Here is a 57,671-nt window from a genome sequence, read left to right on the forward strand (position 1 = left end):
GCGCAGCTTTTACTCGGTTATCTCCTCGTTCAACACGAAGCCAGTTTAGAATCTTGGCTCACATCTTGGTTGGCGATTAAACCCGTTGCTTGGGCTTGGCAACCAACGCTCGCATTAGTATTCGCAGTAGCGGGTGTCGTTGGCTTGGTGGTTAAGTTTCATTATCAACGTCATGCACTCGATCTTGATTTAGCGGTATCTCTGATTATTGCGAGCTGGATGTTGGCGAATTTTGAGCGCGACCACGTCTCTGCTCTGGCCATCATTGGCATGTTGTTATTACTGTGCCGAAGCTTTTTAGCCAGTAGTTACCAGATGGCTTTTTTCGATGAGTTGACGCAACTGCCTGGGCGTCGAGCCATGGTGTCCGATTTAAAACATGCCAGCCGGAGCTACTCCATGGCCATGACAGATGTCGATCATTTTAAGAAGTTTAACGACACCTACGGTCACGACACAGGCGACGATGTATTAAAGCTAGTCGCAGCCAAACTTTCTAAAGTAACAGGCGGCGGAAAGGCTTACAGATTTGGCGGTGAAGAGTTTGCGATTGTTTTTCGAGGTAAAAGTCCAGCGGCTTGTAAAGCGCATTTAGAAGCGCTACGCGAAGAAATTGCACATTATGATTTAGTGGTAAGGGATGCTAAAGCGCGCCCTGACGACCATAACCTTGGTCGTCAACGACGTGGCGCCAAACCTAAAAAAATCAAAACGACAAACGTCACCATCAGCTTAGGCCTAGCCCAGCGGCAGCAAGGTGAACCTTACGAAAGCGTGATGAAACGTGCCGATCAAGCACTTTACCGCGCGAAAGACAATGGCCGAAATAGACTCGAGGTAGCGGACGATTAACGGCGCTTACCGAGCGCAGCAACAATGGATCCAATAATCACCATACCTGCCCCTATCATGGCTAATGCATTCAGGTGTAGGGTTTGGTAATGCTCAGGTAAAACGAGCGCTAGAAAATCAATGGTCACAATCGTTACTAGCGGTGTAATAGCTAGAACTGCACTCACTTTTGATGATTGCCAATGCGCCATCGCCTCCGCAAACGCGCCATAAGCAATCACTGTATTCAAACAGCAAAATATCAACATGGCCCATTGCCAAGTTGATAACACCAGCACTTGCGACGGCGAAGCAACAAACATAAACACCACGCCACCAAACAAGTTAAAGATCATCATGAGTTGCACTGAGCTGAAATGACGCAGCAGACCTTTTTGTATTAACGCGTAAGCAGCCCAAGTGACCGCAGCAAACACGATCCATAACACGCCGGCACTATAATCGTTACCGCCAGCAAATAGTTGCTCCAAACGTTGATTGAAGAATAAGCCTAATCCAACTAATAACGTGAGCGCGCCCATTGCCTGCCAACGAGTGAATTGCTCTTTAAACCACACCACACTACCAATCAAGAGTAAAAAAGGTGCTAGCTGAATAACCACTTGGGCCGACTTAGGCTCCAAATAATCGAGCCCAATCAGGTAACTACCGTAATTAAGCGATAAACCGGAACACGCCACGAATAACAAGAGCGTAATGGTGCGATTAAGTTGTTTAGGTTTTGGTAAACCACCGCGCGCGCCGAGCCAACACGCTAAGATGAGCCCCGAAGACATGAAACGAAAAAACGTAATGGTATAAGGGTCGACGTCGGCTAAAACATCCTTTAGCGCAATCGGTAATAAGCCCCACATGACGCAGGTTAAAAGCGCTAACGAAAAGCCAAACATCGAACGGCCGGAAACAGTGTGCATGTCCACTCCTTTGTGAAGTGAGCTAGTCTACACCCGTTGCGCAACAATCCAACTGTTGAGGCATAAAAAAAGCACTGCTTAAACAGTGCTTTTATAAGGTGGCGAGTGGGATCATGCAGCGTTTGGTTTCGCACTTTGACCTTTTAAGCTACGCGCAGTATCAAACTCATCGACATCAATCGCATCGCGAGCTAAAGCGTAAGCTAATTCGAGTTGTGCCACTTCGTCAGCCGTCAGCACGTCTGCAGTAACGGCCTCACATAGTAACTCGTCGATGGGCAACTTGGATGCCAGTGCCCCGCTTCGTTGTGCTGACTTAATTTTCTTTTCCAATGCTCGAACTTGATACATGGCAACAAACGCTCGCTCCATGATGCCAGTCGGATCGTCCTTGGCATCGCCCACAAAACATAAGTGGGTTAGCCGATCACGCACAACACTTGGTGCTTGCAAGGTTTTGGCAACCTGTTGCTGGACCGCGTCATCAACCATGGTAAAGCGGTTACCTAATGGGAATACGCAAACCTTCATCACCCATGCGACCATCCGATTCGGAAAGTTTTGAAACAAGCCGGAAAAAGCTTTGCCAATTTCTGAAAGATGCCAGTGCATCGCATAGTGGACTAATGGCAAATCGCCTTGCTGTCGCCCATCATCTTCATAGTGTTTGAGTACCGCAGAGGCCATGTACAGATGACTAAGAACATCGCCCAAGCGCGCTGAAATCATTTCTTTGCGTTTTAAATCACCGCCTAACACCAACATCGAGAAGTCAGCACAAAGAGCCAAACTACGACTCATACGTGTTAACTGTTGGTAGTATGATTTAGTTGGCCCAGCAACTGGTGCGCTATTAAAACGCGAGCCGGTTAAGCCCATAAATAACGAACTCACTAAGTTGGTAGCGGCAAAGCCCACATGCTTGGTCAGTAACGTATCGAATTGTTTCAATCCTTCGTCTGGGTTTTCATTGGCTGCTGCTGCCATTTCTCTTAACACGTACGGATGGCAGCGCGTTGCACCTTGGCCAAAGATCATCAGGTTACGAGTGAGAATATTGGCCCCTTCAACGGTGATGGAGATAGGGATCCCCATGTAGTTTTGACCCAAATAATTTTTAGGCCCAAGCTGAATCCCCCGCCCAGCATGAATATCCATGGCATCGCTGACGACCTGTCGCCCCATTTCGGTCATGTGATACTTTGCAATCGCAGTAACCACAGAAGGGCTTGTCCCTAAGTCCAGCGCACCGGCTGTCATTTTTCGGACCGCTTCTAAGGAGTATGTCATCCCGCCAATACGTGCCATTGATTCTTGCACGCCTTCAAATTGACCAATCGGTAAGCCAAACTGACGACGAACGTAGCTATAAGCACCGGTCATGCGTGACGCTAAATGACCTGATGCACAACTTAACGCGGGTAATGAAATACCACGACCAGCAGACAAACATTCCACCAACATACGCCAACCTCGGCCGGCATATTCTGGCCCGCCGATGATCCAATCGGCTGGAATAAACACGTCTTCGCCATAAACGGTTCCGTTCATGAAGGCTAAACCTAACGGGTTATGGCGGCGCCCAATCTCGATACCGGGATGCTCGGCAGGAATTAACGCACAAGTGATACCAGGCGCTTTATCATCGCCAATTAAGCCATCAGGATCAGTCAGCTTAAAGGCTAACCCTACAACCGTGGCTACGGGGGCAAGGGTAATGTATCGCTTTGCAAAATTGAGGCGAACACCAATGACTTCTTCGCCATTAAATGTGCCTTTACAGACCACGCCGGTATCGGGAATTGCACCCGCATCAGAACCTGCTTCTGGGCCCGTTAAGGCAAAGCAAGGGACTTCGTCGCCTTTCGCTAAACCCGGCAACCATCTTTCTTTTTGCTCCTCGGTACCGTAATGCATTAATAGCTCACCGGGACCTAATGAATTAGGTACCATGACCGTTACCGCCGCGCTTAAACTGCGTGAGGCAATGGCTGAAACAATGGTTGAATTGGCAATCGCAGAAAACTCACGGCCACCGTAACTTTTCGGAATAATCAGCGAAAAGAAGCCTTCTTTACCTAAGTATTGCCACACCTCTTGCGGCAAGTCTTGCTGCTCTTGGACGATTTGATGATCGTCCAGCATAGCAAGCAGCTCTTGCACTTGGTGATCCATAAAATGCTGCTCATCGGCACTCAGCGCTGGCTTTGGAATGCTGTGAAGTTTGTTCCAGTCAGGGTTTCCACTGAATAAATCACCATCCCACCAGGTGTCACCGGCTTCCATTGCTTCACGTTCGGTTTTAGATAACGGCGGCAACACTTTTTTAAATAACGCGAATATAGGCTTGATGATCAGACTTCGGCGAATATCACCGACCAGCAAAACCACCAAGATTGCTGTTAGGAATAACACTAAGATGGTCATTTATAAGGCCTCTTTCATTGCAAATGCCGGCAAAATTGGCGCACCAACGCCAGCTGCCAAAAACGGTACCAACCGACGTACGAGTCCTTCAACGTCAATATCTTCTTCAAAGTCGACTCGGGCGATATCACGCAAGGCTTCGTTGGAGGCTAAGGTGAATACGACCGTGCCTAACGTAAAGTGCATGCGCCAAAAAAACTCACTCGCTGAGAGCGCTGGATTGGCGCGCTTTACCGCCAAAGTGATTTGCTGCAACACCTCCCCATATTGCGTGGTCATAAACCAACGCAAGTGGCCTTGGCTATCGCTATATCCGCGCCCAAGTAATTGCATGAAGATGTTGGTGCCGTTGCTACGAAAGTTATTCAGCGCCAACATGGGTTCTACAAAGCTATCAAACACCTGATGCAGTGTTGGAGCTTGCTCTGCTTGTAATAATTTTTGCAATTCCTCGCTGAGCTTTGGCATGAACTGTTCCAAATAACGCGCGAGCACAGCTTTGATGAGTGCTTTTTTTGAACCGAAGTGGTAATTGACCGAGGCCAAATTAACGTCAGCTTCACTGGTAATTAAACGCAGGGATGTATCGGCAAACCCACGTTCAGCAAATAAACGTTCGGCAGCATCAAGGATTTTGTTTTGGGTATTTTGTCTGGTCATGCGCTTTACAAAATTCAAACAGGTGTTTCAAATCTATGTTTGTTTCACTGGTCTGTCAAGCAGGTAACGTCGGCGAACAAGGTTAAGCGAAAGAATAAGTTCACAATCAATAACTAATTAAAATTCAGTGAGTTAACATATGAAAATACTATGATCGACCGGGTGAAGTTGGAATATTCGGCATTAGGTTTATGCGCAGATATTGATTTGTGTGATGTTGCTCAGAAGATTCTCAAAAAACAAAATTTGTTAAAACTAAACTGAACTTTAGTAAGCAACGTATGTCTGACTGTTAGTGTGTTGTGTAAACGACTCTTTATTCCCTGACCCAGCGACCTGATCTGTCATCTTCCCGCTGGGTTTTTTTTATCTTTTTTTCAGCCTGATTGTTCTCCTTACGCCTTTCATTTAAATGCATCATTAATTAGCATGCCTTGCGAACTACCGTCATATCAAAAGCAATAACAAATAATCAGAACAACAAGGAAATGTCATGAGACTATTCACCCGCGCTACGCCGATAGCATTAGCAATTACAGCCGCGCTATCGTTAGCTGGCTGTGGCAATGACCAAACGAAGGCGCCACAAGCAACACCTGAGGACGCCGCTCAATTTGTTCAACAAGCAGAAGCAACACTTGCTGAACTTAGCGTTGAAGCCAGCCGCGCTGAATGGATTTATCAAACTTATATTACTGAAGATACAGCGTCGCTCGCGGCCGACTCCGGCGAAAAATACACTGCTATTACCGTCGAACTCGCTCATCAAGCCGCACAATTCGATGAACTGACACTCGATCCCCAGCTACGCCGCAAACTCGATAAACTGAAATTAGCGCTAACGTTACCAGCGCCATTAGACGCGGATCAAAACGCTGAATTGGCAAAAATATCAGCCGACTTAGGCGGTATGTATGGCAAAGGAAAATACACCACCAATGCCGGTAAAATGCTAACGCTGCCGGCCATGGGGCAAATTATGGCATCGTCTCGCGACGCCGATGAGTTGCTTGAACTTTGGCAAGGCTGGCGTGAAGTGTCACCGCCCATGCGCCCCCTTTATCAGCGGCAAGTTGAACTGGCGAACGCCGGCGCACAAGGCTTAGGCTTTGACGACTTAGGTCAAATGTGGCGTTCAAACTACGATATGGGGCCTGATGCATTTTCGACCGAACTCGATCGTTTGTGGGGTCAGGTAAAACCGCTTTATGATTCTTTGCACTGCCATGTACGCGCTAAATTGGGTGAACATTACGGCGAAGAAGTAGTGGCACCTGACCAACCTATTCCAGCGCACTTGTTGGGCAATATGTGGGCGCAAAGCTGGGGCAACATCTATGACTTAGTCGGCCCTCAAAATGCCGATCCAGGATTTGATTTAACTGAGCAGTTAGCGGTTCATAATTACGATGAAAAAGACATGGTGAAAGCGGCTGAAGGCTTCTTCACTTCATTAGGTTTTGAACCATTGCCAGAAACATTTTGGCGCCGGAGCCAATTTGTGCAGCCACGTGATCGTGATGTCGTGTGTCACGCCTCGGCTTGGGATTTAGACAACAAAGACGATATTCGTATCAAAATGTGCATTCAACGCACAGGCGAAGAATTTGCAGTCATCCATCACGAGCTTGGTCACAACATTTATCAACGTGCTTACAAAGATCAACCCACCCTATTCCAAGGTAGCGCCAACGACGGTTTTCATGAAGCTCTCGGGGATACCGTTGCGTTATCCGTAACGCCCAAATACCTTAAACAAATGGGATTGATTGATCAGGTTCCTGACGAGTCTGCCGACTTAGGTCTGCTGATGAAAATGGCATTAGATAAAGTGGCCTTTATTCCATTTGGCTTGCTTGTTGATCAGTGGCGCTGGCAGGTATTCTCTGGCCAAATCACGCCGGAGCAATATAACCAAGCGTGGTGGCAACTGCGTGAAAAGTATCAAGGTGTTAAAGCGCCAGTAGCCCGTACCGAAGCCGACTTTGACCCGGGTGCGAAGTATCATGTACCGGGTAATACGCCCTACACACGTTACTTCTTAGCGCATATCTTACAGTTCCAACTTCACCGCTCACTGTGTGAAACTGCTGGTGATGAAGGCAGTATTCATCGTTGTTCAATCTATGGCAGCGACGACGCCGGTAAGGTGTTGGCGAAAGGATTAGAAATGGGTGCAAGCCAACCTTGGCAAGATACGCTAGAAGTGATGACAGGCTCGCGCGATATGGACGCCACGGCCATCATTGACTACTTTGCGCCACTGCAACAATGGCTTGATGAACAAAACCAAGGCCGCCAGTGCGGTTGGTAACGCAACGTTTTTCGTAACAAATAAAAAAGCCGGCATTTTTAATGCCGGCTTTTTATTTACGGACTAGCTGTATCTACAAGAGCAGACGGACGCCAACGCCATAAATGTCTTCACCACTGGCACCGTTAAAATCGCTATCGTCAATACGGAACTCACTGAACAATTCAAAATGTTCGGTCCAGTGAAACACGACGCCGGCGACGTAATAAATCATCTCATGGGTGTCAGTCAACGCCATGCCTTCGTTTTCAGCATTGTATGCAGCAATACTTTGAGCATAACTTGAGTCATCATCCATCAAGGCATTGTGACCGCCATAGATCGCCCAGTGCTTGTTAAAGCCATAGCTAATCAATGATTCATGACCTTCGGCATCATAAACAATGCCTTGGCTGTCGAATTCATGATTTTCAGACATGGCATACACAAAACCAGCATATAGGCCTTCTTTCATTGGGCCTTGGCCAATCTTAAAACCAAATGCAGTGGCGGTATCATCAACAGATAGACGGACCGAAGAGCCATCTTGCTCGCCCCGTAATTCCATGTCGGCTTCGTTATAGGTAACACCAACGGTAAAGGGCAACTCAGCTATTTCGGTGCGATAAAGTAAGCTCACACCAAAGCTAGAATCGAACTCGCCTTTGGTGCCAGTAAAGCCACTTTCAGTGGTAAATTCATCAGCAAATGTAATGTCGCCGGGGCTTACTTGAACCTGCAAGCCTAATTGAAAACCGTGCCATTGGTTACGATAGGTTAATGCGTTTTCCGCACGTCCGGTACCTGACAGGCCGCCATCACCGGAAAAGTTAAATGTTCCCGAAGCTTCACCGCCATAAATCAAATATTCGTCGGTATAGGCCGTGACATCATAATAAACCGCCCATTGTTTACCGAACTTTGCAGAGCCGTATTGATCATGACTAACGCCCAAGTGACCGTGCCTTAGACTAATGGTGTCATCCTTATCGCCTGACGACAGCGACGGCAAGCTATCACCATTAATAACTAAGCTGTTTCCCGAGTTTGTGGTTTTGACCGCCCATTCTAAATAGGCCATGCCCTGCCACTCATCATCAATTTGATTCGTAAACTGAAAGCCAAGGCGAGAAGAGCCATCTTTAGCGGTGAAATCACTCTCGGTATAAAGACCATCAACTTCTAAATAGCCTTTTAACTCGGCCGATAGATTTTCATTTTCAAATAGTTGGTATGCGCCGGCTTGAGAAGCTAGAGCTGCAATAGGTAAACAAAGCGCGCGTTTCAGCCACATGGTGAACTCCATTTAATGTGAAAGCATGTCGAGGTGTGGACTCTAGTGGTCCGTATTTTCTTGCGCTAAGACTAGTTGAAAGTTTGCTGACAAGCCAAAAAATCGTTACTCACCAATGAATTCCGCGTATTGATCGAGCTGTGGCATCGGACGCACTCGGCTTTCACCTACCGCGGTGCCAATATAAAGAAAGCCAACGATTTCATCAGAGTCGCCTAATTCAAATGCCGAGCGGACTTGCGGATCGGTGGCATACACGCCACTACGCCAGATCCCACCATAGCCAAGTACCAATGCCGCTTGCTGCATTGCCATTACGGAACAACCCGCACTCAAATGCTGTTCAAGCGCCGGTACTTTAGGATGTGGTAGTACTTTGGAGATAACGGTAATAACCAATGGTGCGCGAAACGGTAGCGTTGGCGCTTTGGCAATTGCTTGCTCATCGAGCTCTGGGTTATTGATGGCCGCGCGTTCAAACAAGTCGGCTAACTGTTGGCGCCCATTCCCTTGATAAATCACAAAACGCCACGGCCTTAAATGCGCATGATCAGGGGCTCGCAGGCCAGCCTTAAGAATCAAATCCAATTCATCGTTGTTCGGCCCCGGCAAGTCGAGACGACCATGAGAATGGCGGTTTAGCAAAAGATCGATGGCATCCATGAATTTCCTCAAATCAATTGTTCGATGACAAATAACAACAAAAACCCACCATGTTTGGCACGGTGGGTTGCTATTAGCTTGGGCCGATATGGCCTATTAAATCAAGTTAGTTTACGAATTTCTTGTTGAGCCAATAATCCACACTTAACCATTTACCCGGCCCGGTAAACAATAGACTTAGCAACATGGCAAAGTAGAGCGCGGCAAACTGAATACCGTTGTTGAGAATAACAACGGGGCCTTTGTCGTATAAATAACTTGGTTTGCCATTCGCTTCAACGATGGCACGAATGCGGTCAAGCCGCGCTGCAACATCGTTACTATTTTGCAAACTATCCGCTGCAGCAGAAAAGCCAAACCAATCAAAGAACGTCGCTACGCTCGTTGCGCCGTTTGAAGGCGCGATCGCATGCCAGCCATTCACCCAGTGAACCGAAAAGGCAGCCACAAGCATAGTAACCAACAAGGGGATAACCACTAGCCGTGTGAACAAACCGAATAGCAACAACCAACCACCGCCAAATTCTGCCCAGCCAGCTAAAAAGCCGAGCACTTCTGGCATCGGTAAACCTAACCCCCACTCCGGGTTGCCAAACCAATCGACGATACTTTGCTTGGTTCCGAATTGTTCAATGAACCCTGCCTCCTGATCACCGAGGCGCAACTTGTTATAGCCAGCAATAATCATCACGGGCGCAACAATAAGTCGAAATAGTAATGGCGCTAAAAATTCAGCTTTAATGATGTTTTCGGTAGCAAACTGATAGTGAGCAACGATGCTATTCATGACGATTCCTTACTAATCTTTGGCCAGCCCTTTGCAAAATCATAGGGGTTAGTAATAAGAACCTTAGTTGCTACAAAAAATTTCACTGAGCCAGACTTCTAGACGTCTAGACGGAGATGAATTATGATGCGCCAACAGGATTTTCAATCAGGATTGCGCCATGCCCATTAATATTCCAGACCGTTTACCGGCTACTCAGGTATTAACCGGAGAGAACATCTTTGTAATGGGTGAAGAGCGAGCGATGGCGCAAAACATTCGTCCGCTCAAGGTGTTGCTCCTCAACTTAATGCCCAAGAAGATTGAAACAGAAATTCAAATCCTACGGATGCTATCCAATACGCCGTTGCAAGTTGATGTTGATTTGCTGCGTATTGATAACCGGCCATCAAAGAATACCCCTGAAGCACACTTGAATGCGTTTTATCGAACGTTCGAGGAAGTCGAGCAACAAAATTACGATGGCATGATCATTACCGGCGCGCCGTTAGGACTAGTGGAATGGAATGATGTTGTGTTTTGGGACCGGATGAAGACCATCATCGACTGGGCCAATCAGCACGTCACCTCCACCATGTACCTATGCTGGGCTGCACATGCGGCGCTCTACACCTTGTATGGTATTGACCGCAAAATCCGTAAAGAAAAATACTCTGGCGTTTTTGCCCATCAAGTATTATTCCAAAACCACCCATTGATGCGCGGCTTTGATGACGTATTCTGGGTTCCTCATTCGCGCTATGCTGAAATCAATGCCGAAGAAGTTGAAGCAAAAACAAGTCTACAAATTTTAGCGGCATCGCCAGAAACGGGCGTGCATTTAGTGGCGTCAAATGATGGCCGGCAATTGTTTGTGACTGGGCATCCTGAATATGATCCAGACACACTACACAACGAATACATACGCGATTGCGATGCAGGATTAGCGCCCGTATTGCCGGAAAACTATTATCGTGACGATAACCCGAACAACGAGCCGCTGGTGCGGTGGCGTAGTCATGGTAATCTGCTGTTTGCTAATTGGCTCAACTACTTTGTGTACCAAACAACGCCTTATGATTTGAGCCAGTTAAACCCGGTTGCCTTAGCATCGAAACTGTCTTAGTCATGAGTTCAAAACAAACGATAACAAAGAATAAAAGTACAGCGTTTGCTGAAGAGGTTTTTAAGTGAGTCAAACAAAGCTGGAACAAGCATTTCAAGAGCGCATTCTGATTTTAGATGGCGGCATGGGTACCATGATCCAAGGCTATCAATTAGAAGAGCCCGACTATCGCGGTGAACGTTTCGCCGACTGGCATTGTGACGTTAAAGGTAATAACGATCTGCTGGTGCTAACCCAGCCTCAAATTATTCGTGATATCCATGCAGCCTACTTCGAAGCTGGTGCCGATATTGTTGAAACCAACACGTTCAACAGTACGACCATCGCCATGGCCGATTACGACATGGAATCGTTATGCTATGAGTTAAACGTTGAAGCGGCCACGTTGGCGCGCTCCGTTGCTGATGAATTTACTGCCAGCGAGCCCCATAAGCCGCGTTATGTGGCCGGTGTGCTTGGCCCAACGAATCGCACTTGTTCAATTAGTCCTGATGTTAACGATCCTGGCTTTCGGAATGTGACCTTCGATGGTTTGGTCGAATCCTATGTGCAAGCCACACTGGCATTAATGGAAGGCGGATCCGACTTAATTCTGATTGAAACTGTGTTCGATACGCTCAACGCTAAAGCTGCAATTGTGGCGGTTGAGCAAGCATTTGAGCAAGCCGAACGTCGGTTGCCAATCATGATTTCGGGCACCATTACTGATGCGTCCGGTCGTACTCTTTCCGGTCAAACAACAGAAGCATTTTATAATTCGCTGCGCCACGCCAAGCCACTCACCATGGGATTGAATTGTGCACTAGGGCCAGCGGAACTTCGTCAGTACGTCGAAGAATTATCTCGTATCAGTGAAGGCTATGTTTCGGCTCACCCCAATGCGGGCTTACCCAATGCGTTTGGCGAATACGATCTTGGCCCGGAAGAAATGGCAGATCATATTGTTGAATGGGCACAAGCCGGCTTTCTTAACATGGTTGGCGGCTGTTGCGGCACAACACCTGAGCACATTAGGCAATTCGCAGAGCGGTTAGAAGGCATTCCACCTCGTGCCAAACCCGAGCTTGCTGTCGCGAGCCGATTATCCGGTTTAGAGCCTTTTAATATCCATGCAAAAGACTTATTCGTTAACGTCGGTGAACGTACCAACGTGACCGGCTCTGCACGCTTTAAACGTTTAATTCTTGAAGAGAATTATGATGAAGCGCTTGAGGTAGCACGCCATCAGGTTGATAACGGCGCTCAAATCATCGATATCAACATGGACGAAGGCATGCTCGATGCCGAAAAAGCCATGGTGCGCTTTTTAAACTTGATTGCTGCTGAGCCCGATATCTCACGGGTTCCCATTATGATTGACTCCTCAAAATGGGACGTATTACAAGCGGGCTTGAAATGCATTCAAGGCAAGGGAGTGGTGAATTCCATCTCCCTTAAAGAAGGCGAAGAGAACTTCATAAAACAAGCGGAAATTATTCGTCGTTATGGTGCTGCCGTCATTGTCATGGCATTTGATGAAACCGGCCAAGCAGATACGCGACAGCGCAAATTTGAAATTTGTAAGCGCTCATACGATGTATTGGTTAACAAAGTCGGTTTTCCACCAGAAGACATCATTTTTGATCCTAATATTTTTGCCGTTGCCACTGGTATTGATGAACACAATAACTACGCCGTAGATTTCATTGAAGCCGTCAAAGACATTAAGGCCAACCTGCCCCACGCAATGATCTCAGGTGGCGTGTCCAATGTATCGTTCTCGTTCCGCGGTAATAATCCCGTGCGCGAGGCCATTCACTGTGTATTCCTGTATTACGCCATTCAAAATGGCATGGATATGGGCATTGTTAATGCTGGCCAGTTGGCTATTTATGAAGATATCCCAACAGAATTACGCGATGCGGTTGAAGCTGTTGTCCTCAACAAAAATGACGAGGCAACAGAAACACTGCTAAGTATTGCCGATAAATACCGTGAAAGTGGCGCCGCGCAAGATGATCCCAAAGATGCTGAATGGCGTAGTTGGGACGTTAATAAACGCCTCGAACACGCTTTAGTCAAAGGTATTACCGACTTCATTGAAGAAGATACAGAAGCGGCACGACAAGCAGCGGAACGCCCACTCCATGTTATTGAAGGGCCATTAATGGATGGCATGAACGTGGTTGGCGATTTATTTGGTGCCGGCAAAATGTTCCTGCCGCAGGTGGTCAAGTCGGCACGCGTCATGAAACGCGCCGTTGCCTATCTAGAACCATATATCGAACACGAAAAAGCCGCCGGCAGTAGCAACGGCAAGGTGCTTATGGCAACCGTTAAAGGCGATGTTCACGATATTGGTAAAAACATTGTCGGTGTCGTTCTTCAATGTAACAACTACGAAATCATCGATTTAGGCGTGATGGTATCGTGCGAGAAAATTCTCCAAGTCGCCCGTGAAGAAAATGTCGATGTCATTGGCTTATCGGGTCTAATCACCCCGTCGTTGGATGAGATGGTTCACGTTGCTAAAGAAATGCAGCGTCAAGGCTTCAACTTACCTCTGATGATTGGGGGCGCCACCACCTCAAAAGCTCACACTGCCGTTAAAATTGAACAGCAGTATCAACACCCAGTGGTTTACGTGCCTAACGCATCACGTGCTGTTGGAGTGACGGCTGCGCTACTTTCAGATGAACAACGGCCCGCTTTTGTTGAGCGCTTAAATCACGAATATCAAGTCGCACGTGACCAACATGCTCGCAAAGTACCGCGAGGTCAGGCCATCAACATGACAGAAGCTCGCGCCAACGGCTACCAGATCGCACCAGACTACATTCCACCGGTCCCCAATAAACTTGGCGTACAAGTCATTGAAGACATGGATATTGGTGTGCTGGAAAAGTATATCGATTGGACGCCGTTTTTCATGACATGGCAAATGAAAGGCTCTTATCCACGCATTTTCGAGAATGAAACGGTTGGTGTTGAAGCGCGCAAATTGTTTGACGAAGCCAACGCTATGCTGGCCCAACTCAAAGAAAAAGGCACCATTAAAGCTAATGGGATCTTTGGTTTATTCCCGGCGAATCGCGATGGCGATGATACGCTTGTGTACGCTGATGAAACGCGCTCAGAGGTGATAACCACACTGCATCATTTGCGCCAACAAACGCGTAAGCCTAAAGGCAAAATTAATCATTGCTTGGCGGACTACATTGCCGAACCCGGCAAAGCCGATTACGTGGGCGCATTTGCAGTAACCGGTGGCGTTGGCGAAGAAGAGGTAGCCAATGCTTATAAAGCACAAGGTGATGACTACAATGCCATCATGGTTCAAGCCGTTGCGGATCGATTGGCGGAAGCGTTTGCTGAATACTTGCATGAGCAAGTTAGGAAACTTCATTGGGGTTATGCTGCCGATGAAGCGCTGGAAAATGCCGATTTAATTCGAGAAAAATACCAAGGCATTCGCCCTGCCCCTGGCTATGCTGCCTGCCCAGAGCACACTGAAAAGGCCAAAATTTGGAAACTACTCGATGTTGAGCAACGCATAGGCATGAGTTTGACCGAAAGTTATGCCATGTGGCCGGGCGCGTCGGTGTCTGGTTGGTACTTCAGTCACCCCGACGCGCGCTACTTTGCTGTTGCCGGCATACAACGCGATCAAGTTGAACAATATGCTGCTAAAAAGGGTTGGGATATGGCAACCGCTGAACGTTGGCTAGCACCAAATATTGCTTACGACACCAATAGCTAAGCTGCTGGTTTGCCGCTTATTAATGCTTTCAATGCGTATGATAAGTGGCAAACCAAACTGACAGCCGGCAACTTATTTCTTTGATCTTGCGTTCAATAAAGTAATAAATTTCAAAGCAATGCCTGTTTTTTGGTTAAACTGGGCAAATTATTATGTTGGCGGCAGGATAGTAAATGTGGCAGATAGCTAAGCTCTACGCATTCATGCTGATTGCAGCTTTTAGCTTGATGCTGGGCGTTAGCGCAGAGTCAAAACCGCCATTACCTCAAACGATCGATATATTGATCGATACAGAATTTGTTCATTCAACCCTTTCCCCCAATGAGCAACGTGCCGAGCTGAACTGGTTTCATAATGCTGGCAGCCCCTACGCTGGCATGACCATACACGTTGTTTCAGAAGATATTCCCACCCACCGATATGAATCAGACGTATTGGCAAAAGCCTTCTACGACTTAACCGGTATTCACGTGATTCATGAAATCACCAAAGAAGACGACGTGGTCCGCAAGTTACAAGTGCAAATGGAATTAGGCACCCACATTTACGACGCTTATGTTAACGATACCGATTTTATTGGTACTCATTCGCGGTATAAAAAAACACTGCCCATATCAACCATGATCAACACCCAATGGCGTGACATAACCTTGCCTAGTCTCGATCTGGCCGATTTTATTGGTTTAGATTTTGCGAAAGGTGTTGATGGCACGTTATACCAACTACCAACACAGCAATTTGCCAATCTCTATTGGTACCGCCATGACTGGTTTACAGATCCAAGCCTAAAGCGCCGCTTCAAACAATATTTTGGTTACGAGTTGGGCGTGCCGCAGAACTGGGCCGCCTACGAAGATATTGCCCATTTTTTTACCAACATTGTTGAAAAAATTGATGGGCAACGCGTCTGGGGCCATATGGATTACGGCTTTTTTGAACCGTCATTGGGCTGGCGAATCTCCGACTCGTGGTTAAGTTTAGCGGGCGCCAATGATCGCCAGTACCAAGCGGACAATGACTATGCTGAATACCACGGGGTAAGCGATTGGGGTATACGAGTAAAAGGATGTCATCCGGTTGGCGCGTCTGTTTCTCGCGGAGGAAGTTTAGATAGCCCAGCCGCAGTCTATGCCGTTAACAGCTACATCAATTGGCTGTATGAGTACGCGCCGCCAAACGCCGTCAATCAAACCTTTAGCTCGTCAACTGAGTCGCTTAGTACCGGAAATATCGCTCAACAAATATTTTGGTATACCGCTTTTATTCCTAAAGTATTAACCGAAGCGCTACTCGACGACGATGGGCTTCCGGTATGGCGCGTCGCGCCAACACCAAGGGGCAAGTATTGGCAGGTAGGCATGAAGTCAGGCTACCAAGATATTAGCGGCTGGACGTTCATGACCTCAACTCCCCCAAAAAACAGCGAAGCGGCCTGGCTTTACGCCCAGTTTGTGGTGTCAAAAACCGTTTCAATGGCTAAATTCCTGCACGGCTTCACGCCCATCCGCCAATCGGACTTACAATCAGACTACTTATTGAAAAATGCGCATCGGTGGGGCGGCTTGCTTGAGTTTTACAACAGCGACGCGAGAAATCACTGGTCGCCAACTGGCCTAAGCGTACCCGATTACGCGGCTCTCTCCAGTGCTTGGTGGCAACACATAGGGCCTTTGGTTGGCGGCAGAGTGGATGCAAGCGAAGCCATGTCACAATTAGCCGCAGACATGGATGAACGCCTAGAAACGATTGGTCAAAACACCAATATAACGTGTCAGCCAATACTCAATCGTAAAACGCCAAATGAACATTGGTTAAATCAAACCGGCGCACCGTGGCCTGAACAAAAACAACAGCCTCAACCTGTGACATTAACGTATCAGGAGGCGTTATCAATATGGCGCGATTAGGGTTGTTGCTACTCCTGAGTTTGATGCAGAGTCAGGCGCATGCGCTAATTAACCTGCTGGTTTACGATTACCCTCCCCTTGTTGAAACTCATCAGGATACAGAGCCAACAGGCCAAGTTGTTGATTTAATCAAACCCTTGTTCAAGCGGGCTGAAGTTCCTTATCAGTTCGTTAAACAACCTCTGCGAAGAGCCCTACATCAAACCTCTCAGCAGCGCGATTATTGCGCCTTTCCTGTTGCGCGTACCCAGCAACGTGAAGCGAATTTTAAATGGATTGGCCCTATCGCCATTACGCGCCACAGCTTTTACTCTACGTCCGACAACCCTATCCAACTGGTCACACTGAATGACGCGAAAGAACTAACCATTGGCGTATTTGCGGGATCAGGCGTATCTAAGTACCTCAAAGACAATCGGTTCAAGATCTATGAAACGTCGAGCATTCAACAAGGGATGCAAATGCTTAAGCACCGTCGCATCGATCTGTGGGTAACCGAAGCACAAGCAACTAAAGAGCTGGCCAACTATGGCATGACTAATTTGAATTCGAACTTGAGCTTTTACACAAGCATTAGTTTTATGGCATGTAATCGAGACCTTCCTGAAAAGATACATCGCGCGTTAACTACAGAGCTAAGTCACATGCATCGTTCAGGAGAGACTCAGGCACTTTTACACGTTGGCTTCTAGTCCATCCAGTATCACGACGATAGCTGTTAAAGCGCGTAATTCGGATTCCTGCATCAAACAAATGCCTTTGATTAATCGGCTACTCAATTCAGCAGCGTTACAAATTGAGCTTGGCGTTCATGTCACCCTTGTGCCACCATTGCCGTTATCAACTTTTATACCAAATGCACCTCATAATTAATCATGCCCGCTGCTAAGTATCACAGCATTAAACAATTTTTATTTAATGAAATTGCCTCTGGACGTTGGACTGAACACCAGCGCGTTCCATCAGAAAATGAGCTAGCTAACCAGTTTAAGGTCAGTCGCATGACGGCGCGCCGAGCGCTGCAAGAACTGTCAGATGAAGGTGTGTTATTGCGCACCAAAGGCTTAGGGAGCTTTGTCGCGCCATTTAAGAGCCAAAGCTCATTGGTGCAAGTACAGAACATTGAAACTGAAATCGTACAGCGTGGTCAGAAGCACACTGCTGAATTGATTACCTTGGAATCAAGAGAGTCCGATCAAGAAGTATCGATTGCGTTAAGCCTCCCTATTGGTAGCCCTGTCTTTTTCGCCGCGTTGATCCACTATCAAGATGGTCAACCGATCCAACTCGAAGCACGCTATGTCAATGCACGCTTGGTACCTGGGTTTATTGATCAAGACTTTAAGCAGGTCACGCCACACGAATATCTATCCAAAACACTACCGCTAACCGAAGCTGATCATATCGTCGAAGCGGCATTGGCTGATCGGCAAACGTTGCATTACTTAAAGCTCAACGCGCCACAAGCCTGCTTACAATTAACCTGCCGCAGTTGGACCGCCCTAGGCGTAGTGAGTTATACCCGCCTAACCCATCCTGGCACTCAGTTCCGATTGAGCTCACAATCAGCCGTTAACTAACGAAAAATGCGCAGTGCCATGTAAATGTCATTTCCGCATGGTTAATTAGAAGCTCGGTTTTTGGCGACAAACGAGCAGGTCGATAAACAGCATGAAACGAATCGTTTTATCGGTAACGGGCAGCGTTTTATTTGTCGTTGGCATTATTTTGATCCCAATGCCGCTGCCTATTGGCGCCATCATCGCCATTGCTGGGCTGGCACTATTGATTCACAGCAATGAGTTTGTGCGCCAAACCATACGTAATTGGCGTCAGCGTTACCCCGACATCAATGAAAAAGTTCGTCGCGCCACCGTTGCATTACCAAAGCCATTGCAGCGCGTTATACGCCGCACCAAACCTGTGATAAATCGCCATAAAAAAGGCGCGTCAAAACGCGCCTTTACGAATCAATCAACACCTAATTAATTTAGCGCCCGTTCAATTGCAGGCTGCATGATTTGTTCGGATGTTTGGCCTAAATCGTTCAATAAGCGAGCGTCGTGACCGTATATATCGTCATGAATGATTAGGTTGTTGTCTTCATCAACAATCGCGGTGAGGTAGATAATACCAACTGTTATCGGCTTCTTGAGCGATACGATTTTGGCATCTGTTGCATCAAACTCTTGCTGTATAGACAACTCGTTCCAGCCTTCTGGGCTCAATACCCAGTTCGCTAAGCCTGGAACATCGGCAACACGGATGCAGCCGTGGCTAAAATCGCGACGTTCTTTGGCAAATAAGCTTTGCGCTGGCGTGCCATGTAAGTACACATTGTTGCTATTGGGAAAAATAAACTTCGCTTCCCCAAGCGCATTATGAGGGCCATTTGACTGACGCAGTAGGAACTCGCCTCGTTTCAATGCGGCAATGTTTTCTGGTGTAGGCGGGTACACTTCGGCAGTCTTGGAAAAGAATTTCACCAGCTGAAAGTTATGCTCCTGTAAGAACCCTGGCTTATCAACATGCGGAATGTATTCGCGCTTCAAGATGCTCGTAGGAATGTTCCAATATGGGTTAAACACCATGTAGGTCATATCTGCGACAAACAATGGGGTGCGGTAGCGACGGTAACTTTTACCGACGATAACATCGGACACGAAGGTTAATTGCTGATCGCCCTCTTCGTTAGCATCAATGCCGTACATGGTAAATGACGGTACGTTGACCAAAATATAGCGAGTATCAACAATTTCTCTCGGCAACCAACGCATGCGCTCCATAGTGGCGATGACTTGTTTCTCACGTTGTTGCCAGGTTTTATTAAGCACCTTGTAGGTTCGTTGGCCGATAACGCCATCTTGGCCTAATCCATTTAGAAACTGTAATTGCTTAACATTGGCCGTCATGGTGGCATCGTAAGTACCGCCGTAACTCATCAGTTGCGCGTTAGGGACCAGCTGCGTCAACCTATCAGCAAACTTGTTGTAGGCACTTTGATCAATGGCATCACCCGGATGCAATGTTTTACCAATCTCAATTTCATCAAATGCAAGATCGACCATTTGTTTATCGACGATCGTCTTCATGGCTTGCTTTAACCGGCGATACAACAAAGAGCGAGGTTCCATTTGTTGTAAAATGTCGGTGGCGCTTTGGCCGTCGGAAATACGTTGTAACAGCACTTGTGGGTCTGCTGGGTGAACGATAGCCGGCATGCCCTGATGGTGAGCGGTTGGCGGTGTTCTGCCAACGCGAACATCCGCAGCGTATTGCAGAAACCCGAGGGTTAACAATAACTCAGCACGCGATTTGGATAAGTCACCAAAGGCTGTTTCAGCCAGAATCATGGTAATAACGTCAGCGAAATAGTCATCCGGCCGGAGTCCGTTATACGACGCTTGTTGTAACGCGCCCAGTAACGCCTGTCCCTGCGTAGTCAGCTCGCCGTTAATAAACCAAATGGGTTGGTAGTCGCGAAATTCATAGAAATTAACCAAATGCGAATAATGTTCGCCAAAGCGCGGTAATTCAGCTGTTTCTTCTGGCAGTTCACCGTTTAAATTCTGGTGAATGTAATCGCTGATGTTAGCTTGGGCTACGCCAACACTCAGGCCAATCAACAAAATCAAAGCTTTCAACATAATGCGTCCTTGACGATTGAAATTCGCGCAATAGCTAGGCTATTGCAGCAGGGCTTACTAATGTGTTTACAGACTAGTCTAAGAAACGCCATAAGGTATGAGACAAAAGCGAATTCAACACAATGAAATCGCTTTAGAAATAAAATGAGGGGTAAAAGTGGCGTTATAGCCGGTTGGCAATCTCGTCGGCCAATCCAGAGCTGCGCCCAATTCGCTTTGACAGGGCTTGTTGCCAAACACTCGAAGAACTAATAACCGTAAGCTGTTTGCGCGCTCGGGTGATGCCGGTGTATAGCAATTCAGGGCTTAGCAAATCATGCGGATTTGGCGGTAATAACATCGCGACATGGCCAAATTCAGATCCCTGGGTTTTATGAATCGTCATGGCATAGACAGGCTCTGTTGCCGGTAGCCTCGCTAAACTGATGCGGCGATAACGATTGTCGCCGGTCTCAAACCAAGCCATTAATCGCCCTGCTTCGTCAGGCCAGATTAACCCAATGTCGCCGTTAAACAAGTCTAAACCATAGTCATTTTCAGTGACCATGATGGGCCGTCCGCGATATGGGTGATCGAGCTTCATTACCCAGTCTTCATGCCCGTTATAGCGTCGCATTAACAATTGTTCTATTTTTGCATTCAACGGCTCAACACCATAATCGCCTTGCCGTGTCGCCACCAAAATGCGGAATTCAGCGAGCGCCTCAAATGCGTGCTGTAGTGATGATGCCAGTAACACCTTGCTGTAATTCTTAACGGCATAGGAACTAATCCATGCTTCAGCGTCGTTAGGATCAATGTAAAAAAGTGGCTGCTGTTGCGTTGCTTGTGCAGTTTCTATGTGCCTATCGCGTAATAACGCCCAACTTTGCGCACTATCACAGTTGATCACCAACTGCGCGATCTCACCTATCTCGCCCGAAAAGCGGTGACTTTTACGTAACATGGATTGATGGTCAAATTGCGCGCTTGAAATCACCGGTACCTGTTGGCCACTAATCGCATTTATTTGCGCAGCACTAACATCGCTATAGCCGGTCACCTCTTTACGAGTGATATCAGCCAACACACAACCAGCGCCGACTGACGGCAATTGATCAACGTCGCCTAATAGAACCAACATGGCTTGCGCTGGTAGCGCGGCAAGCAAACGCGCCATCATTGCAGAGTCAACCATTGAGACTTCATCGACTAATAACAGATCACAATCTAATGGATTATCTGCGTTAAAGGTGCACCCAATTTTATCGGGGCGATAGCCAAGTAAGCGGTGTAGCGTTGATGCTTGTTGAGGGATTGCCGCGAGCAGCGATGGCTCGGCTTCTCCTTGCTGCAAACTATGACGCGAACTTTCGATTGATTCGCTCAGTCGCTGTGCAGCCTTGCCAGTTGGCGCCGCCATCAATATTTTAAAGTTATCGTTTTGTTCTGCGGCCAGTACTGCCATTAACAGGCGCGCCACGGTGTAAGTTTTGCCGGTACCTGGGCCGCCACAAATGATGGTGAGTTGACGACCAAGCGCATTCGCAACAGCAACTTGTTGCCAATCAATTTCCGCACTGTCTTTGCTCTGCGAAAACAGACGTGGCCAGAGCGCCCTAACCCGCGCCAGCTTATCCGCATTAAGGGGCTGCGATTTTACGCGCGTTGCGATGCTATCAGCGATGAACTGCTCATCATGCCAAGCCCGCAAAAGGTACAAACGGTTGTTCACAATTTTTAGCGGAATGGATTCGTCGAGCTGCGCCGCGCATTGGTTTAGAATCAATTGCAAGGTTTCCAAATCAGCAAAATGAAATCCTGAGGAAAGCTCTAATGGCTCGTGCCATAAGCGCTGGTTCGCTAATGTCGTAATATCCAAGCAATTGTGCCCTTGCCGCTCGTACCAACTGAGCGCCAACAACAAATGAAACGCCATTGGTCGACTCGGTTGCGGCAAACTTGACTCAAGCGACTGGTAGCACTGGCGCGCTAAGAAGAAATCAATGGCTTCAATGCCCTTTAACTGTTGCTGGCAAGCCCTAGAGTTGGCGTAATTCATGATCGCTCCGCTACTAAATCGTTGGTCACTTTGGGCGAATGATTGCCGCTAAACATGGCATCTAATTGGTTGAGCAAGTCAACCGAAATTGCACTGTAGTAAACACCTGGATAATCGGTGCCCTCGATTGATTGCTGATGCATGCCACGTAAATACAAGTAATAGGCACCGCCAAAGTGACTCGCCGGATCATAATCTGGGATCCGTACCGCCAAATAACGATGTAACGCCAGACAGTAAATCAAATACTGCAGATCGTAATGGTGAGTTTGATTATTCGCTTTAAGTTGCTTGTACTGGTAATCGTCTGGTTGAGTGCCCAGATGAGTACTTTTGTAGTCCGCTACGTAATAGCGGCCTTGGTGTTCGAAAATCAAATCGATAAAACCGTGCATCATGCCGTTTAATTGATGCTCTCCGGGTAATGACACAGGCTGGCCATCCCCTCGATGTTGCTGCAAACAAGCCGCTAATTGGGTACGTTTTAGCGCCGCGATAGGAAAGTAAAATTCACTTTCTCGTAATGTCTGAGCACGGCTTAAGTCGGCCATACAAAAGGGCTGGTCCGAATCAAACATATTCGGCATAGGCGCAGCAAACACTTCGCTCAGCCAAGTTTTTAACTCACAAACGTCTTGCTCTTCTAAATAACCGAAACGTTGCACTGGCGCCTCTAAAGCGCTATCCCATTGCGGATCAGCAAAGTCGATATGCTCACAAATATCGTGTAACAAATTACCGGCCGCGGCACCTTTTTTGAGCGTATAGCGCAACTCAGTGACTGGGGCTGGTACCACATCGGACTCGAGCTCTGTTACTTGATCAATGCGCTCTTTTTGATCAAGTTTGACCTGATGGGCAAGTCGCGTGATTGCTGAGAATGAGGTTAATTGCCAGTCATGGCGGAGCTCGCCAGTGAAATGTGCCGCGTTGAGTTGTAATGGCTCATCCGTTACGGCCAGTTGATGTTTTGCCTGTGGCGGCTCGTTGCCACTCAACAACGAACTCGCACCTGCTGAGGTCGCAACAACATCGGTAATTGTTTGTTGCCAATCTTTGCCTTTGGCCATGTGAAGCACTTGCCCAAGTGCAGAGCTTTCGCTATTTCGAAAAGGCGCGGCACCGATATAACAACGATGTGCTGCGCGCGTTACGGCTACGTAGAGCAAGCGAATGGCTTCGGCATGGCCTTCGCGGCGAACACATTCAACAGCCTCGTCTGATTTGCCAAGTTGGCAAACTTGTTTTTGTGCGGCCGGATCTTGGTAACGAAACACCTGCTGAAATTTAGCGCCAGCTTTGGCCGGATCTTGGTACTTATTGGCAAATGGGATAAAAACGACTGGGTATTCCAACCCCTTAGAGCCATGCTGCGTGACGATGCGGATCAGCGCTTGGTCACTCTCAAGCCGCAATAAATAATCATCTTGGCTGTCGGGCTGACGTTGCTGTTGGCCAAACCAATTCAACAATTGCTGTGGTTGTTTGTATTGGCGAGAACGCTGCTGCAAGATCTCAGCAAGATGGAGCATGTTCGTCGCAGCTCGCTCATGGGCATTCGCTGGCGGCTGATAGTGATACTGTAGTAACCGCAACATCAACGCCATAATGCCTTTTTGCTGCCACAACTGACGCAGCGTCAATACTAAGGCCCGCGCTTGCTCGAATGCTTGTTCATGATCCGGCGATTGAAAGTCAGCTAGCGATTGCGCGCCAAAACCGAGCAAGCTTGATGATAACGCCCGCAATAGTTGACGGTTACTCTGACAATGCCATATCCCTTCTAGTGCAACTTGTAGCGATTGTGCTTCATCACTGTCGAACAAACGCTGACGATTGCTGACAAACACTGCATCAAGCCCCTGCCGCTGCAATGCCTGTTTTACAAAACTGGCTTCACGGGCCGAACGCACCAAAAATGCAATGTCAGGGGGCGCTAATGGCTGGTCGCCAAGCGTCGTTTCGGTCAGTAAACGTCGGGCTTCTAACGCACACCACTTGGCAAGCTGCTGTTGCAAGCCGTCGGTACTATCGTCCTCTAGTCCCTCACTATTAAGCCAAACGTATTGCATCGCAGCGCTACGCTGCGGATCGGTCAGCGGCGAATCACAGGCGCCGGCTTTGGGGGTGGATCGAATTTGTTGATAGTGAATGCCATAACCAAACACATCAGCAGTTGGTTCGGCTAGCGCGTTTCCCCAAAACAGTCGGTTATAACCACTGACCATGTCGGCAACCGAACGCCAGTTGGTATCCATTTCCCAATGAAAATCGGCTGCTTTTCGCGCCGTTAAGTACGTAAAAATATCGCCACCGCGAAACCCATAAATAGCTTGTTTCGGATCGCCAATCATTAACAACAAGGGTTGCTCGGGATGGTCCGATTCGTCAATGGCCTGATCGCTAGCGCCGGCGTTACGCGGGTAAAGAATATCGAATATTTCATATTGCGCCGCGTCGGTATCTTGGAATTCATCAACTAACGCAACTGGGTATTGTTGTTGTAATTGCTGGCTTAAGGCGCCGGTGGGTTGCTCGCGTAGACGCGTATGAAGGCGGCTAATCAAGTCATCGTAATCGAGCATTGCGGCTTGCTGTTTACTGTCATTGATGCGGACGCGGATATGGTCTATGCCAACCAGTACCAGCTGATAGCTTTGGGCTAACTGATGATTTTGCTCATCGACAATGAGCTGTTTAGCGGTGGCAGTTAGCGCTTTAAGCGCCTGCAATAGCGGTTTAAACGGCGCCGCTTTCGAACGATATTTACTGAACGTTGCAAATTTACCAGCAAGTGATGTTGGGTAGTCAGCTAGCGGGCCGGTTAAGCCATCAAGTAATACGTGCCATTGCGGCGCTAAGTCCTGCTGGCTGTCGAGCAAATACGATAAAATTGTGTCTTGCTCAGCAATTAAGTTTGCTTTGACATCACCCGCTTGGTTTGAAAAGTTGCGATGTTTTTCGACCAAATCATCGGCCAACAAGTGATTGGCATAACCATTTCGAATGGTGTCTTGGTTCGTTAACAAACCGCCGAACTCAGCGATAAATCGCTCAGGAACATGCCCCCCCTGCGCAACTAAATGTTGGTAATCGTCTGGTCGACGTTGTATTTGCCGTAGCCAGTCTTGTACGGCTTGCTGTTGAATTAAGCTGGTATCCGCTTCCATACTGACATCAAATGGCAGGCTGCTTTCGAACGCCTGTTGCGACAACACACGATTACAAAAGCCATGAATGGTATAGATTGCCGCTTCATCTAGTTCCAGCAAAGCCGCTTGTAGCCGCTGGCGAACCTCTTCCGCATCTAACGCGTTCTCCAAATAGTCAAAGAAGGGATCGCTAGCGCCCAATGTTCCCCACCCCGCTAACGCTTGGCGTAACGTAGCAGCAATGCGACCTCGAAGCTCTTCGGTGGCCGCACGGGTGAAGGTCATAACGAGAATTTGCTGCACCACCAGTTTTCGTTCAAGCAACAGCCGTAAATACAAGCGCGTGATGTTATAGGTTTTACCGGTACCCGCGCTCGCTTCAATTAAGTGGCGCCCAAACAGTGGTAACGACTGCGGCTCAAGTGGTTTAGCTTGGGTTGGCTGACGACTCATAGGTTCGCCTCCGTCATGGCCAACGCGCTATACATCGGCTGGTAAACGCGCTCTAGTAGCGTTAATAGAGACTCTTCTGGCAGCGCAAATGGATCGTCGCCTTGGTAAAACCAACTTACATAAGGATCATCTGCCAACCCTGGAACATTGCTAAAGGTGTTGCCGTCTAAAGTACTTCGCCATGCTTTTAGCAGGTCGCCTTCAGATAGTTTTTCTGACAGCGGTTGGTTTGGGCTTTTTTGCCAAATAGCCTGACCAAATTTTGCAAATACCATAAGCGGTTCACACAAGCCTTGCTGGTAAGTCGTGAGTAAATCGTCGAGAACGGCGCGCGCTTGTTCAGGCTGAATGTGCGCACCAATTTCAACGTCAATAACTTGATGGCTTTTGGAATCGAGATAAAAGCCAAGGCTGGTGATGGCCTTGCCGGCAATTAATGTTCCAACCAAATGATGTAACCACAACTTGGTTAATTGGGTGGCACTTGCGCTACCTGGGTGATAGCAAATCACGCCTTGCTGATCGCCATACCAAGTTAACTGCGCGTCGATAATATGGGATGTTAACGCCGTGCGCTGACTTGTGGTTGGTAATGGTGACACCGCGGTAATCGCCTCGACCATTCGCTGCGCGCGCTCTAACCACAACTCAACGTCAGACTCGGTTTGGGGGCTTTGAGGTAGCAAACCCGAAGCCTGCAACATGTTGATCTCGGGCTCAACTGGTTTGCCTTTTAAAATCACCTCAACCAATTGTTGAGTGCCGCCAAAACGCATCAGCGAGTCGGCGGCAAAAGGCTCCGCATCATCTAATGCTTGATCGTATTGTTCCAAATTTAGTTGCAAGCGCTCGTTCGCAAACGTTCGTAGCGGATGATTAAAAAACTGACTAAGCGCAGCTACTGTCAGCACCGGCGTTGACTCGCTGCTATCCGATTCAAATGTTAACTGACAGCGCCGCTCGCTGGACTCTAGCGGCTTAGCAAGCCTCATCCAACCGCCATCAAAACTTTGCCCCTGACTAAACAACGAGGAGCTAAACGGGTGCAACGGCATTTGCTGCAATTGATCGTTGGCGCCTTCAAATTGCCAGCCATAGCCGCGATGCAAATAATCCATGAGTTCGGTTAATACCAACGAAGGTTGACGCTCATTATTGTCTTTCGCATCTCTTCCTTGGTAACTGAGAATTAAGCTTTCGCGGGCTGATATCAACGCCTCCAAAAACAGGTAACGATCATCTCCGCGGCGCGAACGATCGCCTTGGCGGCGCCCCAGTCGTGCCATCAAATCAAAACTAAGCGGGTTACTTTGGCGCGGAAAAACACCGTCATTCAAGCCCAAAATGGCAATGACTTTAAATGGAATACTTCGCATCGGCACCATTGAACAAAAGGTCACTTGCCCAGTCATAAAATGGTTGCCGGTGTCCGGCTGAGAAAAGTGGTGCGTCAAATAATGCCTAACCACCGATAGTTCAATGACGTCCTCATATCCGGCTTGCGCGCAATGACTAACAAAGCCCGCCAACACGTCCTGAATATGACTCATTAAATCGAGTTGCTCGGCTTCGGTAGCAAATAGCTGTTCCAGCTGTTGCCATAAATAGTCACGCCACTGCGTTGCCGTACGAGCATTGAGTAATGCAGTAGCGGTAAAGTGCAAAGCCTCTAAAACTTGCATCAGTCGGCCGAGTAAAATGCCTTGCTGACCATCAACTGCGGGTAACCACAATAGGCCTTGGTGGAGCTCTTGCTGACCACTGGCAAAGCCATTAAGCAGACGAGTCAAACCCCATTGCCACGAGAATGTTCCTTGTTGATAGCTAGCGCCAGCGACTTTCTGTTGATGATCGGCATCAATTCCCCAATGGATACACGCATGCCGCAACCAAGACTCAATGGTTTCTAGCTCAGCGTCATTCAAGCCAAAGCGCTCTTGCAATGCAGGTACGCGCAAGTAGTCCATGATTTGACTGACTTCAAAGCGACTATCAGGCAACTGCAACAAAGATAAAAATGCATTAACGACAGGTTCGGCGTCGAGTAAGGTGCGGTCGGCAATTGAACACGGCAGCCGTGGCGAGTCACCTTCAGCCTGCCCTTCCCTTGGATGGCGAAAGACTGCTTCAACATAAGGTGCGTAGTCTTCAATGCGCGGACACATCACCAGCACGTCGCTGGGTTTTAAATCGGGACGCTGTTGAAACAGATGCAACAATTGATCGTGGACCGTTTGAATTTCGCGCAACGCACTATGGCATGAATTAATCATGATGGAGTCGTCGAGCTGCGGTGTTGCTGACGGCTCAGTGCGCGCATCGTGCAAATTGAGAATGTCATTTTGCAGCGACGCCAGTACACTCGACCGACCGTGCGGTTTGATGTCGTCGCCGGGCTGATTATAAGCAGAGATCTCTTGCAGCCCCAATTGCTGCAGTCCATTGAACAAGTCTTTCCCCTGTTGGCCTAAGTTAGCCAATAGTGGGTTACTTTGCTCTTCTTCAATCCAGCGTTGATATTGAGACTCGCGCATTGTTTTGGCTTGCGCTTTATCCGATTGTAAGTCGCCCCAAAAATCAACGCATGGATTCAAATGAAATAGGTGAATATCGATGTGTTGACCCAACGCATTAAAAAAGGCCAATGATTGGGGGGCCATGGCGTTGATAGCAAACATTGAAATTTGCTTCGGTAGTTTGTCTGCGTGCTTGGCGAAGTTGTGCTGCAATTCGTCCATCAATTGTTGTTGCAGCGATACTGGATGCAACTCATTTTCAGCAACCAGTAAGCGCCATAACAAGGCTTGCCATTGCTCATCGCCACAGGCGCTGTCAGTTAACTGATTGGCTTGCCAAGACAACAGCCAATCGTGGCGATACATCAAATACTGCTCAAATAGATCGGCTATTTTAGTGGCCAGCTGAAAGCGCTTGAGGACGTCATTCGTCCCCAACCAATAATCCGATACTAGTGCGCAACAAGACGCGCTCAATACCGGTTCGCTGGCAAGCAGTTTATCAATACGCCATGCCATCACTTCACGGCGGTATGGCGACTGCCTGGGGACTTTTGATCCTAATACCTTCCTAGCCGTGTCCCAAATAAATCGAGATGGCATGGGGAACTCAAGGTTCATCGCCACCCCCTGAGATTTCGCCAACTGCATATTGAGCCAGTGTTGCATCCCCTGGCTTTCAACCAAAATAGTATCAGCAGTTAGTGGTGAGCTTTGGCGAAACTGCAGCACGGCTTCAAGCAAACGCGCTAAGACTTCTAATCGGTTAGACGGATAAAGAGTGAGCACAAACCGAACCTTGATGATGGCTTAAAATTTCTAGCACCAAGGTTACTGTGATTCACCCTAAGGATCGAGAAAAGAACAAGGCTTTTGGTCACAAAGAAATTCACCGCGTTGACTCGATGTAAGCGTAACCAATTAGCAATAAATCAATCGGTTAAAATATGTTGGGTGCGGCATAACGATTGATACGCAAGCAACAAAATACTGCACAAAAAAAGCCGCTCATAGAGCGGCTTATTAAATCAGCGAGAGCTCAGTCCATTGAGACCCTCTAAACAGGTTTTACTGCGGTTACAGTAATGCCGGAATACCAGGCAATTGTCCTACTAAGGCGAGCGAGCCAACGCAGATAACGAATGCCGCAAGTGGCAACCACAAGCGGTCAAGCGTAGATAACTGCTTCGGACGTTCTTTGTCACCAATGAAGCCCAAGTTATCAAGCAACATGGTCAGCGCCCAACCAAAGACTGGGTTTACAAAGGCACATGAGAAAATACAGATACCAGCACTTTGCGAGTTCTTAGAATCTTTCACCATCTGCATACCAGCTTCAAGAAGCGGCAAGAATACGCCAACCAACAAAGCAACGCGCAATACAGGCTCCCACATGGCTAGATCCATTGGGTAACCAAAGACAGCAGCCAAAACACAGAGTAAGCCCGTCAATATGGCTCCACCTGGAATTGGGCGCTTAGCAATCGCAGCAGGGATCATGTATGTACCCCAAGACGACGCCAAGTTACCGCCACCTAGGCCTACACCAACAATTTGACGAATCGATGCTACCGTCATTGTGTCATCGGCGTTCATCAATACTTTCTTGGCTTTTGGCGGGTAGTTCAGTTCTTGGAACACACGGTGACCGAGAACGTCAGGCGACCACATCGCAACGGCAAGTACCGCAAACGGGATCACCGCAATATATTGCTCTAGCGAAGGCAGGCCCATTTGCCAGCCAGTATCTTCACCCCACCAGTACATAGGATTCATGTTTGGCAAGCCAGGCTCGGTAACAAATTCGAACGGTGCGCCCATAGCAAAAGCAACGATACCGGCAATGGCTGAACACAGTGGAATGGCCAACCAACGCTTTTGGATACGTGCAAGGTAGGCATACAGAACAATGGTCACGACAATAACGCCGAATGACACAGTGCTCATTTCGATGCCAGCTGCCCAACCACCGAGCTTGCTAATTTGGCTAATCGTACCAACAGCACCGAGGTAAATAAGTAAGCCGCCGCGGACCCCTTCCCCGGTTGCGTTCACCAGCCGTGAACCACCTTTGGAGAAACTCAATAGCAGACCAAACACACCAACCATGATGCCAAGTGCCAGCGGGAGACCACCGGCCATCGCAATGAGCGGGATCAATGGAATCATCGGGCCGTGTGTTCCGGCTAAGTTAGCCGAAGGATTCAAAATGGCTGAAAAAAGTACCACGAACAACACGCCAGCAATCAGCAATTCGAAACGAACGTTTTCTGCGACAAATTCGGCAGACAAACCATACTGTGCAGCAAATGCAGCAACCATGGCCGTTACCATCACGATCTTGCCGATCGTTGCAGCTAAAGCGGGTACCCAATCTTCAATTTCAATGCCGAAATCGCGATACGGCAAGTTAATGCCCCAACGCTTCACATTGGTGATTTCGAGTTCGTGATTCAGGTACTCTTCGCGGCTTTCAAAGCTAGCCGCCGGCTTACGCCGTTCTGAGTAACTCAATTCTCCAGTTTCAGACATCAAGGTCACCTTTTCTTTTTTTTGGTCTAGCGCCGCATCATTTGTTAGCGCATTGTTAATCGCCCGAAAGCTTACAGCCTTATAGAGCGAGATTTTTGATCTGAATCTTAATTACATCGTTTTTTTGTGTTTTTCATAAAAGCTTCGACGAACAACACAAATCGTTAAAAAACTGGCGCAAAATACACTAAATTCGCGCATTTACGTAATTTATTTACAAGTTTTGAGCTTTGTTTTCATAATTTTTAGCGTTAGTCATTAGCTTCTTATGAATTAATAGCTGATTTTAAGCACTTTTTTTAACGCTGAAAATTTCTAAGGTTACTAGTCTAGTCGATTAGCATTGGTAGCCAATTACAGTTGTCGCAAATGCCCGTCGTAGCCTGAGCTTTGCGCCAGATCAGAATTAATTGACGATAAATCCTGCAGACTGGCCGCAGACGTTAATGACATATTTTGAAAGGTGAAAGATGACTGATTCAATTCACGGCCATGCCGTCATGGAAATGATGCTTGAAGCCAACACGCAATTTAGCCGCGAAAGCTTAAAACAAGCGATTGAAGCGAAGTTCGGCGTAGGCACCAAGTTCCATACTTGTAGTGCCAGCGACATGGACGCCAATGCATTGATTGAATTTCTGGCCGCACGCGGTAAATTTGTCGAAACCGATGCTGGCTTCAATACCGCTAAAGAGAAGATTTGTAATCACTGATCGTATCTTTAGCCAACAAATAAACTCACAAAATGGAATTCATCCATTTCGGACCAATTCCATTTTTTTATGTAGAATGCCACCGCAATAATTAACAGTGTCGTTGTCGCGCCTTATGCAGGTTCTAAGTCGCCTTTAGGTTTGTCCGTTATATGGTGAAATTCCCAACTTATTTAACCGCCCTGTTGTGGATTTTTAGCATTGGACTTTGCCCTGCTGGTCACGCTTGCGATACCACCGTCAAACATCAATATGTAGAAATCGAACGCGATAGAGTCGTTTTGGCGTTACTCAAACACGCGCTTAGTAAGACAGACCGCGACATCTGTTTCGAGCCCATCAAGTTTGTTGCCAATGAAGTTCGCTATTCAACATTGTTACAGTCAGACGAGCTCGATGTGTTTTGGGCCAGTTCCGGCTCTAGCGCCGCGCAATACGCAGCCCCCATTCAACAACCCATATTTCTTGGTTTGACTGGTTATCGCATTTTGGTCATTCGCAAAGCCGATCAAGTGAAGTTCAACAATGTCGATACTATTGAAGACTTAAAACAATTTAACGTTGGCCAAGGATTGTTTTGGGGCGATACAAAAATTCTGGAACAAGCGGGCTTTTCTGTCACAAAAGCAGGCGAAGCAAAAAACTTGTGGAAAATGCTTTCATCGAAACGATTTGATTTCTTATCGATTGGCGCGCATGAACCATGGGCCCAACTGGCAACCCGGCCAGAACTTGCAGTTGAACAAAACTTACTACTCGCCTACCCGCTGGCGTTGCAGTTCTATGTATCAACGAAAGACACGGCGCTATACGAGCTTATTGAGCAAGGGATGCGGCTCGCGTTGGCCGACGGCAGCTATCAGCAAGTATTGTTGCAATCCAACATCATTCAACAAATGTTAGCCAATGCGAATTTACTACAACGGCGTCAGCTTATTATTGAAGACGATGCGTTATTGAAATTGCTGCCACCAGGCTATCAAATGCAACTGCCCACATTTTTAATTGAAGCTGAGCGCCAACTGAAACCGTTTGAATCGGAAATGAACGATTTAATCGATTGATTCAACCGCGACGTTTGCCAGCAAGGCTTGGATACGCATCTCATCAGGCACATTGACCCCGTGTTGGGTCACTGCCCACGCCGAAAGCGCAACGGCTTTTTTCAAAGTTTGTTCAAAAGGCAGATCATTTAACCAACCCCAAGCAAGACCGGCAACTAAGGTATCGCCAGCCCCAACCGTGCTATGCACCTGAACCACCGGTGGTTTGCAGTGGAATTCACCATGGGCGCCAAAGGTATAAACGCCAGCCGCTCCCGCTGAAACGATCAGCGTTTGCCTTGGCGTCATTGCTAACTGCCTCGTTTCCGTACCGATTGTGTCGGGCTCTATTTGGCGGCCAAGTAATTGCGCTAGCTCGTCTTGATTAGGTTTAAGCCATTCCGGCTGAGCTTGCCAAGCTGCCAGTAACGCATCGCCGCTGGTATCAACAAAGGTTGTTGCGCCTTGCTGTTTGAGCTGGCTGATAAGCTCACTGAGGTACGCCGGCGCTATGCCCTGTGGCAAACTGCCAGCAATAATCACTAGCGTATTGCCATTGGCACACTCAACAAGGTGCTGCAACAGAGTTTGCTGTGCGGCTTTATCAACGCTAAAGCCACTAAAATTGATGTCGGTAACTTGACCGTGAGCCTCAGCCAGTTTGACGTTGGTGCGGGTTAGCCCCGGTACACGAATAAAGTGTTCGGTTAAGTTGTACTTAGCAGCGTAATGGGTAAATAGCTCGTCGAAGTCTGCTTGATTTTGTTCCCCTAAAAAGCCCGTTGTGTGCACCTTGGCGCCCAACTGAGCAAGTACGCAAGCGACATTAATACCTTTGCCCGCGGCACGCCTAGAGTCGTCATGCACTCGGTTAACGTGTCCAATATTAAGCTGCGACACGTCACCGGTCATATCAATCGCAGGATTTAAGGTGACCGTTATGATTTGTTTCATTGGCGAAGCGCAAACCTTCAGTTACATGCGGCTCAAGCTTTCACCGCGTTTAACACTAACAGTTTCCATGATGGCAATGAAATTTACCCAACACAACGTTGTGAACCGCTACTGACCGTCAGTTTTGCAAAATGGCGATTGTGATTGCTTAACGTATTGATGAGTTTCCGAAGGGTAGTAAATTAATGACTGATCGAATAATCGTTACCGAGCAACGCCTATGCAGCTAATTTGTAAACTGACTAACCTAGCCTGCCTGATTTAATGATTAGGCCCTATCAGCATGAAGCAATGGGTTCGTCATGATCGGCAATTGCCAATCATAACTGAGTGTCGTTTCCGTAAAGTGTCTGATAGAGACCCGCCACACTACTCAATTGCTGATGACTACCACTTTGGCAAATCACCCCATCGTCGAGCACAAACACGCGATCGGCCTGAGCGATAGCGCTTAATCGATGGGCAATAATTAATGTGGTACGGGCTTTTAAAAATTGCTGGAGATTGGCAAGAACCTCGGCCTCTGTCGCTACATCCAACGCCGATGTTGCCTCATCCAATATCACCACCTTAGGATTACTTAACACCATCCGCGCAATAGCGAGCCGTTGTCGCTGACCGCCCGATAAACGAACGCCATTGCGCCCAACTACTGAAGCTAATTGTTCCGGCAGCGACACCACAAAGTCTTTTAACGCGGCCACGCTTAACGCTTGCCAAACTTCGTCATCTGTATGGTCAGCCCCCATGGTCAGGTTTTCCCGCAGGCTGGTATTAAACAAGGCCGGCTGTTGCAACACCGTCGCGACATTCGCTCGTACCGCATCAACGCCAATGGTGTTAATCGGCACATCGTTATAGGCAATGCTGCCACGTTGCGGTTGGTACAAGCCCAGTAGCAGTTGTACCAAGGTTGATTTACCACCACCACTCATCGACACCAGCGCCGCGGTTTCTCCTGCCGGCACATGCAAGCTGATTTGTTTTAGTAGCGGCGCTTCTTCGCTGTAAGCGAAACTAACGTCGTTTAAGGTAAGCGCGATGGCATCGGATTCAGTAAAGGGGTTAACGCCATTTGGATAACTGGGCTCTTTAGGCAATGCCAGGACCGCATTGAGGCGAGCGATTGCGGCTTTTGCACCAAACCACGAATACTGCATATTGAGCAGCTCTTGTACCGGCCCCATCATGAACCAGAGATAACCAAACACAGCAAACATTTGGCCAATTGAAAGATCGGAGATCAGCACCATCATCATGGCCACTGCCCGAAAGACCTCAAAGCCAAGTAGGAAAATAGTAAAACTAAAGCGCCCCATCGCTTCGGTTTTCCACTGTGATCCGATCGCTCGATTCTTTAGCTCAATAGCGGCTTCGCCAACTTTGGCAAAGTAGTGACCATCACGGCGAATTGCCCGTAGCTGATGAATGGCATCTAAGGTTTCAATGAGCGCTTGCTGAAACGCTTCAGTGGCGGCATTTTCCTTGGTTTTTAACTTTTTAACCTGCTTTCCGAATAGCTGTGAAAAATAAATAACCACCGGATTGAGCAGTAAAATAAACAGGCCAAGTTGCCAACTAATTGCTAACAATATGGCGGCAACGCCAATCAATGTCAGCACCGCAACAATAAACTTTGAAATTGTGCCACTGATAAATTGGTCGAGGGTATCAACATCAGTAATGCAGCGCGCACTGATCCCGCCTGAGCCCTGAGTTTCATATTCCCGCAGTTGAACTTGCGGCAAATGGGTCAATAAACGCTGACGAATCGACAAGCTGATTTGCTTGCCGATGATGGTGAATTGGCGCGATTGCATGACACTTAACACCAGTGACAACAGTCGCAAGATCATGACGGTCAGTAGGATCGCGCCAATGTAGCCCATTGCGCTGTGCCATTGGCTGGGAAAAATTTGATTCATCCAGCCGACTGCAACGCCAGGCTTATCCAGCAACACTTCATCGACCAACATTGGCATCATCAATGGTATTGGCACACTGATAAGCGTTGCCGCAATGGCAACGATATGGGCTTTTACGAGGGTTGGTTTATGTTGTTTGATTTGTTGCCATAAGCTGGCCCAGCTAATGGAATCTTGGCTCATGCGGCGTGCTCGCAGGCCTCAACAGCCTGTTGGTTTTGGTTTAGGTACTGCAACATACCATTGGCTAAATTAACAGACCAGAATTGTCCGGCCATGGTCAATCGAACACCATCACTATGACATTGAGCTAACCCATGTTGTTGCCATTTCAAAAATAATGGGCCGGCTGCTTTGTAGCGCGCATGACCGATTGCTGATGCCGTGAGGTGGCCGCGATCACATGCCCCCACTAACGCCGCGTCTAACAAATGGTTTGGTGATTTAGCCATCATCATCGCGACGGGCCATTGTTGATCGTCCAACGCTTGTTGCCATGGTTCGATATCCCGCGGTTGCATGTAGCCAAAGCCAGCTAAATTACCACCTGCACCGGCGCCTACCGCAAGAATTTCCGCTCCTGATTTTGCCATCGCGTTGTAACAACTCTTTTCTTTGTCGCCACTGGCCCAATGACAATAACTCAACTGCTTCCAGCCACTTTTATTGAGGAAGTTCGCACCTTGTTGGTACAGCAATGCGCGCTCGGCCGATCCCATTGGCTCGGCGAGCCGCCCCTGCTCAACATCACGCTCAATGCCCGATCCTTTGAACTGAATTAACTGGTACAGATCTACGCCATCAACGCCAGCTTCAAGGGTGTCTTGCAAATCTTGTTGCCAGGTTTGTGCCGTTTGGTGCGGCAGGCCGTACATCAAATCAATGGCGATTGTTGCAGCATTAGCGCCTGTTAAACGCTTTAGTTGTTGCAACAGTGGCTGCCGATCATCTAAGCGTTTGGCCGGGCGGCGCACCTGGGTGTCAAAACTCTGCACACCAAATGAAAAACGATTAAAGCCACCGGCTAACGCTTGCTCAAATTTGGCATCGTCAAATTTGTTTAATCGGCCTTCTAAGGTTATTTCGCAATCAGGCGTTAATGGCAATAATTGCTGAATTCGCTGGCCTAACTGAAAAATTTGCTCGGCTGATAAATCGGTCGGTGTACCACCGCCGATATAAACTGCGTCGAATGGTTGCGCCTGACTCCATGGCTGACGGGCCTTGCGCTCTAAATCTAACAGCAATAACTGAAAGTAGTCAGCCATCAACTTCGGCGATGCGGCGTATTTGAAGAAGTTACAAAAACTACAGCGCACTCGGCAAAAGGGTATGTGAACGTACAATGCACGCCCTTTAACACTGACGGTTGGTTCACTCAGCAATGCCGATAATGTTTGTTGTGATCGGTCTGCAGAAAGCGGCGGCACGCCACCACGCCCGGCATGAGCCGAGGATTTACCCGAAAATGCATATTGCAGTGGCGACGGTGACGGTCTCCCTGTCATGGCTTCGGTAAACACTAATGAGGCGTGATCAATCAAAGGCGCTTGGGGTTGAATCGTCATGTCTTACTCCTGCATGGACGGGATGACCGGCTTGGTGAATCACCCAAGCCGTTGAGTATAAAAACAACAAAACTGGCCACTCTTCAGTAGCCAGCTTCGGTTGAACCACTATGCTTGCGCTGATTCTTCGCGCTTTTTATGGCCGTCTCGCATATGGGCAATTTCTTCACCCAACAGGCCCGCTCCAGTAAACGAAAATGCGCGGCCAAAGCCTTTTACAAAGCGGCCGCTTTGTGGCTCAAGTCGGAACAATTTAAAGTCACCTAACTGACTTAAATTGGTAATGAGTTCACCATGCCGATTAGCGAGCACATCAATGCCCGCTTGCCATGCGTTGTCATTGTTATCAATGAGCTTTGCTTGAACTTGGTAGCTGACCCGTAAACGTGCAAACAATTGATCGGCGCTATCTTCATCTTCTACCACCAACACCGAGGCAAACGGGTTCAGTTGCAAGTTGATCGCATGCACTGCTATTTCACTTAGCAATACATAAAAGCACTCGTTATCAATGGCGAACGGTGCGTACGACGCATACGGCGTACCTTCTTCGGTCGTGGATGCCAAAAATAGACTTTTTCGGCTGTCTAATAGCGCTTTGATTTCCGGCCCAACTCGGCCTGCGATACGTTCACTCGACATGGTCTCTCCAACACGTTGGTGTTTAGTTATTAGGCGTAAAGCCGTTAGTTTTTATGTTGTTAAATTTTTCTAATTGTTCTGGGTGGATGCTGTGTTCAGCATCGCGCCCTAAATACACTTTAAAAATTGGCTGCCCTTTACGGTCTTCAAAAATAAACGCGTAACTGTCCATGCCGCGATGTTGCCGCGCTAACAACCGCACGCCGGCAATGGCTTGCAGTTTGATGTGGCCACTAAAGCCCATTTCACCAAGCGCTAAGTTGTAATAGCCCTCTGCAATACTGCCTACGGGAAACACACCTTTAAATTCGAACACACAGCCAGCAACAATCACGATTGTGGTGGTGTTGCGCCATGTAGCTAGTTCAGCCATTAATGCTTGGGCCTGCTCACCTGGCAGTACGACTTGTTGTTCGGCAGAAACGTTTTCTTCTGTCATGATGACCTCATGTCAGAGCCAGCATTGCTGGCTCTGAATCTTGTTATGTTAAGACGATGAATTAAAAACTGTATTTGGCGGAAAAAATCACTTCACGGCCAACTTGGTCGAGCTCATCCCAGGCTTGACGATAGTGTTTATCAGTGACGTTATTGATGGTTAAATCGAGTTTCAATGCCGCCAGTGATGATGGTTGATAGGACACATATAAATCGCCAACGGTATAACCGTCATAAGTTGTGCCGTCTAAATTCTCTTCGTAATCGGTGCGAGTCTGATCTTTGGCATGAATCACGCGCACACCCGCTTTCAACTGCTCACTTAAGAATGCATAACTTAGATCTGCAGAAAGGGTATCGGCTGGGATGTTGGTGAGATCTTCGCCGGTAATATCATCTTCGCCGCGCACAATGCCGTACGCTAGTGTGGCGTTAAACGCCTGGTAGCGATAATTGGCGCTAATTTCAAAACCTTCAATCGTGGCTTCATCAACGTTGTACCAATAGGTTTTACCCGGATCCATGACAGGGTAAAAAGTTGGATCAGTCACGATCTGCTCGATGAAATCGTCCACCTTGTTTTGAAATACTGAGGTTTGAATTTGCAAGCCATCATTTTCCGCAAACACGCCACCGAACTTGGCCTTGGCCATTAACTCGGTATTGGCAGCTTGCTCGGGTTTCAGATCGGGGTTTGGCTCAAAGCTATTACAAAACCCTTCGAACATGCAGAAGTGATAGCCAGTTGAATACAGCTCCTCTGAGCTTGGTGCTCGAAACGCTCGGTCGTGACGCAATGTTAATTCAAGCCAGTCTTGTGCTTGCCAAATCAACGCAGCCGATGGTGACAGATCATTGTCAGAGCGGTCTTCGGTTAAGTTTTTGGCTTCGGTCGAGAAGTAATCGTAACGCGCACCAACTTCCACCGACCAATTTTTAGCGACCGGGTAACTGGCTTGAATGAAGCCACCCCAAATGTCGGTTTCTGCATCCGGTGGCGTTGGTCGGTTATCACCGCCACGCTCCGCTTTAAAGTCTTCGGTATGGCCGTCGATACCGTACAACAAAGTGACATCGCCCACGGTCGAGACGTTGTTAATATTAATGCCGTAAACATCAAGTTCGGTAGCATCAGAACGGCCATCGCTCACCCGCTCTTCATCCATATCAACGCTGTTCCAATAGGCTTTAACTTGCGCATTTAGATAAGGTGATTGGGTATTGATACGGTAATCAAGCGCTATATTGGCCGTGTCTTGATCGCAGTTGATGAGAAAATTACTAGAGCCGTTTGGATCTGCCGAGCCGTTTGATGGCACTGAGCCAGAGACGTTAGCCGCACGCACATTGAAGCCCAGCGATTGGTGATCGTCAATTTGCCACTCCGCTTTACCCATCATGCCTTTATCAATGGAGGCCGAGCCGATCAAACGACTGCCATCGCCCAATTCAGCATCATTGGAGTTTCGGTAATAGGCACTGAACAATAAATCGAGGGAATCGGTGCGCCCGGCAATGGCACCTGTCGTGGTAGATTTATCATTGTTGTCGTTATAACCGGTCTTGATAAAGCCACCGAGGTTTTGCTCGGGCGCCAATAGATCGCCGGCCGACACGGTATTTTGAGCAACAACACCAGCTACTGCACCAGAGCCCCAAAGGCTACTGGCAGGCCCTTTAACCACTTCAATACTGGTCAACAATTCAGGATCAAGAAAGTAACTAGGACGGTGGCCAGATTCAAAGACCTGACGTACGCCATCAATTGTTTGCAGCACCTTGTTACCCGACAAACCACGAATATTTACGCTCTGATTGTTGGCACGTGGGCCGCCGCTCACCGCAATATTCGGTTCATAAGAAACAGCTTCGGCAACCGATTGCGGTTGAATCGCGTCAAGTTGCTCTTTTTCGACAACGGCAAGCGGGCGAGTTACCTCATCTTCAGTGGTTTCAACTCGCGTAGCATTAACGACGACGGCTTTGATTTCAAAAACCTGCTCATCGGTGCTCAATGTTGATTCTGATGGTGCGTCCGCTGCAATAACTGGCGTGCTTAACGCACAACTCACGAAAAAAGCTAAAGGCTTGATGTTCATGTTCATCCCAAAATAGTGTTTATGATGTTCTGGCTAACCTGTTTGAATATGCGATTTAGGTACAAATCGAATGCTTTCTGATGAAGCAACTGGGCGGGATATTACCGAGACACAATAATAATGTAAATGGGGATCATTATCATTTGCACTTAGATTTGTTTTAGTTAGAATGATTCGAACAAAAGCTGACGGTTAGAGTGAATTACCGCCATGAGTAACTATATAGCAGGGCAATGGCCCATCATCAGTGCGCGGGTGTTACTACTAGCGTTCGCACTACTAGGCCTATTTTGGGTGTCGGCTGATGTAGTGCCTGCGCCAATGGCATCGCCTATGGGGGTTCGCTCAGCTGTATCGGTTCAGATTAACATGGTTGCTGCCCCTAAAAAGCCAACGTCCACGCAAAAAGAACCGGTTCAACCACAACAAACAAAACAACAAACTCCGGAACCAACACCGCAACAGACAATAGCGCAGCAACCACCAGAGCCACAGCAGGTCAGTACGCCCGATGTTGAACAAACGCCCTCCACTGTTGTGCAGCCGGTAACTGAGCCTAGCGTTACTAAAGAAAGTACAGTTAGTGAAGCTGAGCCCGTAAGACAAGAAATGCCTGCGGAATCTGAACCTGATCATCAATTGGCGGTTGAAGACTTACTTGATGAACCCGTTGTTGACGATCATACCGACAGCCAATCAACTCAAATTGCGGCCAACAACCAAGCTTCGGGCGCTCATCAAGAGCCAGTGTTTGTGCAGCCGCTATTTGCTGCGCCCCCTTCCCCGCCGCGCTATCCGACCATTGCTCGTAAGCGTGGCCAACAAGGTGTGGTGTGGGTCGAGATCTGGCTTGATGCAAATGGCAACCAAACCCAAACCGTCATCACAAAAAGCTCAGGGCTCGAAGCGCTCGATGAGTCTGCGCTTGCCGCTGTAACGGATTGGCAGTTTAAACCACACCAAATTCAAGGCCAGGCCATCGCTTCGCGAGTCCGGGTACCGATTGAGTTCTCGCTTCAATAGCGAGCAACAACGCAGATCAACACGATCGAATGAATACTGTCGAACCAATAACAGAAGTAAACCAGTCTTATGAGTAGTTATGCTGTAATCCAAAGTCAATTAGGGCCGTTAACGCTGCCTCTGGTGCTATGCGCGCTGCTTGCCACCATGATTATCGTGGAGCGCTTAATCGTTTTAACCATTCGCACGTCTCAGCGCACATTAAGTCATGACGGCGTGCGACTCCTTCAGAGTCATGGCAACCAAAGCAAAATCCTGCGAGAAGAAATTGCCGCGGTCTGGCTCACCACCCAACAGCAAAAACTTGCCAGTGGCATTCGAATACTTCAAATTATCACCTTGGTCGCTCCATTACTTGGTTTGCTGGGCACCGTTATTGGCTTGATTGCGGTATTCGATACGATTGGCGAGCACACAGGTCCAATTGAACCGGCTATGTTGGCGGAAGGTTTAGGCATGGCGATGAAGACCACGGCCGCCGGATTGATTATTGCGGTGCCAGCCATGTTAGGCGCCCATGGATTTCAGCTTTGGGTCGATAAGCTAGTGTCTCGAGCTGAACACGCCATTAATATTTCCAGCTTGAAGATCGACGGTGTGGTCAACGAGGCGCTCGCATGATCAAGACCCAACCCAAAGCTGCACTAACCACCCAATTAGAACTGACGCCACTCATTGATATTGTGTTTATTGTGGTGGTGTTTTTGTTGCTTACCGCCAATGCCCGTTTACTGGCGCTACCGGTTGATATACCGAAAACCGAGCAAAGCAACTCGGCATTACAACCGGAGCACACATCGCTCACGTTAACGCTGCAACATCAGTCGCCGCGCTTTGCGATCAATCAACAAACCTTTGACCAATGGCAGACCTTTGAATCGGCGCTCACACCGCAACTACAGGTAACCGACCTTGCGGTAACCATTGCGGCTGACCGTAATGCGGATGTGGAGCCTCTACTGAAACTCCTGGCTCTTCTCAATCAACACCAAATTTCCAATACTCAGATTTTGATGGAACAACAACCATGATTAAGTACCTGCGCACCCTTTTAATTAGTTCCTTATTACCAGTGCTAAGCGCAACTGCGAACGCCGCTGAACATCGTTTGATAACAACTGATGCGAACGCCACCAACCTAGTCGTGTCGCTTGGTTTAATTGAGCAGTTGGTTGCCATTGATGTAACCAGCCGTTTACCGGCAGGCGCTGAGTCACTACCTAACATTGGTTATCACAGAACCCTATCGGCGGAAGGTTTACTCAGTTTGAACCCGACAACCGTATTAGGGAGCAATCATATGGGGCCGCCAGAAACCGTGGCGGCATTGAAGCAATCTGGCGTTCAGTTGTTGCAGCTAGCAGATGCCAAAAGTACCGCACAGCTGCGCAGTAATATTGAGCAAGCAGCGTTGGCATTGGATGAACAGCCGCGCGGAAAAGCAGTGTTAACTCAGCTCGACACACTCGAGGCACAGTTGAATAAATTTCCGCTAAGTGAGCATAAGATTGCCTTTTTACTGGCAATGGATTCAACAAAATTGCGCTTAGCCGGCAAAGGCACGGCGGGCCATGCATTAATTGAAGCATTATCAGCGGATAACGTCGCTAACTACGACAATTACCGTAATGTCTCTGCCGAATCATTGTTAACCATGGCACCAACCATCATTTTAGTGGCAGGCCGCCAACAACAGACCGCCGTTGCCGATTTATTGGCGGCCAATAGCATTGTTCAACACACCCCGGCAGGCCGACAACAACAAATCTTTGCTGTTGATAGCGGCGCACTGGTCGCAGGTTTAAGTCTTGCGGCGATTGAAGAAGCCCGACGTATTCAAACCTTGGTGGTAGAGGCTCAGTAATGCGTTGGCCTGCAAACTACTTAGCCGGTTCGCTGCTGATCATCATTGCCCTTGGCATGATGTTATCGTTGATTTCTGGCGCCATGGCGTTACCCGCTAAAGACAGCTTGTTAGCGCTTGTCGATGCCATCGCAGGTCTCGAAACGCCGCTTAGTCGACTGGCCTCGCACGAACAAGTTGTGGTGATGGAGCTTCGTTTACCACGACTCTTGTTGGCATTGTTTGTTGGCTTTATTCTCGCTCAATGTGGTGCCGTGATGCAGGGGTTGTTTCGTAATCCGTTGGCTGATCCAGGCATTATTGGCGTGTCATCAGGTGCGGCGGTCGGTGCCATTGTGGCCATTGTGCTGTTTCCGTTAACGTGGGGCGCTTGGACCATACCGGCAAGTGCCTTTGTGATGGGCTTGCTGACAACATTAATGGTTTACAGCCTGGCGCAATCGAAACAAGGCACTTCAGTATTAATTTTGCTGTTGGCCGGTGTTGCTATCGCCGCATTTGCCGGCGCATCCATTGGCTTTTTGAGCTACTTTGCTGATGATCAAAGTCTGCGCCAGTTAACGACTTGGCAGATGGGATCATTAGCGGGAGCTAACAGCGCTAACTTATGGTTGGCTTTTGCTACAGCCGTGCTATTGGCGTTTGCATTTCAATCACGTGCTGGCGCCCTAAATGCGTTATTACTCGGTGAAGCTGAAGCCCGACATCTTGGCATTTCCGTTGAACGACTGAAATTAGAGCTTATTGTGCTCACTGCCGTGGGTGTCGGCGTTACCGTCGCTAGCGCTGGTATTATTGGCTTTATTGGCCTTGTGGTGCCCCACCTTGTGCGACTAACCACTGGCCCCAATCATCGCGCATTACTGCCGCTTTCAGGGCTTCTCGGTGCCGCATTACTCATGATTGCAGATTTACTGGCGCGCACCGTCGTGCAACCTGCCGAATTACCTGTGGGCCTGTTAACCGCCTTGTTGGGCGCCCCCTTCTTCCTAGTCTTGTTAATCAAACAGCGTCAACAGTGGAGCTAACATGCTAGCCCTTCGCCAAATCGAATTCTCCGTTGGTACCAAAAACATATTGGATGTCGATGCCATCGATCTAAGTCATAGCACCATGGGGGCGTTACTTGGGCCCAATGGTGCTGGCAAGTCGACCCTGCTTAAAGCCGTGAGTGGCGATATTAACGCGAACGGATCGATCTTAATCCATGGCCGAGCACTGAGCGACTGGCCCGCATTGGAGCGCGCAAAACATGTCGGCGTTCTGCCGCAACAAAGTCAGTTGACCTTTCCGTTTTCAGCTGAAGAAGTCGTGGCGTTAGGGTTAACGCCGTTAACGCTAAATCAGGCAGAAGCCAAAGTTGCCATTCGCAGCGTGATGCAAGAAACCGACTGTGAACGTTTTGCCAATCGCCCTTTTCCGAGCTTGTCGGGTGGTGAGCGTCAGCGTGTGCAATTAGCGCGAGTGTTGTTACAGCTCAGTCAAGCACAAACAACGCCGTTGTTATTGCTAGACGAACCCACATCGGCACAAGACTTAGGCCAACAACATCAAATTTTGGCCTTGGCCAGAGAACTTGCTCATCGACGTGGTTTTGCTGTGCTCGCTGTATTGCATGACTTAAATCAGGTGCTGCAATATTGCGATCAATGTTTCGTCATGAGCCAGGGGAAACGCGTTGCTAGCGGCACTCCGGCCGACGTATTAACCGAGCAAATGATTGAGCAACACTGGCACCATCGCGTTGAACGTTTAACCTTAAACTCCGGTCAACTCGCCGTCATCTAACAATGCTGTTGTTCAACAACCGTAACAGCTCACCATACCGACTAGCGGCCATAATATGACCGTCTCCAGTCCAGGTAACCGTTAGCGTGGCTGCTTTCTAACATCTCATTGTTATTCGCCATCTGGTTATTTGTTTTCGTCAAAAGGCAACCTTGTAAGCGCTTTCATGTATAATTCGTCAAACACTTTTTGTTCAGTATCGCGGCACTACACCACGAACCAATCAAGGTATGACATTTTCTTTGAAACGATTTATTAATTTTAACGGCGATGCTGGGCGTTTATTTGCGCTCAACGGCCTTACGGCCATGTCTTACTCGTTGATCATGCCGATCATGAGCATATTCTTAATTCAACATTTACAAGCACCACCGTCCTATATTGGCATCTATACGGTATCGACCGCGCTATCGGGTGTTGTTTTCAGTCAATTATTAGGAACCATGCTCGACCGAGGAAAAAGTGGCTTGTGGTTGTTTTTGGCGGCGATGACATCAGCATTGATTGCAGCGATTGCTTTTGCGCAGGTGCAAACATTTTGGCAGGCACTGGTCATTGGCGTGGTGCTCATGGGTTTTGCCAGTGCTGCATTCCCCCTGTTGTTAGCAATGATCCGAAACTATGCCGATCATAGCGGCAAGAATAGTCTCGCGCTGAATTCACAAATGCGTTCGGGGGTGTCTTTAGTTTGGATTGTGGGGCCGACCATGGCCTTTACTGCTGTCGATTGGCTCGGGTTTTCTGCAAATTTTTACCTGTCAGGCGCAATTAGCTTGTCGGTTATTTTACTTGCCTGTGTCGCACTACCGAACCTCAAAATGGTGAAACCGCCAGAAGGTAACAAACAGCCTACCAAACCGATCCCAATGCAACTTTGGTTATTGGGCGCGGTGATGTTGCTCGGCAACCTAGCCAACAGCCTTTACCTGACCGCCATGCCTCTTTACCTAACGCAAGAATTACATTTGCCGTTAGCGTTACCTGGAATGCTCATGGGATTAACGGCTGCATTAGAAATTCCGTTTATGTTGCTCGTGCCACGTTGGGCTGGCCGCTTTGGCCGCCATCATATGTTGAATGCCGGATTTGTGGTCGCCCTCGCCTTCTATTTGTTATTGCAAGTTGCCGATAGCCAAATCGAGCTAATTCTATTGCAATTATTAAACGGCATATTCTTTGGCATTTTTGCCGGTTTAGGGATCAGTGTGATTCAAGATGCGTCAACTGAGCGTTTAGGTTTTGCCTCTGCCTTTTATACCAATGCGATGCGCACCGGGATGATGGCAGGAACCGCGCTCGCCGGCTTACTCGCTCAATTTTGGAGTTTCAAGCTGGCGTTATTCGGTGCTGCGGTTGCGACCGTATTTGCAATGGTAATGATGCTGGTGTTGCGTTGGTTTACGCCAAAAGAAGGTGATACTGCGCCGGTATAACAGGCCGCAAGCAAGAGTAACTTGCGGCGCAATAGTTTGCCTTTAAGTATTGGATATTATTTGACTGAGCCGCCAAGCGCCTCAACCAACCCACGATTAAAGTGGCATTGATCGGTTGCTAAATTATCGGCCATTTGCAGCAAAATCCTTTTAGCTACGTCCTTTTCTGGTTTAGGTCCACGGTTACTTAAATAATTGCGGATGACCGAAAATCCGGCCGGATGGAAGCACTGCCAAGGCTGCGTTGAGCGCGCAAATTTCTTTGTTGTCCACCAACTCCAACCCACAGGTCTAGCTTCCATCAGCGCGGTGACTTGGGTATTAAAGGCAAGCCAATCATGCCAGTCTAATTCGTTCCAATTTTCGCCCCACTCACCAAACCAAACAGGATGGCCAGCATCCATGACATCTTGTACCGACTGCGGGAACTCAGCGATCGATGTTGGCGCCGGGTAAGCGTGGTATGAATAGGCGATATTCGGATCCCACGCGGGCAGTAAATCCTTCATGTTTTGGCCCCAGAAGCCACCTTCTAAAAACATGATCTTGGTACCATTATCAACCGCTCTAAATGCCTTGGTTAGCTCAATGTAAAATGCCCGCAGTTGCGTGTTGTCATGCTGATCCATCTTGCTTTTACCTAGCGCTTCAGTACCGGGCATCATAGGTTCATTCAACACATCGTAACCAATAACCCATGGGTTTGATTTGTAGCGTTCAGCAAGCATTTGCCACAGGGCTATTGTCTGCGGCCAGTAGATTTCTGACTGCTCCCACAGCCTTGCAACACCGCCTGAATCCGCAATATTGTGGATACTTTGACCGCCGGGCGCGGCATGCATATCCAAAATGACATACAAGTGATGCTTGCTGGCCCAAGCCACCAAATTGTCGATCAACGCAACGCCTGACGGATCAAATACGTAAGATGTGCCGCCTTGTTGGTCACGCGGCATCAAACGTTCGGCATTAAATGGTAAGCGAATAGAATTGAAGCCCCACGCTGCAACCTGCGCAATGTCAGACTCAGTGACATAATTTTGTTCATAACGCTTAAAGAACGTTTGAGCGGTGGCTTCATCGGTCATATCAACAATGGCGCGACGAATCGCTTGCGGTGAGTCATGGGGTTTCGGAAAATCCAACATGTAACCTTCAGGCATAAGCCAACCACCCACGCCAAAACCTCTTAACACCACTGTGTTGCCTTGTTGGTCGATTAGCTCAGCACCTTTTATTGTCACATGGGATGTTGGCTCGTCATTGCTTGCTTGCGCAACAGCAACAGTCAAAATGCAAATCGAAAAGCCCCAAGTAAGCGCTTTCATGGCTAGTGAAAAATATTGATAAATTTGAGCGTGAAACGGCATCGTTAAACTCTACTCTAAAAGAAACTGCGGTTAGTATTGACCAAGACCGCCTGTATTTGAAATGACTTCATCGCGACGAAGAAGCAAATTGTGATCGTTATACCGTCATCAAGTGCTCGTTCCTCCCCTCGTTAACAAGGAGGTAACGAATCAACACAGCTAAGGTGAAATGCAGGTCAATGCGCCCTATTCAACAACCGTTTGATAAGCACTTTTAGCTAACTGCCAAGCATGACCCGCTATATTTTTTCCTGACAAGACTTCAATGCCAATATCAGCGGCAGTTGCAGCCATCGTAACCGGCGAAGCACCCAATACCGCACTACCAACTAATGAGGTTACGTAACCTTGATCGTCACCACTGAGTGCAGAATATGCGTCTGAAACTAACGGCACATGTTGCATGGGGTTGACCATATCTACCGCATCGTCCCAGCCGATTGAACCGCCGTCAAATAAGTTGTTGGTTAAACGCTGATAAGCTTGTGTAAATAGTTCACCATCGGTAATGGCATCGGTCTCAATGTCGACGTTTGCTAACGACACACCTTGTTCAATTTGGTCGCTCACACTAACTAAGTCGGGCGTAACAAGTTCATCAGCAACATCAACACTATCGGTTAACGAAGCAATATCCGATAAGGACGTTAAGTTGTCGAACGAGCCCGTGAGTTGCTGCTGCAATTGTACAAATGCATTACTCCAACTTTCGCCACTAAAAAGCTCTGACATGCTGATGGGGGCAATTGCCTCTACCTCCACATCGTCAATGGCAACCGTTGCTGTACTTTGGGCCGATGATAGCGCTCCAGCAACATCATCGAATGTGTCTGATGTGACGTTTTGTTCGGAGCTATTTGCAGACCACAACGATGTTAATTTAGAAGCAATTTGTTCGCCGAAATTTAACCCTGAAATATTCATCTAATAACTGCTATTCGCGGCAATGATTTGCCGTTTACTCTATTGATGGATAACTAACGGTTTTATAAGCAAAATTCGAACCGACTTATTCTCCGAGCGAGATAAAAATAGACAACCGCCTGCGAACGGCCGAATTAACACCTTTATTACGATTAAAGCCGGATACCAAATACTGAGCTAGCAGTAACCTTTCAACAATAGCCATTGCAATAGGCCGGAATAAAATTGCCCACGTTGGCAATTCGTTAGCGCGCCAAAGGGCCAGCCCACCCGCTAATTCACGCCCAACCCATTACTATCTCGCATCCAATTCCTATCTAGCAACAACAGGCCAATCGAATTCTAAGAGCGATTAAGGCTTTTATTGCCGCTATAGCCGGGCGCAATAACAAGCTCGTTGATGCCATCGAGTACATTACTGTTGCGCAAATGGAGTTGGTAAGCAGCGCCTCGCAGGCTCGCCATGCCAGAACAATCCACATTCCAGCGCCGCAATAAATACCCGGCCAGCGCCACCTTGGTATTAACAGCCAGTACGCCTTCGTCCATGCCATAGTCCATCTCAATAGCTTGTGGATGCTGAACGTTGACTGGGTGAGGCACTAACTCAAGTGTTAATGGTGCCTGCCAATGGGTGTCGTAACTGGCAGATTCAACTTCATCAACACTATCTGCCAGCACCGCGACGTCACTGATCCGAGTCAGCACAAAATCTCGAAACGATTGGGTTTTGCGATCATAAGCGCGGACATGCCAACGCAGACCATTATCAACAATGGTATGAGGCACTAAAACGCGCTCACTGGTGCCGCTTGTCAATGATGTGTACGTTACTTTTACCGGGCGCTGGTTGATCACCGCTTGAGACAGACGAGCAACCACAAATAAGTCGGGCACATTAAGTTGCGTCGGTGCTGTCACAGGAAAATCAACATCGCCCACGGCATCAAAGCTGTCTGATATTTGATGGGCTATTTTCATCAACGAGGTGCGGGTGTCGTGTTTGAAAATGGGTTTGAACCCGTTGGTGATGAAGTACTTTTTAGCCCCGTTGTCGTAACGCATATTGTCAGGCGCACGTTCTTTGTAAAGCGACAGATCACGACTAGCTGCAGCAAGCCCCAACTCAAACCGAGTCACGATCTCGCTTCTCATGATGTAGCCGGTAAACAATAACTTAAAATCGATATAGGCTAGGCGTTGCTTCTGGGCAAAATTTTGATGTTCCATTGTGTCGACAAACTCTGATACTGACTCAAACAAGTGATTTGAGTCTGTATCATTTTGAGTCAAACATCAATCGTGATAATGCCCACACGACTCAATGACGTGTAACCTATCAGCCGTCAGCCATAATCACTGCTGGTGGTTGGTTCAACGCATGCCAGTTGTCGCCATAAAACTCAGCCATAATTCGATCGAACGTGCCATCGGCCTTTAATGATTCTACGGCAGCGGTAAGTTGTGGAATTTTATCGAGGTGATTTGATTTTTTACTGAGTTGTAACCACTGCGCTTTTTGACCAATCACCAGCGGACGACCAATATTCAGATCGCCTCGAGCAATAAATTTATTGAGTTGGTATCTGAGCGGAAATAGGCTGCCCGCGACAGCGTTAATTCGCTTCGAATGGATCATTTGGGCAAGCTGCTCGTAGGTTGCCATTTCAACTGTACGAATAGCTTCGTTGTCGTCAAACCGCTCACTTAAATGAGAGCCACGGGTCTTGCCAACGGTTAACTCATGCAGATCGTTGTAGCCTTCAATATCAAATTCAGCTAATGGGATCACTGCCGTTTCGACAAAGCGAATGAGAGCAACATATTCGACTAACGGCGAGCGAGCTTCTGAACGAAACACGATACCGCCATCATGCAAACCAACGCGCATGCTCTCCCAAATTCGAGCATACGGCATCAACTTTAAATTGAAGCAAAGCCCTGAGCGTTGCTCAATCGCTTTTAAGTAGTGCCAATGAACGCCACTCTTTACTGTGGACGATTTGACAAACCCTAGCGGCTCGCTGTCGATCACATGCATATTGAGGCAATCATCTTGCGGCGACGCGAGACTAATTTGAGAAACAATTAGCAAGCCCAATATACTTACGAACTTCTTCATTTAGACACCTGTCTAGACATCCATGTCAGGCCACCACACGGTGACACTCGATCGACAGTACAAAATACCTTCGCACTTACAACCAATCCAAACTAAAAAGACGAGACATCCGATCCGCGCCAAGAGGTTTATTATCGCCCTGTAATATTATTTTCTGGTACGACCTATTTATTTAGCTTAAATAACAATGTGATGATTCACCAGCTTCAGCTTTGCCACATGATTCACAAACATGTAAATCGATAGCAAACTTATTTGGCTACTGGCTAGCTACTGATGGCTGAGTATTGCGAAATTGCAAACCCTAAACCACCGACTAGAAACACAAAGGCTTTCACAATGGGCTGCTGGTAGAACTTACGGAAAGCGCCATCGGTACGCCGTTCGATTAACTCAATCACCATCTCTATTTGTTGTTGACTACCGAGGTATTGGTCCGTTCCCACCCCAGTAACAGGCTTGCCATAACTCACTAAGCCTAACTGTGAAACAGACCGCTGAAAACTGGATGTTGAGCACCGTAACGAGTCGGTACCACCCTCGCCGGCTTGTTGTGCCTTAATCGCGGCAACCCGTAATTTAGATAGTATTTTTGCGCGCGCTTTGATGGCCGCACCGTTTAGCTGAAACGCATTCATGGTGCATATCGCAACATTGATAGCCAGCATGAGTGCCAACGGCAAAGGGAATTGCCAGTTATCGAAGTAGTTGGTGGTCGACAAAATGGTCAGTAAGATCGCTAAAAATGGAAAATAAACCATGTGGCTAACATGTTTACTACGCCAAGCAATCAGATCAATACGAGTTGCGTACTCAGCCAATTTAGGCGGAACTTGCAATCGTTCCTGCCAGTAGTGAAGGTTTGCTGGCGTCATGGTCAGATCTGGTCGAGACAATGCGCGAATCCAAATACTGCACTGGCGCGTCACGTCAACAACAAAGAAGATGGTATACAGCATGGACAGTACACTGATGATAAAAACCAGCCCAATGACAAAAAGCATTGGGCCGCGTATGTGGGTCGGAAATCCTTCGGTGAAAATGAGCCACAAACAACTAAAAAACACCATATAGATAAATGTATTGGTACACACTCGCGCAACGCGCGGATAGCTAGAGCTGTAATAGCCGTACTGACGCCACAGTGTAGCTAAGCGGATCCTTTCATTTTGTTTTGCCGAAACAAGCTCATTTTCCCACCTCGCAAGGCGCTTAATTCGCCAGACTTTTGCAGCCATCACACTCCAAGCTACAAGCAAACCAACTATGATTAACAGCCACCAAAAATAGAACACTTGCGACGCCCCTAACATTTTATATGCCGCCATTGGCACCATACAAAACACGATCAATGCAATCACCTTATCGCATTGCCACCCCACAAAATTGCGTATTAAACGCTTACCAAAGCTGCTATGACCGGCCAGTTGCCACAGTTTTTTATAAAGCCCCGACCTGCGCGTCCGGCGCCGATATGACGGTAAACCAAAGGTGCTTTGGATCCGCTGACTATTTTTGTTTAATTCAATTAAGCTTCGCCCCAAAAATATAAAGCAACAAAACGGAATAGCAGCGCGAATATAGGCCGCTGGCCACGCACTAATGCCATCGAACACCAGCGCCGGCTCAGGTTGCGCGAACCAAGGGCCCAGCATCACGACGGTTAACGCCATATAAGTAGCGAGCGCAAAAAAGACCGCTGCATCTTTGCTATTGAACGATTTAATACCTATTCGATTAATAGGTCGCTGGCCATAATTAAGGCGATAGCCGCCAATCACTAACCCTGCGGCAAACAACAACAAAACTGAAAAGCCAATGGTCCCAATGTTTTTCATAGGCAGGTAATTAACTTGATGGATGTCGTTAGCATTGTTGGCAATGGCGATTCCGCTTCGACTCGGCGTTGAATGTTGCGAATCAAATCGATTCAGCAAACGTACGGGCCCATTGCGGCCAACTTCAATCATCACCGGTTCGATGTGACTTAAAATATGATCGATTGGCTGTGGGCTAGTCACATCCTTGCGAAACAAAGCTTTGGTAACCGTCGCTCGATCAACGGCTAATAATGTCGCGATATAAACTGCGGATTGGTAACTACTTCTAAATGGCGGTACCTGCTTCTGAATACCGGGGTTCAGTTTAAGTCCAAAACTAGACGCAATAATGAGATTCCGTGTCCACATGTAGTCAGCGGCATGGAACCATTCGGCATGAGCATCGGTGGTAAAAAACAAGGCTTTGGGGAATCGTTTTTTCAACGTTTTAAGAATGATCAGTTGATCGTAAACATCGTTTCCCAATAAGCCGATTGCAGCAATACCTTTGCCGTTATGCTGCTTTAATTGCGTATCGCGGTAACTCATTTCCATGCCCAGACGATCAATGTAATCATATTGAGCTGGCCCAACTGCACGTTGCTTGTTGATTCCTTCTAAGGCCATCAGGCTGTCTTGCTGATCGTCATTATCGCCACCTGACAATGACATCGCAGGTTGAGCACCCGATGCAATGCCATCAACACCGCGCAAATATGAAAACTCCAAAACCTGTTTGCATGAGTCTTGGCCTTGGCAAAATGCATCCCTGAATGCCTGCGGTAATGCCCGGCCATACTCACTGTCTAATTCTGAAATAAGCACCACACTCGAGTCACTATGCAAACATACCGGCCCTTCTCCATCGCATTTAGGCTGTGAATCGTCATTGTGTTTAGCTTCTCGATCGTCATTGCCTACGGGCTCTGGCTCGTACTTAATTCGGTGAGCGGCTAATTCCGTAACCAGCCGATCCGCCAAGATAAAATCATGATTGATGGTTCGGTGAAACTTAAAATGGACACCTTGCACTTGTGCACGTTCAATATTTTTTTTGAGTTGTAATTCGGCCAATAAGTGCTGACACAACAGCAACTCTCGCCCTTCCAGCTGATCTTTAACGCATTCTTTGGGGATGTTTAATTCGGTCAACTTACCTTCAGAAGGGATTTCTTGGCTCAACACGGAGCGGTTTAATGCTGCCACCGGCATGGTTGAAAATGGTGAAAAGATTTCTACCACAGTTTGCTGCGGTGGCTCTGAAGGGAAAGCTATACCCGTTGAGCTTTGCGCTTCCTCCGACAATTGGCCAAGCAAGGCCGAGTCTGAAGGACCGATGATTTTAAGCGCGCTATCTGCGCCCAAGTTAAGCCGCTCGGCTAATGTGGCAATCCGCGTTAACGGACGTTGAGCAAATTGCTTTTCATCAAGCCATAAAACCAACACCTTGGGTGCACAACTGTCACACGTAGTTGTGGAACATGAAGTGGTAGGCAAAGCATCAAACCACTCGAATGGCACATCAAACGATCGTGGCGGGATCGATTGCCCAGGCACTGTTGCTGCCAAACTTTTAAATTGATTTACGCCAATCAGTTGAGTTTGCCGCGGAATGTACGAAGCACGCCGCAACGCTGTCACCAACGCATAACGATAGGATCGGCGACGTTCGCTAAATGCGGCATACGGTGTGGTATTGGTCATGATCCCCAACACCGTAATGTTGCTTACCCCGTCAACTAATGGTTTGAGCGAGGTGTCAAACGAAGCAGGCGATTGACTGCCATTCGGCGGCTTGTTGTTGAGGACGGCACGAATAGGATCTTGCCACAAACGTGCCGGCGCAACCGATTCGTCCGTGACTAAACGAACTTGCTCGGCGTCAGACGGGCGAGTGCTGGTTGGCGCTACATCAGAGAACATTAACGATCCGAGAGTAACCAGCAACACCACGCCAACGAGACCAAATATGGGTCCATTTTGTTCTTGCATCATGTCATCCTGACAAAGGCTAAGTTAGCTTCAATCCCTAGCAGACTGCGGCACGATATCGGTACTAAACGTAAATGAACGTAATGCTTTGAACAGATACGTGGTATCAATCGGAGCCTCAACTGTTGCTTTGACATATTCCTCATTGCGATGAAAGACACTCCAATCAGCAGTATCCAAGGCAATGAAGTCAACTTCGGTTGATGTCGTTTCACCGGGCTCTAAGTGACTCGTAAAGTTATTACCAACAAGTGAGACCGGATTGCCTGACGACGACAGTGGAGCGGCATAACGGGTTTGCTGAACTAACAAATAAGGACTTAAAAATTTGAATCTGGGTGCACCGAGTTGGGTTGCTGCAGGGGCAGTATTGGTCAAACTAAACCGGACGCTGAAACGCTCACCTTCGTTAATATAACGCCCGGATTTATTACTGATTCGCGATGACAAATATAGGTAGCTAGACGCTAGTTCAAGTAACTCTTGCATAATGGCACTCCTTTGCGCGGCAGATTGCTCGCGGGGTTAGGTTTGCTGGATTAGCCGTGGTTACTGCAAAAACCAGTATCAAGCGTAGTTAATAAAAACAAAATTGATTAATATTTAACCAGCCCATTTATCGGTTGTGTTGCCGAACGCACAATTGACAATGTTTGAAGCGCTGCCTGTGACGCTTTAGACTGATGGTTTGAGCGTTATGATTTGAGAGTTTCCCTTTGACTAAAAAAGTTGCAGCCTTGCTTGGCCTATGTTTGTTGTTGGTGAGTTGCGCTAAATCAGACTGGCGCACCGCTAGCCGAGAACCTGCTGGCATTGCACCAGATCCTCAAGTTGATAAATCAGCGGTCATTGAAGTTTATGCCGCAGATGCCTTTAGTTGGCGCGGCTGGTTCGCCGTTCACACATGGGTCGCAACCAAACCGGCCAATGCCGAAGAATATACGGTGTATGAAGTGGTGGGCTGGCGCCTTAGACGTGGCCTGCCCGCCTTGCATGAATACCAAACGTCCAATCCTGACCGTTATTGGTATGGTGCCCGACCGGAAAAACTGTTGGCAATTTCCGGTGACCAAGCTTCCGAGTTAATCCCTAAAATTGAAAGTGCAGTCAAGCGTTACCCATGGGCAGATGAATACACTGTATTCCCCGGCCCCAACAGTAATACCTTTCCGGCATGGCTTGCCTTGCAAGTACCAGAGCTTAATCTCGATTTGCCCTTTAGTGCCATTGGCAGCGGCTTTGCCACCAATGATGAATCGACTGATTAAATTAGCCATAACGCACTAGTAGGCAAATCTCTTTTGGCTTGGGAGCTGATTTGCCAATGCGCCGTTCATTAACAATCGCCTGACTCTTCACTGCTAGCTCCCTCTTTCCGGGAACAAAGCGAACGTTTGCATTGCGAAGCGCACTAAAGCGCGATTGCAATCAACTCGGTCGTTTTATTGTCCCTAGTCAAATCCCCTCCGATGTTCCGACCAGTTCTTGTGAAGATTTGCACATTATCGGGGCATCAGTCGGCATACCATTTCAATAATAAAAGTAGGGTTATTTGAATCGTTACCGTTTCAAGGCTTTAAAGCCAAGATAGGCTCCAACGCTACTGAGCAGAATCGCTCCGAGGATTTTCGACCACCAACACCTCGCCCGCTCAGATAGTCACCTTGAAGCACAAGGAGATTAGGTTATGTCTATTTCACCCAAGCCAGACAGCAGTGCTGACGCAATTTTTCCAGGTATTCCAACCGTTATCCATGGCAATGGCGCTGTCGCCCATGTGATGTCACATGTCTGTGGCGGCGTAATTGGTTACCCCATTACCCCATCGACTGAAATTTCAGAACTATACGAAGCATTTCGTGCCCAAGGTGGCTGCAATGTATGGGGTGAACATCCGTTCTTTTTTGAGCCTGAGGGTGAGCATTCTGCGCAAAGTGGCGCGTTAGGCGCCGCGTTGACCGGCGGTAAATACATGTCGAACGCTTCATCGAGTCAGGGTATTTTATACGGACTTGAATCTCACTACGTGACGGTGGGGAAAAAAGCGGCGGGCTTTGTATTGCATGTAGCCGCTCGTTCAGTCTCTCGCCACTCCTTAAATGTGATGGCTGGCCATGACGATGTCTACGCCCTTCTTTCCGCCGGTTACACCACTTTATTTGCCAGTAACGCCCAAGAAGCTGCCGATCTTGCAGCAATAGCTTATCGTGTCAGTGCTGAATCGCTGATCCCTGTTGCAAATACCATGGACGGCTTTGCAACGAGTCATATTCAAAGTGAAGTGCAGTTACCTGAGCCAGAGCTATTGAAACAGTATTTGGGCTCACCGACCGATCGAATTGCGGCGCCAACCGAAGCACAACGCATGCTATACGGTGCCAAAGGGCGTGTTTGGCAACTCAATCAATTTATCAAAAAATACCGAGACCAATGCTGGCCAGACAAACTAGCATCGCTAACTGCATACATTGGTACACACGATGAAAACCTCGAACAAGACGATGCAGCGGCGCTACTCGATGAGACCTTGCAGTGGCTTCCCAATGAACTCCACGCAAAATGGCGGCGAGCCTGGCTCAACGCTTATCCGAAAGGCAGTCGTCAGCGCGTTCCAGCATTAGTTGATACCCATAACCCGGGCTTAACCGGCGGGGTGCAAAACCAACCTGACTATCAGGCCGGTATTGTCGATCACAACACTCACTTTATGAGTGACGTGGGCCCAATGATCGAACAAGCCATGATCGATTACGCCGCTCTCACCGGCCGCCAGTATGCCCCCGTGATGGACTTCATGTGTGAAGATGCTGACTATGTCATTGTTGGGTTAGGCTCGGTCACCGACGATGCGGAAGCTGTAGCAAGCTACCTACGCCAACAAGGGCAAAAGGTTGGCGTCTTGTCTATTAAGCAACTACACCCATTCCCCGAAGCACAAATCGTTGAAAAACTAGCAGGTAAAAAAGCGGTC

General features: G+C 48.0%; 42 protein-coding genes (2 of these 42 cut by a window edge). 19 read left to right on the forward strand and 23 right to left on the reverse strand.

Annotation, left to right across the window (positions count from 1 at the left end; translation table 11 throughout):
• Positions 1–852: the 3' portion of a GGDEF domain-containing protein gene (locus tag K0504_RS10980; RefSeq protein WP_220104242.1), read on the forward strand. 372 nt of this gene lie to the left of the window's left edge; 852 of the gene's 1,224 nt are visible here — the last part of the coding sequence; its start codon lies off the left edge, out of view; the stop codon is at positions 850–852.
• Here the strand turns inward: K0504_RS10980 and K0504_RS10985 are convergent.
• The 3 genes from K0504_RS10985 to K0504_RS10995 all read right to left on the reverse strand — a co-directional run bounded on the left by K0504_RS10985 (position 849) and on the right by K0504_RS10995 (position 4,853).
• The gene (locus K0504_RS10985) at positions 849–1,766 is read right to left on the reverse strand and encodes a DMT family transporter (protein WP_220104243.1); all 918 of its coding nucleotides are present in this window, start codon (positions 1,764–1,766) and stop codon (positions 849–851) included. The genes K0504_RS10980 and K0504_RS10985 overlap by 4 nt on opposite strands.
• A 111-nt stretch (positions 1,767–1,877) precedes the next feature.
• Complete coding sequence (locus K0504_RS10990; RefSeq protein ID WP_220104244.1) at positions 1,878–4,193, reverse strand: acyl-CoA dehydrogenase; 2,316 nt, start codon at positions 4,191–4,193, stop codon at positions 1,878–1,880.
• A complete protein-coding gene (locus K0504_RS10995) occupies positions 4,194–4,853 on the reverse strand; it encodes a TetR/AcrR family transcriptional regulator (protein ID WP_220104245.1) in 660 nt (219 codons plus the stop codon).
• A 493-nt stretch (positions 4,854–5,346) separates the two neighbouring features.
• Between K0504_RS10995 and K0504_RS11000 the strand changes: the two genes are divergently transcribed.
• Entirely contained in the window at positions 5,347–7,167 is a 1,821-nt protein-coding gene (locus tag K0504_RS11000; protein WP_220104246.1) for a M2 family metallopeptidase, read from the forward strand.
• 73 nt (positions 7,168–7,240) lie between these two features.
• On the opposite strand, the gene K0504_RS11005 is transcribed toward K0504_RS11000, so the two are convergent.
• The 3 genes from K0504_RS11005 to K0504_RS11015 form a co-directional block, all read right to left on the reverse strand.
• Entirely contained in the window at positions 7,241–8,440 is a 1,200-nt protein-coding gene (locus K0504_RS11005) for a porin (protein ID WP_220104247.1), read from the reverse strand.
• A 105-nt stretch (positions 8,441–8,545) separates the two neighbouring features.
• Positions 8,546–9,103: an NAD(P)H nitroreductase gene (locus tag K0504_RS11010; protein ID WP_220104248.1), complete on the reverse strand. Its 558-nt coding sequence runs from the start codon at positions 9,101–9,103 to the stop codon at positions 8,546–8,548.
• 106 nt (positions 9,104–9,209) lie between these two features.
• Positions 9,210–9,890, reverse strand: a complete 681-nt coding sequence (locus K0504_RS11015; RefSeq protein WP_220104249.1) for an HvfX family Cu-binding RiPP maturation protein — start codon at positions 9,888–9,890, stop codon at positions 9,210–9,212.
• 160 nt (positions 9,891–10,050) lie between these two features.
• Here K0504_RS11015 and metA point away from each other — a divergent pair, with 160 nt between their 5' ends.
• The 6 genes from metA (at position 10,051) to K0504_RS11045 (ending at position 18,630) form a co-directional block, all read left to right on the forward strand.
• Entirely contained in the window at positions 10,051–10,995 is a 945-nt protein-coding gene (gene metA / locus K0504_RS11020) for a homoserine O-acetyltransferase MetA (protein ID WP_220104250.1), read from the forward strand.
• Positions 10,996–11,059: 64 nt separating this feature from the next.
• Entirely contained in the window at positions 11,060–14,734 is a 3,675-nt protein-coding gene (gene metH / locus K0504_RS11025; RefSeq protein WP_220104251.1) for a methionine synthase, read from the forward strand.
• 173 nt (positions 14,735–14,907) lie between these two features.
• Entirely contained in the window at positions 14,908–16,641 is a 1,734-nt protein-coding gene (locus tag K0504_RS11030; protein ID WP_220104252.1) for an ABC transporter substrate-binding protein, read from the forward strand.
• Entirely contained in the window at positions 16,629–17,333 is a 705-nt protein-coding gene (locus tag K0504_RS11035; protein ID WP_220104253.1) for a substrate-binding periplasmic protein, read from the forward strand. Before K0504_RS11030 ends, K0504_RS11035 begins: the two co-directional genes overlap by 13 nt.
• Positions 17,334–17,516: 183 nt before the next feature.
• The gene (gene hutC, locus K0504_RS11040) at positions 17,517–18,221 is read left to right on the forward strand and encodes a histidine utilization repressor (protein ID WP_220104254.1); all 705 of its coding nucleotides are present in this window, start codon (positions 17,517–17,519) and stop codon (positions 18,219–18,221) included.
• 91 nt (positions 18,222–18,312) lie between these two features.
• Positions 18,313–18,630 (forward strand): PGPGW domain-containing protein, encoded by a 318-nt coding sequence (locus K0504_RS11045; protein WP_220104255.1) that lies wholly within the window; start codon positions 18,313–18,315, stop codon positions 18,628–18,630.
• Here K0504_RS11045 and K0504_RS11050 read toward each other — a convergent pair.
• The 5 genes from K0504_RS11050 to K0504_RS11070 form a co-directional block, all read right to left on the reverse strand.
• A complete protein-coding gene (locus K0504_RS11050; protein ID WP_220104256.1) occupies positions 18,627–20,288 on the reverse strand; it encodes a L,D-transpeptidase family protein in 1,662 nt (553 codons plus the stop codon). The genes K0504_RS11045 and K0504_RS11050 overlap by 4 nt on opposite strands.
• Positions 20,289–20,451: 163 nt before the next feature.
• Complete coding sequence (gene recD, locus K0504_RS11055) at positions 20,452–22,329, reverse strand: exodeoxyribonuclease V subunit alpha (protein ID WP_220104257.1); 1,878 nt, start codon at positions 22,327–22,329, stop codon at positions 20,452–20,454.
• Positions 22,326–25,934, reverse strand: coding sequence for an exodeoxyribonuclease V subunit beta (gene recB, locus K0504_RS11060; protein ID WP_220104258.1), 3,609 nt, complete (start codon positions 25,932–25,934; stop codon positions 22,326–22,328). The genes recD and recB overlap by 4 nt, the downstream gene beginning before the upstream one ends.
• On the reverse strand, positions 25,931–29,239 hold the full coding sequence (recC, locus tag K0504_RS11065; RefSeq protein WP_220104259.1) for an exodeoxyribonuclease V subunit gamma: 3,309 nt from the start codon (positions 29,237–29,239) through the stop codon (positions 25,931–25,933). The genes recB and recC overlap by 4 nt, the downstream gene beginning before the upstream one ends.
• A gap of 288 nt (positions 29,240–29,527) precedes the next feature.
• Entirely contained in the window at positions 29,528–30,982 is a 1,455-nt protein-coding gene (locus K0504_RS11070; protein ID WP_220104260.1) for a DUF3360 family protein, read from the reverse strand.
• Positions 30,983–31,452: 470 nt separating this feature from the next.
• Between K0504_RS11070 and K0504_RS11075 the strand changes: the two genes are divergently transcribed.
• Positions 31,453–31,695, forward strand: a complete 243-nt coding sequence (locus tag K0504_RS11075) for a YecH family metal-binding protein (protein ID WP_220104261.1) — start codon at positions 31,453–31,455, stop codon at positions 31,693–31,695.
• A gap of 152 nt (positions 31,696–31,847) precedes the next feature.
• Positions 31,848–32,759, forward strand: a complete 912-nt coding sequence (locus tag K0504_RS11080; RefSeq protein ID WP_220104262.1) for a hypothetical protein — start codon at positions 31,848–31,850, stop codon at positions 32,757–32,759.
• Here the strand turns inward: K0504_RS11080 and pfkB are convergent.
• The 6 genes from pfkB to K0504_RS11110 form a co-directional block, all read right to left on the reverse strand.
• A complete protein-coding gene (gene pfkB / locus K0504_RS11085) occupies positions 32,748–33,692 on the reverse strand; it encodes a 1-phosphofructokinase (protein WP_220104263.1) in 945 nt (314 codons plus the stop codon). The two genes, K0504_RS11080 and pfkB, sit on opposite strands and share 12 nt — an antisense overlap.
• 320 nt (positions 33,693–34,012) lie before the next feature.
• Positions 34,013–35,800 carry an ABC transporter ATP-binding protein gene (locus K0504_RS11090; protein ID WP_220104264.1) on the reverse strand — a complete coding sequence of 596 codons (1,788 nt, stop codon included), beginning with the start codon at positions 35,798–35,800 and terminating at the stop codon, positions 34,013–34,015.
• Positions 35,797–37,185: a heme anaerobic degradation radical SAM methyltransferase ChuW/HutW gene (gene hutW, locus K0504_RS11095; RefSeq protein WP_220104265.1), complete on the reverse strand. Its 1,389-nt coding sequence runs from the start codon at positions 37,183–37,185 to the stop codon at positions 35,797–35,799. Before hutW ends, K0504_RS11090 begins: the two co-directional genes overlap by 4 nt.
• A 108-nt stretch (positions 37,186–37,293) precedes the next feature.
• Positions 37,294–37,827, reverse strand: coding sequence for a pyridoxamine 5'-phosphate oxidase family protein (locus K0504_RS11100; protein WP_220104266.1), 534 nt, complete (start codon positions 37,825–37,827; stop codon positions 37,294–37,296).
• A 22-nt stretch (positions 37,828–37,849) separates the two neighbouring features.
• On the reverse strand, positions 37,850–38,266 hold the full coding sequence (gene hutX, locus K0504_RS11105) for a heme utilization cystosolic carrier protein HutX (RefSeq protein ID WP_220104267.1): 417 nt from the start codon (positions 38,264–38,266) through the stop codon (positions 37,850–37,852).
• A 61-nt stretch (positions 38,267–38,327) separates the two neighbouring features.
• Entirely contained in the window at positions 38,328–40,364 is a 2,037-nt protein-coding gene (locus tag K0504_RS11110) for a TonB-dependent hemoglobin/transferrin/lactoferrin family receptor (protein ID WP_220104268.1), read from the reverse strand.
• A 210-nt stretch (positions 40,365–40,574) separates the two neighbouring features.
• Between K0504_RS11110 and K0504_RS11115 the strand changes: the two genes are divergently transcribed.
• The 7 genes from K0504_RS11115 (at position 40,575) to K0504_RS11145 (ending at position 46,472) form a co-directional block, all read left to right on the forward strand.
• Positions 40,575–41,387 (forward strand): energy transducer TonB, encoded by an 813-nt coding sequence (locus K0504_RS11115; protein ID WP_220104269.1) that lies wholly within the window; start codon positions 40,575–40,577, stop codon positions 41,385–41,387.
• Between the two features lie 69 nt (positions 41,388–41,456).
• Positions 41,457–42,008 carry a MotA/TolQ/ExbB proton channel family protein gene (locus K0504_RS11120; protein ID WP_220104270.1) on the forward strand — a complete coding sequence of 184 codons (552 nt, stop codon included), beginning with the start codon at positions 41,457–41,459 and terminating at the stop codon, positions 42,006–42,008.
• The gene (locus tag K0504_RS11125) at positions 42,005–42,418 is read left to right on the forward strand and encodes an ExbD/TolR family protein (protein WP_220104271.1); all 414 of its coding nucleotides are present in this window, start codon (positions 42,005–42,007) and stop codon (positions 42,416–42,418) included. The genes K0504_RS11120 and K0504_RS11125 overlap by 4 nt, the downstream gene beginning before the upstream one ends.
• Positions 42,415–43,251, forward strand: coding sequence for a heme/hemin ABC transporter substrate-binding protein (locus tag K0504_RS11130; protein WP_220104272.1), 837 nt, complete (start codon positions 42,415–42,417; stop codon positions 43,249–43,251). The genes K0504_RS11125 and K0504_RS11130 overlap by 4 nt, the downstream gene beginning before the upstream one ends.
• Positions 43,251–44,279: a FecCD family ABC transporter permease gene (locus tag K0504_RS11135; RefSeq protein ID WP_220104273.1), complete on the forward strand. Its 1,029-nt coding sequence runs from the start codon at positions 43,251–43,253 to the stop codon at positions 44,277–44,279. The genes K0504_RS11130 and K0504_RS11135 overlap by 1 nt, the downstream gene beginning before the upstream one ends.
• A gap of 1 nt (position 44,280) precedes the next feature.
• Positions 44,281–45,039, forward strand: coding sequence for a heme ABC transporter ATP-binding protein (locus K0504_RS11140; RefSeq protein WP_220104274.1), 759 nt, complete (start codon positions 44,281–44,283; stop codon positions 45,037–45,039).
• A 242-nt stretch (positions 45,040–45,281) separates the two neighbouring features.
• Complete coding sequence (locus K0504_RS11145; protein WP_220104275.1) at positions 45,282–46,472, forward strand: sugar efflux transporter; 1,191 nt, start codon at positions 45,282–45,284, stop codon at positions 46,470–46,472.
• Positions 46,473–46,528: 56 nt separating this feature from the next.
• Here the strand turns inward: K0504_RS11145 and K0504_RS11150 are convergent, their stop codons facing one another.
• The 6 genes from K0504_RS11150 to K0504_RS11175 all read right to left on the reverse strand — a co-directional run bounded on the left by K0504_RS11150 (position 46,529) and on the right by K0504_RS11175 (position 55,189).
• Positions 46,529–47,842, reverse strand: coding sequence for a glycoside hydrolase family 5 protein (locus K0504_RS11150; protein WP_220104276.1), 1,314 nt, complete (start codon positions 47,840–47,842; stop codon positions 46,529–46,531).
• A 186-nt stretch (positions 47,843–48,028) separates the two neighbouring features.
• Positions 48,029–48,766, reverse strand: a complete 738-nt coding sequence (locus K0504_RS11155; RefSeq protein ID WP_220104277.1) for a hypothetical protein — start codon at positions 48,764–48,766, stop codon at positions 48,029–48,031.
• A gap of 342 nt (positions 48,767–49,108) precedes the next feature.
• Positions 49,109–49,996 carry a WYL domain-containing protein gene (locus tag K0504_RS11160; protein ID WP_220104278.1) on the reverse strand — a complete coding sequence of 296 codons (888 nt, stop codon included), beginning with the start codon at positions 49,994–49,996 and terminating at the stop codon, positions 49,109–49,111.
• Between the two features lie 109 nt (positions 49,997–50,105).
• Positions 50,106–50,888: a substrate-binding periplasmic protein gene (locus tag K0504_RS11165; RefSeq protein WP_220104279.1), complete on the reverse strand. Its 783-nt coding sequence runs from the start codon at positions 50,886–50,888 to the stop codon at positions 50,106–50,108.
• Between the two features lie 266 nt (positions 50,889–51,154).
• Positions 51,155–54,703 carry a hypothetical protein gene (locus tag K0504_RS11170; RefSeq protein WP_220104280.1) on the reverse strand — a complete coding sequence of 1,183 codons (3,549 nt, stop codon included), beginning with the start codon at positions 54,701–54,703 and terminating at the stop codon, positions 51,155–51,157.
• Positions 54,704–54,730: 27 nt separating this feature from the next.
• On the reverse strand, positions 54,731–55,189 hold the full coding sequence (locus tag K0504_RS11175) for a hypothetical protein (protein ID WP_220104281.1): 459 nt from the start codon (positions 55,187–55,189) through the stop codon (positions 54,731–54,733).
• A gap of 227 nt (positions 55,190–55,416) precedes the next feature.
• Here K0504_RS11175 and K0504_RS11180 point away from each other — a divergent pair, with 227 nt between their 5' ends.
• Together K0504_RS11180 and K0504_RS11185 are read left to right on the forward strand one after the other, a co-directional pair.
• Positions 55,417–55,968 carry a DUF3750 domain-containing protein gene (locus K0504_RS11180; protein WP_220104282.1) on the forward strand — a complete coding sequence of 184 codons (552 nt, stop codon included), beginning with the start codon at positions 55,417–55,419 and terminating at the stop codon, positions 55,966–55,968.
• Positions 55,969–56,387: 419 nt separating this feature from the next.
• Positions 56,388–57,671, forward strand: the beginning of a protein-coding gene (locus tag K0504_RS11185; protein ID WP_225918092.1) for a 2-oxoacid:acceptor oxidoreductase family protein. The gene runs 3,708 nt beyond the window's last position; 1,284 of the gene's 4,992 nt are visible here — the first part of the coding sequence; its start codon is at positions 56,388–56,390; the stop codon falls past the right edge of the window.

Origin of the sequence: Neiella holothuriorum (genome assembly GCF_019457915.1) — a bacterium.
GTDB lineage: Bacteria > Pseudomonadota > Gammaproteobacteria > Enterobacterales > Neiellaceae > Neiella > Neiella holothuriorum.

Coding starts and splice junctions, on each gene's coding strand:
- metA (WP_220104250.1), top strand. CDS start 10,051: ATGCCCATTAATATTCCAGACCGTTTACCGGCTACTCAGGTATTAACC.
- pfkB (WP_220104263.1), bottom strand. CDS start 33,692: ATGAAACAAATCATAACGGTCACCTTAAATCCTGCGATTGATATGACC.
- K0504_RS11005 (WP_220104247.1), bottom strand. CDS start 8,440: ATGTGGCTGAAACGCGCGCTTTGTTTACCTATTGCAGCTCTAGCTTCT.
- hutC (WP_220104254.1), top strand. CDS start 17,517: ATGCCCGCTGCTAAGTATCACAGCATTAAACAATTTTTATTTAATGAA.
- K0504_RS11030 (WP_220104252.1), top strand. CDS start 14,908: ATGTGGCAGATAGCTAAGCTCTACGCATTCATGCTGATTGCAGCTTTT.
- recB (WP_220104258.1), bottom strand. CDS start 25,934: ATGAGTCGTCAGCCAACCCAAGCTAAACCACTTGAGCCGCAGTCGTTA.
- K0504_RS11015 (WP_220104249.1), bottom strand. CDS start 9,890: ATGAATAGCATCGTTGCTCACTATCAGTTTGCTACCGAAAACATCATT.
- K0504_RS11070 (WP_220104260.1), bottom strand. CDS start 30,982: ATGTCTGAAACTGGAGAATTGAGTTACTCAGAACGGCGTAAGCCGGCG.
- K0504_RS11080 (WP_220104262.1), top strand. CDS start 31,848: ATGGTGAAATTCCCAACTTATTTAACCGCCCTGTTGTGGATTTTTAGC.
- K0504_RS11115 (WP_220104269.1), top strand. CDS start 40,575: ATGAGTAACTATATAGCAGGGCAATGGCCCATCATCAGTGCGCGGGTG.
- K0504_RS11100 (WP_220104266.1), bottom strand. CDS start 37,827: ATGTCGAGTGAACGTATCGCAGGCCGAGTTGGGCCGGAAATCAAAGCG.
- K0504_RS11130 (WP_220104272.1), top strand. CDS start 42,415: ATGATTAAGTACCTGCGCACCCTTTTAATTAGTTCCTTATTACCAGTG.
- K0504_RS11175 (WP_220104281.1), bottom strand. CDS start 55,189: ATGCAAGAGTTACTTGAACTAGCGTCTAGCTACCTATATTTGTCATCG.
- hutW (WP_220104265.1), bottom strand. CDS start 37,185: ATGACGATTCAACCCCAAGCGCCTTTGATTGATCACGCCTCATTAGTG.
- hutX (WP_220104267.1), bottom strand. CDS start 38,266: ATGACAGAAGAAAACGTTTCTGCCGAACAACAAGTCGTACTGCCAGGT.
- K0504_RS10985 (WP_220104243.1), bottom strand. CDS start 1,766: ATGCACACTGTTTCCGGCCGTTCGATGTTTGGCTTTTCGTTAGCGCTT.
- K0504_RS11125 (WP_220104271.1), top strand. CDS start 42,005: ATGATCAAGACCCAACCCAAAGCTGCACTAACCACCCAATTAGAACTG.
- recD (WP_220104257.1), bottom strand. CDS start 22,329: ATGAATTACGCCAACTCTAGGGCTTGCCAGCAACAGTTAAAGGGCATT.
- K0504_RS11110 (WP_220104268.1), bottom strand. CDS start 40,364: ATGAACATCAAGCCTTTAGCTTTTTTCGTGAGTTGTGCGTTAAGCACG.
- K0504_RS11075 (WP_220104261.1), top strand. CDS start 31,453: ATGACTGATTCAATTCACGGCCATGCCGTCATGGAAATGATGCTTGAA.
- K0504_RS10990 (WP_220104244.1), bottom strand. CDS start 4,193: ATGACCATCTTAGTGTTATTCCTAACAGCAATCTTGGTGGTTTTGCTG.
- K0504_RS11155 (WP_220104277.1), bottom strand. CDS start 48,766: ATGAATATTTCAGGGTTAAATTTCGGCGAACAAATTGCTTCTAAATTA.
- K0504_RS11050 (WP_220104256.1), bottom strand. CDS start 20,288: ATGTTGAAAGCTTTGATTTTGTTGATTGGCCTGAGTGTTGGCGTAGCC.
- K0504_RS11000 (WP_220104246.1), top strand. CDS start 5,347: ATGAGACTATTCACCCGCGCTACGCCGATAGCATTAGCAATTACAGCC.
- K0504_RS11045 (WP_220104255.1), top strand. CDS start 18,313: ATGAAACGAATCGTTTTATCGGTAACGGGCAGCGTTTTATTTGTCGTT.
- K0504_RS11160 (WP_220104278.1), bottom strand. CDS start 49,996: ATGGAACATCAAAATTTTGCCCAGAAGCAACGCCTAGCCTATATCGAT.
- K0504_RS11035 (WP_220104253.1), top strand. CDS start 16,629: ATGGCGCGATTAGGGTTGTTGCTACTCCTGAGTTTGATGCAGAGTCAG.
- K0504_RS11090 (WP_220104264.1), bottom strand. CDS start 35,800: ATGAGCCAAGATTCCATTAGCTGGGCCAGCTTATGGCAACAAATCAAA.
- K0504_RS11165 (WP_220104279.1), bottom strand. CDS start 50,888: ATGAAGAAGTTCGTAAGTATATTGGGCTTGCTAATTGTTTCTCAAATT.
- K0504_RS11140 (WP_220104274.1), top strand. CDS start 44,281: ATGCTAGCCCTTCGCCAAATCGAATTCTCCGTTGGTACCAAAAACATA.
- K0504_RS11170 (WP_220104280.1), bottom strand. CDS start 54,703: ATGATGCAAGAACAAAATGGACCCATATTTGGTCTCGTTGGCGTGGTG.
- K0504_RS11150 (WP_220104276.1), bottom strand. CDS start 47,842: ATGCCGTTTCACGCTCAAATTTATCAATATTTTTCACTAGCCATGAAA.
- K0504_RS10995 (WP_220104245.1), bottom strand. CDS start 4,853: ATGACCAGACAAAATACCCAAAACAAAATCCTTGATGCTGCCGAACGT.
- K0504_RS11010 (WP_220104248.1), bottom strand. CDS start 9,103: ATGGATGCCATCGATCTTTTGCTAAACCGCCATTCTCATGGTCGTCTC.
- K0504_RS11135 (WP_220104273.1), top strand. CDS start 43,251: ATGCGTTGGCCTGCAAACTACTTAGCCGGTTCGCTGCTGATCATCATT.
- K0504_RS11120 (WP_220104270.1), top strand. CDS start 41,457: ATGAGTAGTTATGCTGTAATCCAAAGTCAATTAGGGCCGTTAACGCTG.